This window comes from Akkermansiaceae bacterium (genome assembly GCA_024233115.1).
Taxonomy (GTDB): Bacteria; Verrucomicrobiota; Verrucomicrobiia; order Verrucomicrobiales; family Akkermansiaceae; genus Oceaniferula.
In genome coordinates this window covers 1-57,671 of the sequence record JACKQB010000005.1, presented here as the reverse complement: position 1 = coordinate 57,671, position 57,671 = coordinate 1, and the positions used below count along the sequence as shown (strand labels likewise).

The 57,671-nt window shown below is 55.4% G+C and carries 49 protein-coding genes (1 of these 49 running past the window's edge); 21 read left to right on the top strand and 28 right to left on the bottom strand.

The features are described 5' to 3' along the window. Both H7A51_14135 and H7A51_14130 read right to left on the bottom strand, forming a co-directional pair. Window positions 1-707: the 5' portion of a sulfatase-like hydrolase/transferase gene (locus tag H7A51_14135; protein MCP5537357.1), read on the bottom strand. 2,788 nt of this gene lie to the left of the window's left edge; only the first 707 of its 3,495 coding nucleotides appear in the window; the start codon lies at window positions 705-707; its stop codon lies off the left edge, out of view. 75 nt (window positions 708-782) lie between these two features. Then, on the bottom strand, window positions 783-1,541 hold the full coding sequence (locus H7A51_14130) for a PEP-CTERM sorting domain-containing protein (GenBank protein ID MCP5537356.1): 759 nt from the start codon (window positions 1,539-1,541) through the stop codon (window positions 783-785). A gap of 148 nt (window positions 1,542-1,689) precedes the next feature. Here H7A51_14130 and H7A51_14125 point away from each other — a divergent pair, with 148 nt between their 5' ends. Both H7A51_14125 and H7A51_14120 read left to right on the top strand, forming a co-directional pair. Then, entirely contained in the window at window positions 1,690-3,660 is a 1,971-nt protein-coding gene (locus H7A51_14125) for a hypothetical protein (GenBank protein ID MCP5537355.1), read from the top strand. Between the two features lie 6 nt (window positions 3,661-3,666). Then, window positions 3,667-4,314, top strand: a complete 648-nt coding sequence (locus H7A51_14120) for a response regulator transcription factor (GenBank protein ID MCP5537354.1) — start codon at window positions 3,667-3,669, stop codon at window positions 4,312-4,314. A gap of 51 nt (window positions 4,315-4,365) precedes the next feature. Here the strand turns inward: H7A51_14120 and H7A51_14115 are convergent, their stop codons facing one another. From H7A51_14115 to H7A51_14100, 4 genes are all read right to left on the bottom strand, one after another. After that, the gene (locus H7A51_14115) at window positions 4,366-5,004 is read right to left on the bottom strand and encodes an RluA family pseudouridine synthase (protein ID MCP5537353.1); all 639 of its coding nucleotides are present in this window, start codon (window positions 5,002-5,004) and stop codon (window positions 4,366-4,368) included. Window positions 5,005-5,090: 86 nt separating this feature from the next. Next, the gene (locus tag H7A51_14110; protein ID MCP5537352.1) at window positions 5,091-7,460 is read right to left on the bottom strand and encodes a glycoside hydrolase; all 2,370 of its coding nucleotides are present in this window, start codon (window positions 7,458-7,460) and stop codon (window positions 5,091-5,093) included. A gap of 14 nt (window positions 7,461-7,474) precedes the next feature. Then, window positions 7,475-9,286 carry a hypothetical protein gene (locus H7A51_14105; protein MCP5537351.1) on the bottom strand — a complete coding sequence of 604 codons (1,812 nt, stop codon included), beginning with the start codon at window positions 9,284-9,286 and terminating at the stop codon, window positions 7,475-7,477. A 41-nt stretch (window positions 9,287-9,327) separates the two neighbouring features. Further along, the gene (locus H7A51_14100) at window positions 9,328-12,144 is read right to left on the bottom strand and encodes a hypothetical protein (GenBank protein MCP5537350.1); all 2,817 of its coding nucleotides are present in this window, start codon (window positions 12,142-12,144) and stop codon (window positions 9,328-9,330) included. Window positions 12,145-12,198: 54 nt separating this feature from the next. Here H7A51_14100 and H7A51_14095 point away from each other — a divergent pair, with 54 nt between their 5' ends. Together H7A51_14095 and H7A51_14090 are read left to right on the top strand one after the other, a co-directional pair. After that, window positions 12,199-13,362: a substrate-binding domain-containing protein gene (locus tag H7A51_14095; GenBank protein ID MCP5537349.1), complete on the top strand. Its 1,164-nt coding sequence runs from the start codon at window positions 12,199-12,201 to the stop codon at window positions 13,360-13,362. A gap of 11 nt (window positions 13,363-13,373) precedes the next feature. Next, complete coding sequence (locus tag H7A51_14090) at window positions 13,374-13,961, top strand: DUF4202 domain-containing protein (GenBank protein ID MCP5537348.1); 588 nt, start codon at window positions 13,374-13,376, stop codon at window positions 13,959-13,961. Window positions 13,962-13,967: 6 nt separating this feature from the next. Here the strand turns inward: H7A51_14090 and H7A51_14085 are convergent, their stop codons facing one another. Further along, complete coding sequence (locus H7A51_14085) at window positions 13,968-15,329, bottom strand: Gfo/Idh/MocA family oxidoreductase (GenBank protein ID MCP5537347.1); 1,362 nt, start codon at window positions 15,327-15,329, stop codon at window positions 13,968-13,970. Between the two features lie 154 nt (window positions 15,330-15,483). Between H7A51_14085 and H7A51_14080 the strand changes: the two genes are divergently transcribed. Beyond that, window positions 15,484-16,686 carry a nucleoside monophosphate kinase gene (locus tag H7A51_14080; GenBank protein MCP5537346.1) on the top strand — a complete coding sequence of 401 codons (1,203 nt, stop codon included), beginning with the start codon at window positions 15,484-15,486 and terminating at the stop codon, window positions 16,684-16,686. 81 nt (window positions 16,687-16,767) lie between these two features. On the opposite strand, the gene H7A51_14075 is transcribed toward H7A51_14080, so the two are convergent. The 3 genes from H7A51_14075 to H7A51_14065 form a co-directional block, all read right to left on the bottom strand. Further along, window positions 16,768-17,616 carry a PEP-CTERM sorting domain-containing protein gene (locus H7A51_14075; protein ID MCP5537345.1) on the bottom strand — a complete coding sequence of 283 codons (849 nt, stop codon included), beginning with the start codon at window positions 17,614-17,616 and terminating at the stop codon, window positions 16,768-16,770. Between the two features lie 127 nt (window positions 17,617-17,743). Continuing rightward, window positions 17,744-18,526 (bottom strand): hypothetical protein, encoded by a 783-nt coding sequence (locus tag H7A51_14070; protein ID MCP5537344.1) that lies wholly within the window; start codon window positions 18,524-18,526, stop codon window positions 17,744-17,746. A 54-nt stretch (window positions 18,527-18,580) separates the two neighbouring features. Next, window positions 18,581-19,348 carry a DUF1080 domain-containing protein gene (locus tag H7A51_14065; protein MCP5537343.1) on the bottom strand — a complete coding sequence of 256 codons (768 nt, stop codon included), beginning with the start codon at window positions 19,346-19,348 and terminating at the stop codon, window positions 18,581-18,583. Between the two features lie 107 nt (window positions 19,349-19,455). Here H7A51_14065 and H7A51_14060 point away from each other — a divergent pair, with 107 nt between their 5' ends. The 3 genes from H7A51_14060 to H7A51_14050 all read left to right on the top strand — a co-directional run bounded on the left by H7A51_14060 (window position 19,456) and on the right by H7A51_14050 (window position 21,776). After that, window positions 19,456-20,064 (top strand): methyltransferase domain-containing protein, encoded by a 609-nt coding sequence (locus H7A51_14060; GenBank protein MCP5537342.1) that lies wholly within the window; start codon window positions 19,456-19,458, stop codon window positions 20,062-20,064. A gap of 58 nt (window positions 20,065-20,122) precedes the next feature. Next, a complete protein-coding gene (locus H7A51_14055) occupies window positions 20,123-21,277 on the top strand; it encodes a TMEM43 family protein (protein ID MCP5537341.1) in 1,155 nt (384 codons plus the stop codon). A 196-nt stretch (window positions 21,278-21,473) separates the two neighbouring features. After that, entirely contained in the window at window positions 21,474-21,776 is a 303-nt protein-coding gene (locus H7A51_14050) for a CAP domain-containing protein (GenBank protein MCP5537340.1), read from the top strand. Here the strand turns inward: H7A51_14050 and H7A51_14045 are convergent. The 7 genes from H7A51_14045 to H7A51_14015 all read right to left on the bottom strand — a co-directional run bounded on the left by H7A51_14045 (window position 21,773) and on the right by H7A51_14015 (window position 29,531). Beyond that, window positions 21,773-23,356, bottom strand: coding sequence for a phospholipase D family protein (locus H7A51_14045; GenBank protein ID MCP5537339.1), 1,584 nt, complete (start codon window positions 23,354-23,356; stop codon window positions 21,773-21,775). The two genes, H7A51_14050 and H7A51_14045, sit on opposite strands and share 4 nt — an antisense overlap. A 91-nt stretch (window positions 23,357-23,447) precedes the next feature. After that, window positions 23,448-24,185 (bottom strand): hypothetical protein, encoded by a 738-nt coding sequence (locus H7A51_14040; protein ID MCP5537338.1) that lies wholly within the window; start codon window positions 24,183-24,185, stop codon window positions 23,448-23,450. A gap of 146 nt (window positions 24,186-24,331) precedes the next feature. Continuing rightward, a complete protein-coding gene (locus tag H7A51_14035) occupies window positions 24,332-25,069 on the bottom strand; it encodes a hypothetical protein (protein ID MCP5537337.1) in 738 nt (245 codons plus the stop codon). An 82-nt stretch (window positions 25,070-25,151) separates the two neighbouring features. Further along, the gene (locus H7A51_14030) at window positions 25,152-25,748 is read right to left on the bottom strand and encodes a methyltransferase domain-containing protein (GenBank protein ID MCP5537336.1); all 597 of its coding nucleotides are present in this window, start codon (window positions 25,746-25,748) and stop codon (window positions 25,152-25,154) included. A 282-nt stretch (window positions 25,749-26,030) separates the two neighbouring features. Then, window positions 26,031-26,948 (bottom strand): paraslipin, encoded by a 918-nt coding sequence (locus tag H7A51_14025; protein ID MCP5537335.1) that lies wholly within the window; start codon window positions 26,946-26,948, stop codon window positions 26,031-26,033. 41 nt (window positions 26,949-26,989) lie between these two features. After that, window positions 26,990-27,442 carry an NfeD family protein gene (locus H7A51_14020; GenBank protein ID MCP5537334.1) on the bottom strand — a complete coding sequence of 151 codons (453 nt, stop codon included), beginning with the start codon at window positions 27,440-27,442 and terminating at the stop codon, window positions 26,990-26,992. A gap of 223 nt (window positions 27,443-27,665) precedes the next feature. Further along, on the bottom strand, window positions 27,666-29,531 hold the full coding sequence (locus tag H7A51_14015) for a right-handed parallel beta-helix repeat-containing protein (protein MCP5537333.1): 1,866 nt from the start codon (window positions 29,529-29,531) through the stop codon (window positions 27,666-27,668). 110 nt (window positions 29,532-29,641) lie between these two features. On the opposite strand from H7A51_14015, the gene H7A51_14010 reads away from it, so the two are divergent. Continuing rightward, entirely contained in the window at window positions 29,642-29,902 is a 261-nt protein-coding gene (locus tag H7A51_14010; protein ID MCP5537332.1) for a hypothetical protein, read from the top strand. Window positions 29,903-29,906: 4 nt separating this feature from the next. Further along, a complete protein-coding gene (locus tag H7A51_14005) occupies window positions 29,907-30,467 on the top strand; it encodes a hypothetical protein (GenBank protein MCP5537331.1) in 561 nt (186 codons plus the stop codon). Between the two features lie 71 nt (window positions 30,468-30,538). On the opposite strand, the gene H7A51_14000 is transcribed toward H7A51_14005, so the two are convergent. After that, window positions 30,539-31,753, bottom strand: a complete 1,215-nt coding sequence (locus H7A51_14000) for an MFS transporter (GenBank protein ID MCP5537330.1) — start codon at window positions 31,751-31,753, stop codon at window positions 30,539-30,541. A 111-nt stretch (window positions 31,754-31,864) separates the two neighbouring features. Here H7A51_14000 and H7A51_13995 point away from each other — a divergent pair, with 111 nt between their 5' ends. The 5 genes from H7A51_13995 (at window position 31,865) to H7A51_13975 (ending at window position 37,006) form a co-directional block, all read left to right on the top strand. After that, window positions 31,865-32,407 carry a hypothetical protein gene (locus H7A51_13995; GenBank protein MCP5537329.1) on the top strand — a complete coding sequence of 181 codons (543 nt, stop codon included), beginning with the start codon at window positions 31,865-31,867 and terminating at the stop codon, window positions 32,405-32,407. Window positions 32,408-32,518: 111 nt separating this feature from the next. Then, complete coding sequence (locus tag H7A51_13990; protein MCP5537328.1) at window positions 32,519-34,237, top strand: fibronectin type III domain-containing protein; 1,719 nt, start codon at window positions 32,519-32,521, stop codon at window positions 34,235-34,237. 185 nt (window positions 34,238-34,422) lie between these two features. After that, on the top strand, window positions 34,423-35,142 hold the full coding sequence (locus H7A51_13985) for a putative 4-mercaptohistidine N1-methyltransferase (protein ID MCP5537327.1): 720 nt from the start codon (window positions 34,423-34,425) through the stop codon (window positions 35,140-35,142). 169 nt (window positions 35,143-35,311) lie between these two features. After that, complete coding sequence (locus tag H7A51_13980; GenBank protein ID MCP5537326.1) at window positions 35,312-36,418, top strand: fatty acid desaturase; 1,107 nt, start codon at window positions 35,312-35,314, stop codon at window positions 36,416-36,418. A 219-nt stretch (window positions 36,419-36,637) separates the two neighbouring features. Beyond that, window positions 36,638-37,006, top strand: coding sequence for a hypothetical protein (locus H7A51_13975; protein ID MCP5537325.1), 369 nt, complete (start codon window positions 36,638-36,640; stop codon window positions 37,004-37,006). Between the two features lie 214 nt (window positions 37,007-37,220). Here H7A51_13975 and H7A51_13970 read toward each other — a convergent pair whose 3' ends face one another. Further along, window positions 37,221-37,625, bottom strand: a complete 405-nt coding sequence (locus H7A51_13970; protein MCP5537324.1) for a hypothetical protein — start codon at window positions 37,623-37,625, stop codon at window positions 37,221-37,223. A 114-nt stretch (window positions 37,626-37,739) separates the two neighbouring features. On the opposite strand from H7A51_13970, the gene H7A51_13965 reads away from it, so the two are divergent. Next, a complete protein-coding gene (locus tag H7A51_13965; protein MCP5537323.1) occupies window positions 37,740-39,026 on the top strand; it encodes a class I SAM-dependent RNA methyltransferase in 1,287 nt (428 codons plus the stop codon). A 579-nt stretch (window positions 39,027-39,605) separates the two neighbouring features. On the opposite strand, the gene H7A51_13960 is transcribed toward H7A51_13965, so the two are convergent. Next, a complete protein-coding gene (locus tag H7A51_13960; GenBank protein ID MCP5537322.1) occupies window positions 39,606-39,866 on the bottom strand; it encodes a type II toxin-antitoxin system RelE/ParE family toxin in 261 nt (86 codons plus the stop codon). Further along, on the bottom strand, window positions 39,847-40,050 hold the full coding sequence (locus H7A51_13955; protein MCP5537321.1) for a hypothetical protein: 204 nt from the start codon (window positions 40,048-40,050) through the stop codon (window positions 39,847-39,849). The genes H7A51_13960 and H7A51_13955 overlap by 20 nt, the downstream gene beginning before the upstream one ends. Before the next feature lie 184 nt (window positions 40,051-40,234). Here H7A51_13955 and H7A51_13950 point away from each other — a divergent pair, with 184 nt between their 5' ends. Continuing rightward, complete coding sequence (locus tag H7A51_13950) at window positions 40,235-41,374, top strand: IS110 family transposase (GenBank protein ID MCP5537320.1); 1,140 nt, start codon at window positions 40,235-40,237, stop codon at window positions 41,372-41,374. A gap of 1,478 nt (window positions 41,375-42,852) precedes the next feature. Here H7A51_13950 and H7A51_13945 read toward each other — a convergent pair. Continuing rightward, the gene (locus H7A51_13945) at window positions 42,853-43,095 is read right to left on the bottom strand and encodes a DUF3634 family protein (GenBank protein ID MCP5537319.1); all 243 of its coding nucleotides are present in this window, start codon (window positions 43,093-43,095) and stop codon (window positions 42,853-42,855) included. Window positions 43,096-43,223: 128 nt separating this feature from the next. Then, window positions 43,224-43,760: a hypothetical protein gene (locus tag H7A51_13940; protein MCP5537318.1), complete on the bottom strand. Its 537-nt coding sequence runs from the start codon at window positions 43,758-43,760 to the stop codon at window positions 43,224-43,226. Window positions 43,761-43,924: 164 nt separating this feature from the next. On the opposite strand from H7A51_13940, the gene H7A51_13935 reads away from it, so the two are divergent. Then, window positions 43,925-45,076, top strand: a complete 1,152-nt coding sequence (locus tag H7A51_13935; protein ID MCP5537317.1) for an IS110 family transposase — start codon at window positions 43,925-43,927, stop codon at window positions 45,074-45,076. A gap of 1,562 nt (window positions 45,077-46,638) precedes the next feature. On the opposite strand, the gene H7A51_13930 is transcribed toward H7A51_13935, so the two are convergent. Continuing rightward, complete coding sequence (locus tag H7A51_13930; GenBank protein ID MCP5537316.1) at window positions 46,639-47,052, bottom strand: hypothetical protein; 414 nt, start codon at window positions 47,050-47,052, stop codon at window positions 46,639-46,641. Between the two features lie 128 nt (window positions 47,053-47,180). Then, window positions 47,181-47,777, bottom strand: coding sequence for a hypothetical protein (locus H7A51_13925; protein ID MCP5537315.1), 597 nt, complete (start codon window positions 47,775-47,777; stop codon window positions 47,181-47,183). 704 nt (window positions 47,778-48,481) lie between these two features. Between H7A51_13925 and H7A51_13920 the strand changes: the two genes are divergently transcribed. After that, window positions 48,482-48,640: a hypothetical protein gene (locus H7A51_13920; protein ID MCP5537314.1), complete on the top strand. Its 159-nt coding sequence runs from the start codon at window positions 48,482-48,484 to the stop codon at window positions 48,638-48,640. Between the two features lie 16 nt (window positions 48,641-48,656). On the opposite strand, the gene H7A51_13915 is transcribed toward H7A51_13920, so the two are convergent. Beyond that, entirely contained in the window at window positions 48,657-48,869 is a 213-nt protein-coding gene (locus tag H7A51_13915; GenBank protein MCP5537313.1) for an addiction module protein, read from the bottom strand. A 223-nt stretch (window positions 48,870-49,092) separates the two neighbouring features. Continuing rightward, window positions 49,093-49,875: a restriction endonuclease gene (locus H7A51_13910; protein MCP5537312.1), complete on the bottom strand. Its 783-nt coding sequence runs from the start codon at window positions 49,873-49,875 to the stop codon at window positions 49,093-49,095. 276 nt (window positions 49,876-50,151) lie between these two features. Here H7A51_13910 and H7A51_13905 point away from each other — a divergent pair, with 276 nt between their 5' ends. Together H7A51_13905 and H7A51_13900 are read left to right on the top strand one after the other, a co-directional pair. Next, window positions 50,152-51,291, top strand: a complete 1,140-nt coding sequence (locus tag H7A51_13905; GenBank protein ID MCP5537311.1) for an IS110 family transposase — start codon at window positions 50,152-50,154, stop codon at window positions 51,289-51,291. Between the two features lie 3,638 nt (window positions 51,292-54,929). After that, window positions 54,930-56,069, top strand: coding sequence for an IS110 family transposase (locus H7A51_13900; protein ID MCP5537310.1), 1,140 nt, complete (start codon window positions 54,930-54,932; stop codon window positions 56,067-56,069). Between the two features lie 501 nt (window positions 56,070-56,570). Here the strand turns inward: H7A51_13900 and H7A51_13895 are convergent. Further along, complete coding sequence (locus tag H7A51_13895; GenBank protein ID MCP5537309.1) at window positions 56,571-57,050, bottom strand: hypothetical protein; 480 nt, start codon at window positions 57,048-57,050, stop codon at window positions 56,571-56,573. Window positions 57,051-57,671: the final 621 nt, after the last annotated feature.

Here is a 57,671-nt window from a genome sequence, read left to right as displayed (position 1 = left end):
AAATAGAGGAAGAAAGGTTTGTCATTCGCGGTGCTGCGCTGGATGAAGTCCAGCGCGGCTTCCGTATAGCGCCAGGTGATTTGCGCCTGCTCGGTAGCCGAGCTAAAGTTGGCAACCTCGACCGTCTCGTTGCGGATGAGGTGGAAATCGCTCATGTCGTTACTGTGCGGAGTGCCGAAGAACTCGCTGAAGCCATGGCGCAATGGCATCATTTGCCACGGGCTGTGTTTGTTAGGATTGTAGCCAAGGTGCCATTTGCCAACCATACCCGTGGCGTAACCCTGCTGCCGCAGTAACTCGGGCAGGGTCACTTCCGTGGTGTTCAAGCCGTTGTTATAGGTGGGGAAAAAAACCGCGTTGATACTGATCCGTCGGTCATAGCGCCCGGTCAGCAGACTGCCCCGTGAGGGCGAACACTTCGGCGAGGAGTAAAACCGCGTCATCCGCAAGCCCTGCGTGGCGATGGAATCGATCGAGGGCGTGAGCAGCCGGGCCTGGTTGGGAGCCGGGATATCCGGATCGGTGTAGTTCGGCTGCGGTGTGGGTCCGGAGCTGGGGTAATAATTGCTCTGGTTGGGATAGGTCTGCGCGCCGATGTCGTTATACCCCAGGTCATCCATGAAGATGACAATGACGTTGGGCTGTGCATTCACAGGGCAGACTAACAGTGGCCATAGGGCCATCAGACACGGCAGCATTTTTTTCATGATTTTCCTTCCTTGCAAAAAAAACCGGCGGACGGACCAATGCCCGCCCGCCGGTTGATCATTAAGAATATTGTTTTACTTACGGCGACGGAAGATCAGCGCAAGTCCACCCAGGCCAAGAAGAGCGGTGCTCGATGGCTCGGGGACCGCCGTGTAGTTGGCGGACACGTCGTAAAGGTGGAAGTTGCCACCCAAGTTGGTGGTTCCGGTGGTATCCCAGTAATACAGGCGGGCTTCCGCGGAAGTGACGCCACTTGGAAGATCAAGGGCACCGGCTGAAACCGTGACCACGTTTCCCGTTCCAGAAGTGCCGGAAGCCTGGGTCTGTAGCGTGCCAATCAAATCAGCAGTTGTCCATGAGGCATCCGTGCTGTAGGCAAACTGGAAGTTGTTGGGCGACTGTGACCCATTGCGCCAGAGGTTGGCACTGAGCGAGGTCCAGTCGAAGGCACCAGCCGAAGCCAGTGAAATGGACAGGTAGGAGCCGTTGGTGAAGGCCGCGGCGGCGGTGGTTGAAACGGGCAAGATGGTGCCGTTGCCTTGGCGTATGTTCCACTCCTCGCCTGCTTGGTAGGTTCCGGCTGAGTTTCCGGTGTTCCATAGCTGGCCATTGGTGGCCACGGTCAAGGTGACGGTTCCGTCATTGTCCGTTACCGGGCTAGGAATGGTAGCACTATTTGCCAAACCCGAGTTATCACCCCATTCGAGGCCGAGGCCAGTTGTGGGCGTTTCAACATTGGAGAGGCGACCTTGGATGTTGATCGTAGCTGCGGATGCGGTCCCGGCGGCGAGCGCAAGGCCGGCGAAACCGGTTATGATAGATGCGTTTTTCATGATGTTTTTGTGTGTGAATCCTTCGAAAGGACCCTCATAGTAGTCATCGAAACCATTTTGTAAACACGGTCAATCGACCGTGTTTACCCGAATTCAATTCGTGCTTTTTTCCAGAATGGAATGGTGCAAACTACGGCTGTTTGACCTCATGGATACTCGCGCCGCACTGAGCCATCGCCGCATCTGCCCCGGATTCACCCTGTGGCTGGCTATGCTGGTGTCCGGGCTGACGGTCGGCTGGCAAGGGATCGCTGTGGCAAAGGACCTCAGCAGTGCCAACTCGATCCAGCAGGATATTGATGCGCTGAAATCCGAGGTGAAAACATTACCGGAGCTCCAGCTCACCCCCACCCCGTGGACCCTGGGCTACCGGTCGGCATTCGGTAAACCCCGCGATCACCCGTTACAGATCGACCTCAAGTTCGTAGCTCCAGCAAGCATCGACCTGCTTGCCCTGCTGCCGACAAGCTATACCTCGGACACCGGTGAGGTCGCCGCGTTTGGCTTCCCTGTGCGTTTTACCATCGAGCGAATACGCGCTGACGGATCGAGCGAAACCATTGTGGACTACAGCCAGCAGGATTACACGGTGACCGGTATCGAACCGCAGCTTTTCCATCTCGCAGAACCTGTTCTGGCGGACGGGATACGCCTAACCGTATTGCGCCACGCAGAAAACCCGACATGGTGGGACACCCGATACGTCACCACCCTTAGCGAGATATTCGTCTTTTCAGGTGCCAGGAACGTCGCCCTGGGCTCCAAGGTCACGACGTCTTCGAGCAATCCTTTTGGGTATGTATGGCACCCTGACTGCCTGGTGGATGGCTTTTCCCTTTTCTCACCCATCAAACAGAACCTCCAGAACCCGTTTGATAATTTCTATCACATGGCCGACTCACTCGCGATCCTTATTGATCTGGGAGAGCAACGCACCATCGATGAACTAAGAATCTGGCCGGTGGTCCATTCAGCCCAGCATAATTTCCCTCTCTCGAGCGGCATCGGATTTCCCACCCGGATCAGGTTGGAGCAACTTGACACCCCTCGGTCGGCCAAGGGAAAGCTGATCTACGAAACCGGAAACAATTTCCCAAAACCGGCATCGAGCCCGCTCATGCTCCGCTTGGCCAATGCCGAAGGGCGCTACTTTCGGCTGAGCGTCCAGAATCCCGTCCTCGACTTCCGCATCGAAAACCGGGCACGGATCGCCCTGAGCGAGATTGAGTTCCTGGCGGATGGCGTCACGCTACCGGCTAGATTTGCCATCCGCAACAAGCGCACAAGAGTGGGGCTGACCAGACTCAGCGATGGTCTCACCACCGAAGGCACCATCATCCCGCTGCGCGAATGGGCCGAAGCGCTCACCCACCGGGCGGCACTGGACAGGAGGCTGGCGATCCTGCAGCAAGACCTGGTATTCGCCCAGCGGCAGGAGCGTGAACGATTGCAGTTCTTCATTGTCATCGCGATCATCATCATCATCACATTGGTGATCCTGGTCTGGCTCATCAAGCTGCTTGCAGACCGTCGCTGGAGCCGCGTCCGGGACCGTATTGCCCGTGATCTCCATGATGAAATAGGGGCCAACGCGAGCAGTCTGGTGCACATGACGGAACTGATCCAGGAAACCATCCAGCAACCGACCGACCTGCAAAACCAGATGTTCGAAGACACCCTCCACACCGCACGGGTAACATCGAGGGAAACCCGGAACTTCGTGCGCTTTCTGGAATCCGACAAAGCCAGCTTCGAGGTCGAACCCCAGATCCGGAAAGTAGCCCAACAGATACTCGGGGGCATCCAGTACAACTGCACCCTGGAAGTCGGCAAACTTGCCAAACAGCTGAGTGCTGCCGAACAATGGGACCTCCTGATGTTTGTCAAAGAAGCACTCAACAACATCGCCAAACACGCCGAAGCCAGCCACGTTGACATCCTCACCCGCCGGCACGCCGGACGCATCGAGATACACATCGACGACAACGGCAAGGGCATGCCCCAAGGCTCACCACCTCCGCACCATCTGGAAATACGCGCAGAACGCCTGAAAGGTGAACTCAACGTCGAGTCCGATCCCGAAACCGGCACCCGTGTGCTGCTCAAACTCAAGAAATAAACCACCATGACCCAGACTATCAGAGTATTGATCATCGAAGACAACCGCCCCTACGCAAAGTCCTTGCAAAGGATGCTGGAGGTTTCCGAGCAGATGGAATGCACTGCCATCTACACCAGCGCGGAAGATTATCTCGACAAGCTGGCAAACAACACCGCTGCGGACGGCGATGTTATCCTGCTCGACCTCAACCTGCCTGGTAAAAGCGGCCTGGAATTGGTCCCCGTGTTGCGGAAGGAAATGCCGAGGAGCGATATCCTGGTGCTCACCCAGAACGATGACTACCACACGACCATCGAAGCCATCCGGCTGGGGGTCTCCGGTTATTTACTCAAGGACGCATCGATCGCATCCATCCGCGAAGCAATCGTTGAAGTCCACGAAGGGTGCAGCCTGATCGACCCGCAACTCTCGCGGATCGTCCTGAAGGCACTCAGCGGCAATACCGATCTTGACGAGGAAAACCTCCTAACCAGTCGCGAGCAGCAGGTCTTGGAATTCCTCGCCATGGGATATGTCAAAAAGGAAGTCGCCGACCGCATGGAAGTCAGTTACCGGACGATCTCGCAATACACGGAAAGCATCTATAAAAAGCTACGGGTCGCCAACGTCGCCGCCGCCGTCGCCGCCGCAATCCGGAAGGGTTTGATCTGATGACCTGCCAGCCCCAGCCGCCGCCACCGCTGCAACAGCCTACAGCTCAGGCTAAAATGCCGGCGCACTCTGGAACGTCATCACTTCCCCGGTCACAGGGTGGCTGAATGACAACTCGCAGGCGTGCAGCTTCATCTGGCCGGGACCTGTGCCGTTTCCGTAAAACGGGTCGCCGACAATCGGGATACCGAGACCTTTTTCATGCGACGCGTGCAGCCGTAGCTGGTGCGTTCTGCCGGTGACCGGGATGAACTCAACACGGGTATAACCACCCTCGATGCCGAGGTTTTTCCAGTGCGTGATCCCCATTTTCCCGTGTACCTCATCGTAGATCTGGATCGGGCGGTTGTCGATGTCCAGGCGGAACGGCAGCTCGATGGTGCCCTCCTTTCCCTCAAACACCCCGTCTAACAACGCCTGGTAACGTTTTTGGGTCAAGCGGTCTTGAAACTGGATGGACAGATGCCGGTGCGCCTCCACGGTGCGCGCCACCACCATCAGTCCCGAGGTATCCATGTCCAGCCGGTGTACCTCCGGGCTTTCCTTGCAGTCGGGAAACATCGCCCGGACGCGGTTGGTCACACTGTCCTTGACGTCACGACCCGGCACCGAGAGCATGCCGCTCACTTTGTTGACAACCACGAAGTGGGGGTCGGTGTGAATGATTTCCAGAAGTGGTTCGGAGTCCATAAGCGGCTGCCAAGCACTGAAGACGACGGGCTTGTGTGTCAAGCCCTACAAGACTGACCTTTGACAACGCAACGGCAGTTTCCCGCTTAACCAACCCAGGGGTGAACCTGGAGCGGTGAACATACTTCCGAGGCCCAGTCGGCCAGTTTATCCAGATCTTGCGTTTTAAAACTGCGTAGGGCATAACGGAAGCTTACCCGTCCGGGTTGTGATGCCGCGAAGTTGGTGTTCCAGTAATTGTTCATCGGCCAGGCCAGCAGCAGCGGGTTTTTATCGCGCGGGTTCTGTTGGATGTCCCGGCCAAAGTTGAAGTCGCCAAATTGGACCAACGGTGCGTCCGGGGTAAACAGCGCCACCCCGTGGCGGTCATCACAGATGGCGGCAAAGCGGTCGGATGTCACCCACCCCCGCGAACAGCCTTGCAACTGATCCCGGTCCAGTTCGATCTTTTCGCCGGCGGTGTCAAAATACCCGCGCCAGCCTGCATCGAGACTCAAGGGCATGGCAAAATAGATCGCTTCCGGCGTGCGGGTGTCCGATTTTACAAGCTCAACCTCGATGTCGATACGGGCTGTGTGACTGTGCAGTGTGATGCGTTGTTCCAAAAATTCCGTACCGCGTGCGCGCAGGGACTGCACGAAGGTGACGCTGGCGGCATCGCCTTCCGTCCGGTGCTCCAGGACACGCTCGGGGGTTTCGCGGAGCACTTTCCAGTCGGGCCTCCAGCACGATTTCAAGTTTCGCTCAGCCTCTAGATCGCGTTGGTAATACGCTTCATGGCGTTCGTCGTAGCGGGGGTCGGGGCGCTCGTGCACGTACTCGAAAAATCCAAGCTGCGGATGCTCTGCGAGCAGGTTCCATCCGCTTTGCTTGTCGATGAAACCGAGAATACGCCCGGTGCTGGCATGGTAATCGAGCCGGTGCCATGGCGACTCGATAAACTCGACCGCCTCGCTGCGCTCCTCGTTCAGGATCGTTGCCGGTCTGGTACCGGCCTCCGAGTCCTCGTGGGTTCCGGTTGTTACAGGGGTGGCCGGGACAAAGGGTTGCAAATCCGTTAGAGTCAGTCGTTTCCACTCGCCGGGCGAAAGCCTGATCGGTCCGAAGCGGGGGGCCGACTGGAAATCGACATAGCGCGCGTCATAGCCAAACCTCTCGCAACGCAGCCTCTTGCGGTCCTCCCGCCATGACGCGGGGATAGCCACCGGTCCGTCGAATGGCACTGATGACGGGTTGTAAACCAGCACCCCTTCAACGGGTCCCCTGCTCTGGGCGGCGTTTTCGGCGAGGGATTCCAGCGCATCAAACAGCAGAAAGGATGCGCGCTCAATGGCCTGGCTGGCGTGATGCTGCTTCAGCAACAACTGCGACCGCACATGCGCGCTATCGAGCATAATCGACCGGTCGGATCCCCAGGTATGCTCGGAGTAGCGCAGGATGGCGTCCACGGCATCCTCCCTCATACGCGATAGTCCAGGATTCCCGTATCCCTTGTCCCTGAGCTGGTCGGCGATGGCCAATTGCTCCACCGCCTGTTTTTGCAGCGCTGTGTCCGCCGCCGTCGAGCCACAACCAAAATTCCAATAATCGGTCCAGTCACCACGCCGCACTTCGATCTCATTTTCCGGTAGGCTTGCCAACCGGTCCAGCACATCCGTCGGGGTGGCGTAGCGGATACGAGGCTGTCCGCCGGATTCATTCCACCGCCGTATCAGCTGTGCCAACTCCGGGTTGGGTGGTGAATTGTCCCAGGCCTGCGGCGAGTTGGTTGCCGAGATCCAGACGAAGGGGCAGGTGTAGTTTTTCTCCGTTAGAAAATCGACCAGGTTCTCAATGCCGAGCTTGAACCGACTGTCGTCATTTTCACTCACGTGGGCGAACTGGTCAAACATGCTGTAGTGCAGACCATTAAAAACCGGCAGGGTCCGGCCCGTCGGTGACTCCCAGTGAAAGACACCCGGACGCGGCATCGGCGAGCCGCCGCAATGGGCGTTGATGCCCATGAACAAGGCCTCTATTCCGGCATCTAGCAGCTGCCCGGTCATCGGCCAGGGCAAACCATTGACGTCATGTTGGAGCGCAGTGCGCGGCACAACACCAAGCCTGTCTCTCAATACCTCCAAGGGCTTCAACAACTCAGCCAGCGTGTCGCGGCCCAACAGCGGCGTCATCCCGAATGGCAGCGCACACACATCAATGCGTCCATCCGCGTAGTGTTTGCGGAACCGTTCCATTTCCGTCTCAGCCGCCTGTTTCAGCCAGTCTAACACCGGCCATGTCACCTCGCAGGTCCATTTGGGCGCCGAGTGCGCTGGCCAATCGGCGGTGTCATCAAGCTGATCCAGGGCTTGCTGGATAAACTCGACGTGCAGGCGCTCCACCACCGGCTGACTATGGGTGTAGCCGAGGTCGAGGTGGCTGTGGTGAATGACTAGAATTTCTTCGATGGGTTTCATGATATGGGTGATCGTTATTCCTCAGGCAGTTTTTTCAGCCAGGTAAAATAGAGGCCGACCGCGGAAAGGGTGAAAATGGAGAAAGTGATGGCGGCCTCGACATACCATTTACCTATCAGATAAACGGGGGTCATGTAGAGGCTGTAGATGGCGATGCAGCCGATGACGATATTCAGCATGGCCCGACCAACGGGAAGGGGGGCGTTCATCGGCAAAGCGGAAGCCTCGGCACGTTTTCGCACCTGGCCCCATAGGCCGAAGGGTCTGACGCGGCGGTAGAACTCGTCGATGTGACGCGACTCGACGGGTCGGGTCAACAGCGACACCACGATGCATGTCACCAGCGACACCGCGAGGATTCCGTAGGTGAACATACTGTCGGGCACCCCGTGTACGGCGGACCCGGCGGGCGCAAAATTTTTATACAGCAATACAAACGCCGGAAGCAAACCCGACACACTACCCGCGGCGAACCCCCAGCCATTCATGCGTGCCCAATACCAGCGCATCGCCAGGGGGATCACATAACACGCGAGAAGCCCCCCTAACATCCACGTCCAGATCGCGTTGAGCGAACTGTTTTCGGCAAAGAAATACCCGCAGAACATGCAACACCCGATCAGGACGGCGGATGCCAGGTAAGACACCAGCATGGCCCGGCCTGTGTTTTCCTCATCCCTGCAAAACAAGGGTTGCCAAATGTCGCGGACCATCATCGAGGCGGTTGCGTTTACCTCCGAGCTAAAGGTGCTCATGAACGCGGCGGCCAGGGTGGCGATGACAAGCCCCTTCATTCCGGGAACCAGCAAACCCGATTTCACAAACAGGGGATAGACGCTGTCCGGGTCCGCCAGGGCCGACTCCCGGAACACCGTGAACCCGAGGAATGCCAGGCCGGCGATCACGATCCAACGCGGCACCGCGAGAACCGACCACAGCCCGGCCTGCCACGCGGCCTGCTTTGCGTTTTTCGCCGCCAGGTAACGCTGCTCCCCGTAGCGGCCTCCCGCGCCACCGAAACAGCCGATCAGCCCCACCACCGACCACGCCAGGGCGGCGCCGCCAAAATCTTTCCAGCCCGAGTAATTCGCCGATCCCTCGAATGTGCCGAGCGACGGACTCGCATCATATGCGAGCGATTTCCAGTAGGCCGTTGTCACCGCCGTTTCGCCCGCCCCACTGGCCACCGCCTGATGCACCTCCTGCGCGGAATAATGCATCATGCAAATGACCCCGATGACCACGGAGACGACGACTAACAAAACATTCTGGACAAAATCCGTGATGATCACCCCGCGAAATCCTCCGAACATCACATAGATGCCGGTCACGCCGACAATGAGCAACGCGCTCGGGTGGCCCGGAAAACCAAAGATGACCGCAAATTTGTGGATCACCACGTAGGCCATACACAGTTGTGCGATGCTGAAGACGGTGATCATGATGGCAAAACCCGTCCTCGCCGCCTTGGCTCCGGTGTCGTTTCCAAAGCGCACCACATTCAGCTCGGCCGCCGTCATCACCCCGGTGCGGCGAATCCAGATGGCGGTGAATGACATCAGAATGACCGACGCCGGCATCCACCAGATCATCGTTGTCCACCACGATTTCATACCGAGCACCATCAGCATGGAAATCATCCACACGGTGCCGTCGACCGAGTAATTCGTCGCCGAACCGGAACAGGCGAGCATCCACCACTTTTGTTTGTTGTCCCCCAGGAAATACGAACTCAGACCACTGGAGGATTGACGGGCAAACCATAACCCGGCACCCAGGGTGATGACAAAGTAGGAAACGAGAACGATGATATCGGCGGCGGCCATTGATTTGTTTTTCTTGTTTTGTTAGTTTTGTTCACCACAGGTCACTTCTGCTCCCTTAGTTCCAGCGCCTCCCCAGCGGTCGTCTCAAAGCTCAGGGTGTCGCCTTTCAGAACCTCCTTCCTTGTAGGGCCCACGAGCACCACATTTTTCCCCGGCCATGGGTTGACCACGGTGCAGGTGCGGCCTCGTTCGGAGGTGATTTTCACATACTGCACCCGACTGTTTTTCAGTTCACTCGAAACAAGAAACGCGCCCCAGCAACGGATTTGGTGGAACCGGGCGTCCTTGTCTTTCGGCCAGACGGGAAACACACGGATCACCGACTCCTTGCGCGTGTCGCCGCCCACCGGCACGTGCGACATGCAGAGCATTTCGTTGAGCGTGTTAGGGACGGTGGACAGGTTTTCAATCCCGTGCGGGTTGCCGGCCTGGAAGCCGTTAGGATAGGTGTGCGCCGAATACCTGCGTAGTTGCCCGAGGATGACCTCCGGGTCATACCCCACCCTGACTGCGGCGGGAAAGAAGCTGTTGGAGCCGTTGCCATCGAGCCACCGCCCCATGACATCGATGGTATTGTGCGCCACCTTCAACCACTTGGCGTCGCTATCGAGGCCGATGCAGTTGGCCGGGTAGATCTGCTGAATCCCCAGGGTGTTGTTAGGCCACCATGCCGTTCCCTTTTCGGTATAGCGAAACACCGTTTTCCCTTTCATCTCCTGGGTGCTCCAACCACTGAGGTGGGTGAGGATGTGTTGCCATTTCTTTTTTTTGTCCAGGTCAACCCTGAGGGCGGCACTCATGTCGAGCGCCAGGTCCAGGGAGTTACGGACCATGCCCAGCGAAAGGATCGGGTTCAAATCCTGTCCCGAACCCTCATGAACGGCGTCACCGACAATCACGTAGCGTCCCTTTTCCTCCACCAGATAGTCCTCCCAGAACAATGCCACGTCGCGAACCAGGGGATACACTTTTTTGGCATACTCCAGGTCATAGGAGCACCGCCAACGTTGCGCGATGTTCACCAGCGAGTAGGCTGCGTTCGAGCGTTGTTGGAAAAACAAACCTCCCAGCTCTGCGTTCGCGCCCGTAACATGAGAGGACCTGCCGTTGGTGGTCTCGATTCCGCACGGACCGATCCCCACGGGAAACAACACCCCGCGCGTCTTGGTGACGTTTTTGGCATACCACGCACCGCGTTTTATAAACTCTAACATCGGCGTGTCCTGCGGATCACCCTGCTCCAGTCGGTTCGCCGAATACATGGCGTAAAACGGGGCGAAATGGTTGTAGTTCAAATGGTAGTCGCCATGCCAGGACGGCTCGTCCGTAGTGTCCCAGCCAAAGATCGCCGCTGGAAACCTCAGGTTGCGACTACACGCGCCGATGCCATACAGACTCCGATAATATGCCAGCTCAAGCTCGGGGTCGCCGATCTTGATCCAGGAGCGCTGCCAGTAGGCCGACCACCAATCGCGGTGGGCCCGGGCCATCGCAGCCAGATCCGCCTGTTGCAATTCCCTGGCAGCCTTGACCACGCGGCTCTGGTAGTCGGCGGCGTCAAACACACTGTCCATCGCCAGCACGACGTCAACTGGCTTACCGGGAACTAACATAAAACTCGCACCCGCCGCCAGGTCGCTGCCGCCGGTCTTGCTGGCGGCCACTTTTCCATCGACATAGACGACCATGTCGGAGCCGTTCCAGACCGCCGCGACATGGAGCCACTTTTTCAAAGGCAGGGGCTTGGTTTCCACATAGCGACCCTGCACGGAAAAACGCAGCTTGCCTGCCGACAGGCCAAGGCTCACCCCCTTGTTCCACTCGCCGCAGCTCACGATGTAATTCGCCTCATCGTTTACCTGGTCGATGGAGATCCACGAGGCGATGCTGACGACGTCCGCCGGCAGCTCAATCACCCCGGCATCGACCCGACTCGTCTTTCCACCGGCAAACAGCAGGGCTTTTCCCGCCTTGCCCTCGACGGTTTTGACTCCGTGCGAGTTCGGCAGCGGCTTTTCAAAATCCCAGTGGTGCCGAGGTTTTCCGGCATAGGTGCCATCCCTCACCTTGGTGATATCAGCTGCTGTCAAGGCGCCAGGATAGATCGCCAACTCATCTAACACCCCCTGAAAACTCCAGCGTCCCCCCTGTGCCTGCTCACGCCCTATCTCCACATGAAACGGCTTTGTCTGGGTGGATACCGGCTTTGCTTTCGCCTTACCCTCCTTCACCTCCGCCCCCAGTACCTTCACCGCCACGGCGGCTCCCGACGGGATGTCAACCACCGTCGAGGGAAACGACCGGGCAGCCACTAACAGGCCGTCGCGATAGCCGGCGGTCGATACCGATCCCCTGCCCTGCTTCACCTTCAGAACGGGGTTCACCTCGACTTCGCCGCCCTGTGCTTCGAGTCGGATCCACAGTAAATTCCGGTCGGCAAGCACTCGACTGCTCTGCGTCACCGTTACCGCACCGCGTTTGAACGTCGCTTCCGCCCGTGGATCGTCCAGCGGCATCTCCACCCGGTAGCCGGCGCCCTTGAGCGCGGGGATATCCAGAACCAGCTCGCCGAAGGTCACCGGGCTCGAGTTTCCATAACCGTGCTGGAGTCGCCACATGTCGTTTTTCCCCAGATGAAATCGCTGTGCCTCCGGTGCCCCCCCGATCGCCACCTTCATATCACCATTGCCTAACAAGGGCCCGTCCACGGAATGCGTGGCGGGTGTCCGTGCGGGGACTTTGGAAAACTCCAGCCTGGTATCCGGCAAAAACTCCCCGCCGACAACCGCGCCCGACCCCAGCACGGGCAAGACACAACAACACAACAGGCCACACAATCGCAACGATGGGTAATTCATGCTCGAAGAATACCCAAAACAGCCCGCACCGAAACTGCTAAACTTTGCAACACATTGACAATTTCTGCAATCACGACCAGTATCCCGGATATGCCCGCGCAGCAAAAATTCAATGTCATGCTTGCGTTGGGATGGAATGATCCGGAATGTTTTGCCACGATCATCTCGCAAGCCCTGGAATACGACTGGCACCTCGAACTCCGCGCGTACTACACAGGCTATATTCCGAAGCGTTGGCAAGGTGACGGCATCCTCTACATCCAGGGGATACGCCCCAAACTTGAGGACTTCGTGAGCAAGCAAGCGAAGCGCTGTCCGGTGGTCGCCTTGAACAGCAACCTGCCGAAAGGCCTCAACATCCCGGTCGTCAGCCCGGACAATTACACCGCAGGCAGCATGGCCGCCGATCACCTGATCTCCCGTGGCTACATAGACTTCTCGTTTTACTCCCCCGCTCCAGGCTCCGTGTCGGATGCCCGACAGGCCGGTTTTAAAGACACCGTGCTGCAAGCCGGATTCAGTTTTCATCCGATCAAAAACAGGAAAAACCAGGTCCCTAACACATCGTGGTCGGAACAACAATCCCACCTCAGCCGGCAACTTGAACTGCTGCCGCCGCGGACGGGCATACTCGCACTCGATGACCTGACCGCATCCGACCTGATCGAGGTGGTATTGGAATCGGGTAAAAAAATCCCGGACGACTTCGCCATCATCGGCCTCGGCAACAACCGCGCCGTATGTGAGTGCGCCCAAACCCCGATCACCAGCATCGACCTCCGGACCGAGGAAGTCTCCAGACAGGCCGCCACCCTGCTGCACCAGCTGATGACAGCCCAGCGGGCCAGTCCGGCAAACAGCACCATGGTCCCGGTCGGGGAACTGGTGGCGCGGGAAAGCAGTGATGCCACGATCGTTCACGATCCCCGTCTCAAGCAAGCCGTCCAATTTCTCAAGACCAACATCCTCAAGCCGGTATCCCTGCAGCAGGCAGCCGATGCCGCGGGGATCTCACAGCGCACGCTCTACAGCCTGTTTCGCGATGAACTGGCAACCACCCCAGCCGACTACTTACGCGAAGAGCGCACCCTCATTGCCTCCCGGAAGCTGATGGAGGACCCGGAGCTGACCATCCGCGATGCGGCCCGGCTGGCAGGATTTTCCTGCACCCGGACCCTCAGCAGGAGCCTGAATACCCGCAATCTCAACAACACATAAAATACAAGCTCATGAACAACACACTGCTACAACAAGCCTACGCCCGCTTCGATGCCGCCAACGCCCAGGACCCCAACGCGGTGATCGTGAATGGCGTCGAGCAGCCGAAGGAACTCGTCTTCGCCAAACGTCTGACCGAGGCCGTGCTGACACTCGACCCCGGTGCCTCGGAAGAACTCCGGCTCGCCTCGCGCTGCCAGCATATTTACCGCTGGAAGGTTCCCCGCAGCACCCAGCCGATGGGCCGGGCCGGTTACTTGAAATGGCGGGCGGGATTAAAAAAATTCCACGCCGAAAAATCCGCTGAGATCCTGCGGGAGGTCGGGTACGATGATGACACGATCGCACGGGTGCAGGAGTTGAACCTGAAGAACAACCTCAAGTCAGATCCCGACTGCCAGACGCTCGAAGACGCCTTGTGCCTGGTGTTTCTTGAACATCAGTTCGATCTCTTGATTGAGCACACCGAGGAAGGGAAAATGATCAACATCGTCCGCAAGACCTGGTCGAAGATGAGTGCGCGCGGGCAGGAAAAAGCCGCCCAACTCGAATACTCCGAGCGGGCGGCGGCTGTGTTGGAAAAGGCTTTGGCCGGTTAATGGGGCCTAGGCAAACTCCGCCGGCGGCTTGAAGCCGTCGCGGTATTCCGCGCGCTTGAGGATATGCTTGTTAGGCGGATCGTCTTTGAAGCGGTTCGCCTTGGAGTCCCAGATTAGTTCGCGGTTCGGGTAGCGTGTCGCTTTCACCGTGAGCAAGCCGGCCTCGGTGACCAGGGCACCGATGTTGAGGTCGCCAAGGAGCTTGTTTTTCGCACCGAAGCAATTGTCCACCCAATCATGCCAGTGGTTGTGCGACGCGACCTTCGGCAGCGGGAAGTTGTCCACTTTCTTACCGTTTTGGTAGATGTGGAGGGTGCCGTTGGCCTGAAGGACGATGGTGCCGTTTTCACAAACGAAGATGGTATGGTTGCTTCCGTACCTCGTTCCCAGCGGCAGGCCTGTTTCCGAACACGGCGGGTGGATGTCGTGGTCATTGTAGTGGACGATGAACCGCTCGCCCTTGGTGTAGGCTGTTTTGTTAAACGTCAGCCGTGACTGGTTGTAGGCGGAGTGGCCGACGGGGGTGGAGGGCCTCGGAGTGTCCGTCTGCACACAGATCGGGGCCTCGAGGTCCAGGCCGAGGAAGATGACGTCGAGCAGGTGACAGCACCAGTCGGCGAGCTGACCACCGCCGAACTCCCAGTAGGTGCGCCATTTCCTGTGGGCGATGTCGTTGTTGTAGGGAACCTCTCCCGCGTAGCAGTTTTTCCACAGGTCCCAGTTGATGTGCGACGGCACCGGTTGTGCATCGTAGTATTTCTCCAGCCATGGTTTGTCGAAGTAGTGGTTCACGGCGACCTTGCCGGTCCACGCCCATGCGGAGGTGGCCTTGCCGAGTGCGCCGGACTTCAGAATGGCGATGGCCTGGTTGCGGCCTGCTATGGCCGACCTCTGGTTGCCCATCTGGGTGGCCAGCCCCGGCTTGGCGGCGAGCGCCTTCTTGAGCATGCGGATTTCATCCAACTGCTGGACGACGGGTTTTTGCAGGAAGAGGTGCTTGTCCTTGGCCATGGCCTGCAATGCAAAGACGGCGTGGGAGTGGTCCGGGGTGCAGACAACGACACCGTCGTAATTGTCGATGTCCTTGGTCAGGGCGATGCGGGCATCCGCGTAGGTGGCCGCCTTGGGAAACTGCCTGGCTACCTCGTCGAGGTGTTTTTTGTTGATGTCGCAGAGTCCCGCAATCTCCACCTTCGGGTGTTTCTTGAGGGCGTTCCTGTCCATGGCGCCGATGCCACCGACTCCGATTTGGAGCAGGCGCAGCTTGCTGTTTTTGTTGGCGGACTGTCCCAGGGTAGGAACCACACTGCTGGCCGCTGCCAGCCCCATCGTACCGATAAATTTACGGCGATCAAAATGATTATTCATGTCGTTATATCTATACGGCGGCATATTCGCTTTGTATATGTCATTTTTCCTCGTAAAGATGTCATTTTTCCTCTCGTTCAGGCCGCTGGCCAACAAAGAACCGCTTGGTACATTTTCTAAAGACTCGACTTTTTATCACCCCTCACCTACCCACATGCCCGTGAGCACAACAGATTCTTCCCCCAAAAAGAGCCCGGATCTCGAAGTCAAGGACGCCCAGATTATTTTCAATTCCGTATGGGACGCCCTGGAGGCCGAACGGGGCAGGGAGAAAATGCGTTTCCCGAAGGAGCTTATCTTATTAGGCGGGGCACCGGGCTCCGGCAAAGGCACCAACACCGCCTACATTTGTAAAGTCCGCGATATCTCGTCCGAACCCATTGTGGTCAGCTCCCTTCTCGACACTCCCGAAATGCGTTCGCTCAAGGCCGAGGGCCACATGGTGGGCGACCGCGAGGTCGTGGACATCCTGTTCCGCAAATTGCTTAACCCCTCGTACCGTGAAGGGGTCGTGCTCGATGGCTTTCCGCGCACCAAGGTGCAGGTCGAGTGTATCAAGATGCTCTATGATAAAATGGTTACCCTTCGGCGCGAGTTCGAGGACACCCCCCTCAAGGTGCATTTCAAACAACCCATTTATCACATCATGGTGCTGTTTGTCGATGAGGCGGAAAGTATCGCCCGTCAGCTCAAACGGGGACGCGAAATCATCGCGCACAACGAGGAGGTGAAACGGACCGGTGTCGGCGAGCTTCTCGAGGAGCGCCCTACCGATACCAATGTCGACCTGGCGCGCAACCGCTATCGCACCTTCAAGGAGCATACCTATGAAGCCCTGCTTTCGCTGAAACAAATATTCCACTACCACTTCATCAACGCCCAATTACCCCTGCAGGCCGTCCAGGAGAACATCTTCCATGAGCTGGAGTATCAAAGCTCCCTGGAACTCGACCCCCGCACCTACGATGTGCTGCGGAATCTGCCGGAAGCGGGTGAGGTCATCAGTCACGCCCGACGGGATCTGGTGTACCGGCTCGACCGCTATCATCTGGAACACCCGGAACTCTTCAGGGATGTAGTGGAGCTGATCAATACAAAAATCATGCCCATCATCGTACCCCACGCCATTTCAGGCAGGGCGCATGTGAACACCGAGGATTCATTGTTAGGAAAACCCAAAGCCGTCGCCATGCTTATCGATGTTTTGTCCGAGCGGGGATTTTTTGCCTCCGTGGACATCCATCTCAAGGAAATCCCGAGCCGTATTGACTTGAAGACCGGTAGGATCGAGTGCCGCGAGAAAAAGGTCTTCCGCATCATGATCCGCTTCAAGGGGTCCGAGATCCGCAGGGGCTAGACGGGCAAAGGGGTCCGGTGGGACATCGCCCCCCCGGACACTGGAAATTGGAAATACCCGGGCCGCAGGCGCCGGACCGGTCTAACGGCGACGGCGCAGCATCAGACCCAAACCAGCGGCAGTCACCAGGAGTGCGCTGCTTGGCTCGGGGATCGTGGTTGGCCCCTTTTCAAAATCATGGACCAGGTCAATGGTGCCGATTCTACCCGTATCTATCACGGTCCAAGAAACTCCCTTGCTACCGGAACTGACGGATAGCGCACCATCAAGATAGGATCTTCCCCAGAGGCCCATGCGATACGGCGTGTCCGAGTTGCCCGTCGTGTCGCCATCATTGTCAAAGGGGTAGCCAAATCCCTCCCATGAGGCACCACCAGGACCGGTTGCCAGGGTCGCCAGCTCTGATTCGCTGAAGCTTAGTGAGAAAATGGTGTCCGTGCCCGTGCCGCTACCCGTGGTGGTCTTGGAGTAAGTTCCTGTCATCAACGGCAAGACATTATGGGTGCTCGTCGGTGAGTTGGCGTAAACGGCGGCATAATAATTTCCGGAGCCATCAAGATAAAGTGCGGTCCAGTCGGCATTCGCAGTGTCCGGTGCTGCCGCACTGTTCGTAATGACCAGAAACAGGGCATCGGCGTCACCCCAGTCCCAGTTGCCAATATTCACATTGATGGAAAATGCCGTGTCCTTGACCCAGGTGTAATCGTTGAGTGGGGAAGAGCCGCCGATGGGGCCATTGTCAATGACTGCGGTACTCATGGACATATCCAACGAGTTCCAGTGGCCGCCATTGTCGCTACCGCCCGGAAACCCATCGCTAACACGATCCCAACTATAGTCCCAGGTGGCCGTGACCTGAGCGTGGACGGACGGAAGCACGAGAAGGCTAACAGCACACCCGATGAAGAGGCTTGATGTGATTTTTTTCATAATGCATGTAAGGGGAACATCGGGCATTATAAACCTAACCAAACTTTCCACCAGTCCAAAATACCGAAAAATATAACGCGCCATCCCCCAAGGAATGGCGCATTCATGTTGATTTACGCAGTTTTACTTAGAAGGTTTTTTCCAGGTAAACCAGAAGTTGCTTCCGGTCGGCAAACCCGACTTCAGCGGTTATGGAGAGGTCGTCCGTAAAGTTCCACCGGCCACCGACTAGAAAGTTCCAGTTGTCCTGGTCCTCAAGGTCCACGTTGAAGCTGACCGGGAATGACGGTCCCCCTAACGAGAGGTTGATGTTCCCTGCCTGTGTGTGTTCGGTGCGCTGGTACTGTGCACCAACCCAGAGGGCTCCTTTTTCGTTAAAAACACCGACCTTGGGTAAAATGACCAAGGTATCGATTTCCGCCTCATCCAGCGAGGCGAAGGTATAGGACCCGGTCAGGGAGGCGAAGTAATGTTTGTAGGCGTAGGAAAGGGTCATCCCGCCACCATAGACCCAGCCATCATAGTCGACCGAGACATCACCGATGGGAGCCACCAGACTGACATCCACGGTGCCATCGACCCGGCCACCAATGGCAAAGAAGGTAACAAAGGGATAAGGGGTGTAGGAAAACTTAAGCACCATCGTGTCTGCCGTGTTTTCAATATCGGTCACCGCCCTCTCATCGAGAGGAAACATGGGTGGCAGGACCACACCGACGGGCAAGGTGAAATCGGCTCCTGTTAGCCTGTAGTCCTGTTGCTGGTACACATAGGAGATGCCCAGGGCAAACTTACTCCATTCATACGCCGGTTTTTCCTCGGGCAACGGAATATCCACTTTGTCACCGGCAAACGACGATGACGCGAGCGCGCCCACGACACCTAACATAACAGTTGCATTCATTTTCATAGCGTATCCTTATAACACAAGGCCCAAGGCATGCAATCTGTAAAACGGGCCTGGTTATTCCTTCAAAACCTTCACCTCAATCTTGCGGAACTGGGTTGGATGGCTTTCGGCCTGGATGGAGATCGTGCCCTTTTCGAGCACGGTGCCGTCGTCGAGCTGGGGCATTTTGTATTCCATCACCACCTTGCCACCGACTTTATGGCGAATCACATCACCGCCCTGGACCTCGATTTCAACCGTCACCCATTGGTCGCCGTGGAAGGTTGGCGAGGTTGAATTGATACAATGGCGCTTATCGAGTTTGCCTTCAAAATAGACATGGGTTCCAGGCGTGCAGAGGTTAAGTGTTGGACGATCGCCTTTTCCGTTAGGGTGGCCGCCGAGTAGCTGCACCTCGATGGAATTGGGAAAATCCTGGTCCTTGCCCATACTGGCCGCCGTCTGGCCATGGATCATCAGGCCGTTGTTGCGGAACGCCCAGCCGGGGCCGCCCTTGACCTGGTCGCCGATAAAGCGGTACTCGGCGCGCAGGATGTAGTGGGAGAATTCATCCTTGTAGAACAGGTGGCCAAAATTCTTATCCCACTTTTCATAGTTATCATAATTCACCGTCAGCAGGCCGTCTTTGACCATGAAGGTGTTTTTATAATTCACCCCGAGGTCGTGCCCTTTGAACTTGGGGGTCCAGCCGGTAAGGTCCTTGCCATTGAACAGCTGGATCCACTCACCCTGCGCACCCGCCTTGTCCTCTGCTTGCAGGGCGGCCATGGTAAAAGCCGCTGCCACACAGGAGGCAAGGCATCGTTTGATATTTTGTTTCATTACCCCCTAATACGAGCCGTGAGCCGGATTATTTCAAGTGGAGGATCCATCTTTGTGCTATTTTTCAGTTTTCAAGAGGTGGCCTTTTCATCAAGTTCCTCCCCCCCATGGCCACTTTCTCCAATCCGCATACCCATCAGGATCTGGCCCGACTCAGGCGGTTTCTTTCCGAGACGCTGGCCAAGTCGGGGCTCAAACAACCATCCTCCCAGGTAGAAGTCATGCAGCTGCTCAATCTGGCCTGTGGCAGGGCGGACGAAACCGGGGTACTCGCCGATGTGTTTGGCAAAAATGCGGACCAGGTCCAGCTGACGGGTGTCGACATCCGGGCACGGGAAATCGGCGAGGCTACCGAGCGTTGGAAAAGGCTTCCGGACAAGACGACCACTGATTTTCTCGTCCAGGATGCAGCGAGGTTATCGGATCTCACGCAGCTGTCCGACGGCTTCGATATCGCCTTCATGCGGCATCAGAACTTCTGGAATGGTGATAGCACGTGGACCAGGATCTATGATGAGGCGCTGCATCGGCTCGATGACGACGGGCTGTTAGTGATCACCTCCTACTTTGACCGTGAGCATCGGCTCGCGCTGGATGCCATCCAGGGTCTTGGTGCCGAACTGGTCTGCACAGAAAAAAACCGGTATTCCAGGAAACTCAGCGACGCCCCTTCGAAGTCGGTTGACCGCCACATGGCAATTTTCCGAAAACCCTGACCGAGCCACCGGGAGTTTTCAGGTTGCTATGCATGGGTGTCATCGTTTAGCATCAGGTATGTCTGATAGTTTTACCGAAACAGTCACCACCGGCTGGTTTAGCCGGATTGGAAGTTCCATCAAAGGTATCCTCGTGGGTATCATCATGATCATCATCGCCTTTCCGGTTCTTTTCTGGAACGAGGGCAGGGCCGTCAAAACCCGCAAGGACCTCGACCAGGGTGCCAAGGAGTGCCTGTCGGTCAATGCGGCTACCGTTGACAAGGGCAACGAAGGCAAGCTGGTCCACATCAGTGGCAAGGCAACGACACAGGGGGCGCTCATCGACGAAAAATTCGGTGTCACCGCCGAGGCCCTGAAACTCAGGCGGAAGGTGGAAATGTACCAGTGGAAGGAAAACGCCAAGAGCTCCACATCAAAAAAACTCGGCGGCAAGGAGGAAAAGACCACCACCTACACCTACGATAAAGTCTGGGCCGAAGGGAGGATCGACTCAGGCCAGTTTAAAAAACCCGACGGACATAACAACCCGTCGACCTCGCTGAGCTCACAGTCGTGGTCAGCCACGCCGATCACCGTCGGCGCCTACACCCTGAGCGACGAACTGGTTCGCCAGATTGAGAATTTCACGCCCTTCTCCGCGAGCCAACCCCAGGAAGGCATCGCTCCGATCGATGGCCGTGAAGTCCGGTTCAACAGCGGCCAGTTTTACCTGGGGAAAAACCCGGCGTCTCCCGCCATCGGTGACGTCAAGGTATCATTCACGATCGCCATGCCCACCGATGTCAGTGTGATCGCCCAGCAGAACGGCAACAGCTTTAGCCCGTTCAAAGGGAACGCCGGCACTAGCATCAACATGCTCCAGATCGGCAACCACACAGCGGACTCCATGTTTACCAGTGCCCGGGAAAGCAATAAAATGCTCACCTGGATTCTGCGGGTTGTCGGTTTTGTGGTGATGTTCATCGGCTTCAGTCTGGTGTTCAAACCCTTTTCGGTGGTTGCAGACGTATTACCCATCGCCGGCGATATTGTCGGCGTGGGCACAGGTATTGTCGCCTTCCTGCTCGCCGCCCCGCTTTCGCTGATCACCATTGCCATCGCATGGATTTTCTACCGTCCAGTGATCGGGATTCCCTTGCTACTGGTCGCGGTTGTCGGTTTGGTTTTCCTGATCAGAAAAATAGCCGCCGTCAGAAAAGCCAAGGCCTGATGATGCACCCCTGTGTTAGATATCCGCTCTCCGGCCTCGTGGCTGCCCTGGTCTGCGCCTGTGGCTCATCCTCGGCTATACCCGTGCCGACCGCACCCGTGCCGGCACCGCAGCCGTCGCTTGCCGATGAGGGCTCCTCGGAGCTGCTTCGCCTGATGAATGAAGCCCGGAGAAAAAACGTAGTCCCCAGCTCACCATCGACCCCCGACTCGTTCTGGCGGCGAAAGATCACTCGGACTCGATGGCAACACACCGGTATTTCGCCCACAAGGGTTTGGACGGCTGTCATTTCCAGGCTCGAATGGCGCGTCATGGATACCCGCTATCGCACTCCGCCGAGAATCTAGCCATGGCCCGTGACGCCCGGACGGTTTTTCAGATGTGGTGGGACAGCAAGGGTCACAGAACCAACATGATGAACAAAAGATACACCCGTGTAGGGATCGCGCGCTCAGGTGACTACTGGACCGCGAACTACTCGGCACCCGACGGCAGCTAGGGCCATGCCCGGTAGACCTGTTGGTCAGGAAACGCGGGAATCCTCACATGGAACGGCCTCAGGATGGTTTCCAGCGTGGCTTGCAGAACGTTCAGGGTGGGCTCGCTCCGTCGTGTCTCCTTTCCCGATACCCAGAGGAACCTCCCCCGCTTGTCGACGGTGAGTCGCCACGCGTTTTCCGGAAGCATCAATTCCTCCATCGTCTGCCGCAATACGCGTGCCAAGGGTGGGCTGTCAACACACACACCCTCCTCGGTGTTTACAAAGATTGCCCGACCATCAAAATTCAGCGTCCCGATGTAGCAATACCTGGAATCGACCACCACCGCCTTTGAGTGCAATCCCACCTTGCGTGTTTTGTTAGACCCTTCATTGAGGTATTGCAACGCTGACGGTCCAGGACGGTGCTTGAACTCATAGATTTCCACACCGAGAGCCAGCAGTAGCTTACGGTATTTCTGGTATTGATTATGCACGATGGGGTGGTTGTTAGAGCCGATCGAAGGCAGCAGCAGCCGCACCCTGACACCTCGTTTTCGCACCGAGCTGATCATGTCGACCACCCTCCGGTCGGGCACGATGTATGGGGTCACCAGAATGAGGTCATGCTGGCTTTTTGCAGCCATCCGGATGGTGGCCTCCAGGACCGGGCGCGAGGTGCTGGAGATTTCCGGGGCATCCGCCAGATACTCGGCATGCCCCTTGTGCATCCCTCGATGGAGGCGCGTCAGCAGATGTGACCAGTTCTGCTTCTGGGTTGGGAAAGCACGGGGCAAGCGGCTGTGCATCCTTTTGATGATGGTATTGGATTGCAAACGAAAGTCATCCAGTGCGAGCCGGGGAAAGGCCTCGACACTGTAGCTCGCCCCGCAGTTCCAATAACGGTCAAAACTCCGGCTGATCTCGCTGACCACGGGGCCCGTCATGATGACTCCGAGGTCGACCAGGTTGTATTTTTTCCCGTAGCCAAAACAATGTGAACCAACATTCCGACCGCTGAGAATCGCCAGGGTGTTATCCGCGATAATCGCCTTGTTGTGCATACGCTGGTTTTTCTCCTCGTGGTTGGCGAGCATTTCCAAGGATCTCATGAGCAGCCCCCCGCGTCGGTGAAAGGGGTTATAGATCCTCACTTCGATGTTAGGGTGGGAATTGATCGCAGCTAACTCCTTATCCTTGAAAGTAAGTCCAAGAACCAGGTCATCGAGCAGCAGACGCACGCGCACGCCGCGGTCGGCGGCTTGAAACACACGCTCAAGCAACACGCTGCCAGCCAGGTCTTTCATCCAGAAAAACATCTGGATATCCAGCGAGCTGCGCGAACTGTCGATCATGGCGAGCCGATACTCAAGCGCCTCCTTGTTTCCCGTAATGGGCAGTAGACCATCATGGCGCCATCCCGTCCGATGGCGTACTTTTTCCGACACCCCGGCCAAGGGGCCGTGATCCGGTGCAGCCATGGCAGGTGACGGGATTTTTTCCACCGGCGGCGGCAAGGTGTGACACCCCTGCACAGCCAGACAGGTGGCTACGACAAGAGCCGCTCCACAACCAGCATTCCATGTGCGGTTTTTTGACAACGTTAGACGAGGGTGATTTTCCGACGGCATTGCACCACAGCCATAGACGGGATGCAATTTCTATCCGCAGCGGTCATTTTTTCGGCCGCTGTCAATCCTGGCCGGTCTGGCAACTTTCCCGGTGGTTGGGTGCCAGCATTTCGCGGCGGGGCATGATCCGGCCGGTGCTGCTGACCACCCGTAATGGACTGACCATATTCAATGCCTCACAACAGCGCACTGCGTCTAAATCCAAACCTGAATAGTGCAATGCCGCCGCAACCGCCGTCGAGCAAAGGTAGTCATCACCTATTTCACTGGGGGTGTGAGGTTCGAGGCAGTTACTCCAGATACCCACCATGCCAACAAAATTATAGGAAAAGATCTTGTTTTTCTTGTTGATGGAGCGGTGCACAAACTCGCGTAACCTCACCATGTCGAGCTGCTTCCATCGGTCGAGTCTGTAGACATCGAAGGAATGGTGGGCGAGTTCGTCCAGGGTATCCAGAATGTTAGGGCCGCGCGCGCCCTGGCTGGTGTAGAGGCGCAAGGCCCTGGGGTTATCCGGGTCTTTGACGGCAATGGACAGATGCGCGTACTGCATCATCAGGTAGCTCACGGCCTTGATGTTGCCATGGAGCAGCTCGTCACGCTTTTCCTTGTCCGTCATCCGAAAGGCAACCAGGTCGCCCTCCTGGATGACCTTGCACACATCGTTTAACCCGCTGTCCCCCTTCGTGTGGCCGGCGATGAGGTCAAACCTGGCACGTTTTCCCTTGGGCAGGGCACAGGCCGCCACCTCGGCCTTGGTAGGTTTGATCCAGCGTGGCGGGCCAAGATTGCATCGCAAGCTAGGATGGCAGCTTAGGAGAAGCGGCGCAAACGACAGCAGTAGTAAATTACGGATCACGACAGTGGAGCACCTCCTACACTAAGGCAGAAAGGGTTGCAACGATGAACCCATGATTCGTCAAACGGGTGTTATCATCCGGTCCCTCACTTACCTGCATCAGACGCCCGCGTTGAACGCATGATGCGCCCCTTGCTGGTAAATACCTTTTTCGGACTGACCAGCTGGAACATGCTGCGTTTTTTCACATTGGCCATGTCGAAGCCGGCATAATGCAGAGCCGCAGCCACCGATGTCGAGCAGGTATATGACCCTTGAATCTCATGTTGTTCCCGTGGCTTCAGATCATTGTTCCAGATACCGCAGGCAGCGAGGTAATCATAGGCAAAACCCTGGTCCGATTTCTTACGGGCGATACGGGCAAACTCACGCAACCGCTCTGCATCCATTTCGTCCCAACGGTCGAGGCGGAACACCATGAATTTCTTTTCCTTCAGCTCGTCCAGGCCAGCACTGAAATGAGAGCCTATCTGTGGCAGACACGAAAAAAGCCGCAGCGGCGGTTTCCTGCCCGGAAGTCTGACCACAATCGCCGAGTGACCGTAATCCAGGGTGAGATACGCCAGGGCACCCATCCTTACGTTAAACAGACCGGTCCTGGCCTCCTTACGGGTCATCCAAAAGGCGATCACATCCCCTTCCCTGATCTGGTTCTTGACCTGTTCAAAGTTGGTATCCCCCTTCCTATAGCTAGCCACCCATTCAAACTTCGCCGACCCCTCAGGAGACACCGGCCCCGCTCCGACAGGCCTTGGCATGGGTGCACGGTGCTCGCAGCCCACCAGCATGGCGGCAAACAGAAGCATGGACAGGATTCGTATCACGGACAAGGTGGACACCCTACACCCGGACAGCTGGACATTCAACACCGATCCTTGCGCTACGGTCCTTGCACCGGGTGCCGTTTCATCGGCGACGCCAGCACATCAGCCACTCCTGCCCTTCCCGAGTGGGAAACGCGCGCGCCGGCCTCCGCTCCCATCCAAGTGTGAAGCGGCGGACAAAATGATGATGGATCGTCTCGATATCTGTTTTAAACGGCGGCCCGTCCGCATCCGGTTCGTCGGAAAAAGCAAAAAACACACCAAACAAGACACCGCCGGGCTTGAGCAAGCGGTATGCGGCATCCACGTAGGCATCACGCTGCCCGGGCTGGATGGCACAGAAGCAGGTATGCTCCCAGATGGCATCATAACGACCTTCCTCCCCGTTGACGGGATAAAAGAAATCGGCCACCACATAGCTGATTCCCTCTCCCGGGTTTGCCAGTTTGGCGCCGGCGACTGCTGATTCAGAGATATCAAGCCCCACCGCCTTACAGCCGGCCTTTGCAATCGCTGCCACATCGTGGCCATAACCACAACCGGGAACGAGCACCTTCATATTGTTAGAAAAGTCGCCGTTTTCAAGAAGCTCAGCGAGTGCGGGTGCAGCCTCGCCTTTGTCCCAGGGGGTGTCGCCCTGGAGGTATCGTTGGTTCCAATCGGATGCGGATTCTGCCATGGCTTGAATTAAGCGTACGACACGTCTGTGTGCCAACCATAAAGAGGATGCCGTGAAATTGATGGATGAATGTCGAATGTCGAATGTCGAATAGCGATTGTTGATTGATGAAGTATCAGACCAAGCAAACCTCGACCTTCGATAATCATCACTCATCACTCGCCAATCACCCTTGCCTAACAAGGAAGCCCGAGCCTAGCCCACCACAAACGACAGGGTCCACACAAGAAGCCCTGCCGTTTGTTGTTTGTGGTAGTGGAAGGACTTGCGTCCCTTCGTTTGTTAGGAAATTTTCGTCTGGCTCAGCATCTTGCCGAGCGAGGCGACCGTGCCGCCGATGTCAGCGAGGTTGTTAGGTATGATCATGGTGTTGGTTTCCTTGGCGAGGTTACCGAACTCCTTGACATACTGCTCCGCAATACGGAGGTTGACTGCGTCCGAGCCGCCTGGCTCGTTGATGGCCAGGGCGATGTTACGCAAGCCTTCAGCGGTGGCGGTTGCCAGCAGGGTGATCTCCTGCGCCTTACCCTCGGCCTCGTTGATCTGGCGGAGTTTCTGCGCCTCGGACTCCTTGATCACCTGTTGTTTGTGACCTTCGGCGACGTTGATGGCGGCCTCACGCTCACCCTCGGAGAGGGCGATTTGTGACCGGCGCTCACGTTCGGCACGCATCTGTTTTTCCAGGGCATCCTGCACCGACTTGGGCGGGGTGATATTGGCGATCTCGTAACGCGTGATCTTCAGTCCCCATGGCTCGGATGCCTTGTCGAGGGCATCGATGATGTTGGCGTTGATGGTATCGCGCTCCTCGAAGGTTTTATCGAGTTCGAGTTTACCAATTTCCGAACGAAGCGTGGTCTGGGCCAGCTGGGCCGAGGCAAAGTGGTAGTTCTCGATTCCGTAACTGGCCTTCTGGGCATCCAGCACCTGCATGTAAAGCACACCATCGATTTCAATGGCGATGTTATCGCGGGTGATACACATCTGGGAGGGCACGTCGATGGCGACCTCCTTGAGCGAGTGCTTGTAGGCAACCCGGTCGATGAAGGGCAAAAGGATGTGGAAACCCGCAGTGAGGGTGCGACTGTACTTACCGAGGCGCTCGATGACGAATGCCTGGCGTTGCGGCACGATGCGTGCCGTTTTTACGAGGGTGACTACGACGAGTATGACGAGTCCGATTGATACGATGTATTCCATGGTATGGGTTGGGTTGTTGTTGGTTGAAAAAAATCCTTCCGTTACTTGTTAGGTTTGACGATGAGTTCGAGCCCCTCGCGTTTGATGACGGTGGCAAAGCGTCCGGGCAGAAGTTCCTCACTGCTACGGGCATTCCATTCGGCGCCCTTGAGTTCGACTTTGCCGGTATGTTCGCCCCCACCGATAGTGCGCACGACACGGACTGTCTTGCCGACGAATTCGTCCTCGATATTGTCGCTTCCATTGGATGAGCCACCCACGAACCAGCTGGTTACGTAGCGGCGCAGGGCAAAGAGCAGCACCAGCGAGGAAACCGCGAAAGTCAGGCACTGCGCGGGCACCGAGTCGATGAGGCCCAGCCACATTCCGATGGCAACGACCCAGGCACCGATTCCGAAGAAAACGATCACCACGCCGGGCGCGACGAATTCAAGCAGTATCATTGCAAGGCCCGCGATAAACCAAAGCATTTTAGGGTCAAGTTCAGTAGGCATATGGGAGTGAGCGTTCATCAGCTCGCTCGCATACTCACAGAAAATGTGTCATTACGCGATTATAATTCTAACGATTTATTATAGCACCCGTGGGGTACCGGATCAGGTGCGGCAGGCCCCTTGAGGCAGCTCATGCCTTGCCTCCGGACAGACCGCTTGGAGGCAAGGCGTAGAGCATCATTGCATCATACCGTGGGAATGATTTCCCTTGGCATGGCCGGCTTCAATGGTCGCCCGTGGCGGGTGACACCGGTTTGGCGAGCGGCCATACTTTGATGCTTTGTTTGCCGTCCGCCGAGATCTCGAACGGGCCGGGGAACGGATTGTTTTCCTGCCGCTTGTTGCCCAGGTAATCAGTGTCGAGCCGGTAGGGTGAGGAATCGGGCTGCACGAAGGGAACGTCCGCAAGCCTGACCTTTCCTAACAATTCTGTTGTAACAAGCCGGCGTGTCCGGCCTGTCGCCCAGCTCTTGTCGAGGGTGATTTCCAGGTAGTGGCCGTCCGCTTTTGTCAGCAACTTGATGGCGGGGTCGAACTTGGGGAGGACCAGCGGTGCCGACTCGTGTTTGGAGGGTTTGGCGCCCTTGAGAAACACATTGCCCGCCATGTTCACGGGTTGGGGCGCGGGGTCATACAGCGCCACGTTGGCCCGGGAGCCGAAGATGTTGTTGTAGAACCGGATGTCGCCGCCGTCTATTATGGCGACGCCCTTGAAGGCGGTGGAGTGGGGGTGGTGGTAGGGGGTTGCCCGTCCCTCGCCGATGCGCACATTGATGCTGCCCGCGATGATGTTGTGGGCATAGGCACCTCCCTCCGACAGGTCCAGAAGGGAAGCGGAGGAGAGAAGCATGTTGTTATCGACCAGAAACGGCCCGTGGTTGACCTCGACAAAGAGGTCCTGCGAGGGGCCGTTGTGGTGGAACAGGTTGGCGGTGACGCGGGTGCCCTGTGCCATCCAGTCCAGCCACAGGCCCCGGACGGTGTGGTGGATGTGGTTTCCGCGGATGAGCACGTCGATGGCCGCGTGCAGCTTGATGCCGGCCATTTCGGCGCCGCTGAACAGGCGCTGCACATGGATGTCGTGAACCTCGTTGCCGACAATCGTGCTGAACGCCGCACCCAGGCTGCCGACGATGCCGGCCTGCTCGCAGTGGTGGATGTGGTTGTTGCGGACGGTGTGGCTGCCGACGCTCTCCTTGTTCCAGCCGTTCTTGAGTGCGCGGCGGACGCATTCGGTGTAGGGGTCGGCGAGTCCCTTCTTGTTGGTGTTGTCGAATTCATCGCCGTACTTGCCGAGTGCGATGCCGGTGCATTTCGAGTAACTGACTTCGTTGTCCTCGATGATCCACCCCTTGTTCCAGTAGGCGGAGACAATGCCGAACTGCCCGGCGGACGGGGGTGCCCAGTTGGTGGCGGCGTTGCGGAGGTCGAAACCGCGGACGGTGATGTAGTTGATCCCAGTTTTCTCGGGGGTGAACACGGTGCGGCGGACATTGATCTCCACCGTGGCTTTGTTAGGGTCCGTGTTTTTAAACTGCGCCCAGATCGTGGTGTTGTTCGCGTCCACCCGGCAGCTCCACAAGGGGGTGGTGCCGGCGGGTTTGAGAACCTCCTCGAGCTTGGCGGCCTCGGTCAGCCAGTGGCCGTCGAGATAGACCGCGCCGGTATGATGGTCGCGGCCTTTTGCATTGAACCAGTCGCCACGTATGAGGTCGCTGTACGGATTGAATTCGCCGAAGAAGCTGTTCGGGATGGTGACCTTCCAGGTGTCGTTGTCCGCCTTTTCCCATCCCTTGATGATTTCCGAGCCGGTGATGACGACCTTTTCGCCTGCGGCCGCCTGATAGACGATGCGCTTGTCCGCCGATTCTCCGCCGCGTGGCGGGCTGACGCGCTCGCGATAGACACCGGCGTGGACGGTGATGACATCGCCGGGCTGTGCGACTTTTGCCGCCGCCGAGATGGTTTTGAGGGGTTTGGATGGAGCTCCGTCATGGGTGTCATCGCCGTTGACAGCGACATGTAATTCCGCACCAATCAATAGGGTAGGTGCTCCCGTGATCCATAATAGCGTAGTTAGTATTTTCATTGTTCTAATGGGTTTTACGGGAAGCGTTCTCTATTTATTTCAATTGATGACACCCCCTTAGAATAAGCCAGCGTTGCCCCGGCTTTGCTCCCCTGAGGACGAGGTGTTTGATGAGCGATGGATACGACAACCTGGATCTTGAAACAGAACCACTTGCTTCGTGGGTTGACGAGTCCCGTAATGGATCCCAGATTGGGTGTGTGGAAACAACGTCCGTCACCTGTCCGTCGTGTTTTGAAGTGTTTGAGGTCGCCCTGCCGCCGGCGGATGAATGCCCGTGTGAGGTGGACTACGACTGCGAGGTGTGCTGTCGACCCATGATCATCAGTTTTTCAGAAAACATGGCAGACGCCCGCAGCCTCAACGACTAAAGCCATGGCCCAATATCAACACATCGATGGTCGCGAGAGCTGCCCGTTTTTACCGCCGTCCCCCGATGTCGTTCGCCCTGCCGAGGCACGAGCGGTCCGGGAGAACGGCGGCCGGGGGGACTACTACCTCGCCGCGCTCACCTGTGCGCAGTCGTTGTGGCTGGAGGGAAAACCCGCCCAGGCCCTGCTTCAGCTCAACCATGCGATGGGCGTGGCAATGGAGGCGGACGACCCCGTCGTCATCCAGTGGCCGCTCCCCTATCAAGCCAAGGTCTGGATTTTCACCCGACGGCACGAGGATGGCTTTATGGGCAATCCCACCCGACACTACCAACACCTCGCCAGTCGGATGAGCGGACCTAACAGTAAATTGCGCAGCTGGCGCGCCTGGGCCTGTTTTCATCTGTCGGAGCGTGTCCTCCCGGCGGATGAATTCCCCCGCGACAGGCGACAGATTGAAATGGAGGGCCTTGTGATTCCTGCTTGGGAAACAACGCTCCATGAAATCAACCAACTCGGCACCGAAGGGGAGGTTGAACTCTTACGGCTGATCTATCAGGCGTAGCGAAGAGTTTACACGCTTCGTCGATGCAAGGGGTATCGAAGCGTTAACCAACGAAGGACGCAAAACCTTCGCTACCTCGCTTGGCGCGCTTCCGCCTTCAGCTCTGGGATGAGTAGTAGTGATGATACCAGGATCAATGCGGCTCCCCCGATGGCGACCGCACCCGGCCCCAACCATCCAGCCACACTAAAGGCGATCACCGGCGCCAGCACCCCGCGTACACCCGTGAGGCTACTGTGCACACTCATGTATTCGCCGACATTTTCCTCGGTCGCAAAGCGGGTCACCCACAGGCTCCACAGGATGTTGCCACCTGACCGGCCAACAGCATGGAACACCATGCCCAGACACAAGGCAAAGTAGCTGCCCCCCAGGTAGAAAATCAAAATGCCGATAAAGAAAAAGACGTTCACCATGATCCTGACGCGGTAAAACGGCAAACGGTCAAACACCATACCCCACGGCACGATACAGACGATGAATACCAGCATCGGGATGGTGCTGGTAATCAGCCCGGCCTTGTCAGCGGTCAGTTCGAAGCCGTAGACCGGGTTACTGATATACTCCACGAAAAGTGCAAAGCTGAGCAGGTTTCCCATACCTAACAACATCCAGCAAATCAGCAGTTTGCGAAATGCCCTGTCCTGGGAGACATGCTGGAAGGCATCAAACAATTTGAGGCGTTGGGTCTTCCTGAGCCTCACTCGCGCCATGGCAAACACACACCCGGCCATCACCAGACAGCAGGCCGCGTAAAACCAGAACAGTCCGTGGTAATCCCCGCCTTGTCGGGCCAGCCAAATACCAACGCCGATACCCGCAACCGCCCCCGTCATGGCGCGGACCACGCCTGCGTAGGAAAACAGTTTTCCCCTGACGCGGTTGGAATAATGTTTGCGATATATCTGGGAAATCAACGGCGAGCCCACAGTCAACATCACAGCCGACAGGCAGATTCCGGCCAGATACAGATCGAGCGAGTCGCCCGCCATCGCCGACATCGCAAAACCAAGCGCCGACGCGCACCAGACAAACACCGAGGCCGCATTCACCGAGCATCCGAGCCTGCGGACAATCTGCACGGTGAACAGGCTTAGCAGCAGACCGACGCTTGCCGCGCCGGCAATCACCATCTTCATCCACACCGGCGCACCAAACACGGTGATCGCCACATACATCGCAAAGGTCGAGCCCGCCGTCTCGATGAAACCCTGGGGCACCGACCGGACCAGCTCCAGGCCGAAGGTCCGTTGCTGTTGTCCGATATCATTGCTCTCCCCCGTCATGCCGGAGATGAACGAAGTGTAATGGCGGCTAAAGCACAAGTGAATTGATTGGTGTTAGAATTTTTACCCATTGACGCGCCCAAGAAGTAATGGTACCTGTCGCAGATACCCATGTCACTCTGCGTCAGTCACTTCCAGCCATCTCCCACGGGAGGTGCCAGGGGGCGTGGTGGCAGGAAACGGGGACATCTGACCCGATTGAACACGAAGTGGACAAGGTGGATGGCTGTTTTTGTCATCGTCGTCATGCAACTGCCCACCCTCTTGTCGGCGGCCTTACTGGTCGCCCAAAACGGCTCCGACCACGAGCTGCGTTGTGATGTTTCACAGGATGGCATCCATGTGTCACTGGTCCATTCCAACCAGTCCGGGGTCCATCAGCACAATGCCCTGGAGAGGATCCTGCTCTGTCAGGCGGCCGACGCACCGGACCATCCCGACCACCGGTTTTCTTTTTCCCAACCGTCGGCGCTGGACACGCAGAGGGCCGGCGACACACTTACGCTGCCTTCCCATCCCATGGAGATCTCCCCGTTGAGTGCCATGGTGCCATGCAAGTATCCGGCACACGTATGCCGCGTCCCGGCCCTTCTGTCCGGGGGGCCCCTCGAGCTTCCCCGTGATTGCCGTCGGGGAACAGTCCTGCTCTTTTGATCCGAAAAGGGATTTTTTGAACCGCGCCCACCCGCTTGTCCTGGCGCGCAGCCTCTTTTCCTTGATCCCCTGACGGATCGTCTTTTTTCCATCTGAACCATTGTCCATGTTATGAAACAGCTCCTGCTCACCGCCCTCTTTCCCGCACTGCTGCATGCCGCCGCGCCGGAAGAATACACACTCACCAACATCACCGGCTGGACGCCCGCCCAACTGGCGGCACTACCGCATTTCGACCGCTATGTGCCGGTGAAACCGACCGCCGCCTCCACCGATTTCACCCCGGTATGCTCCAACGGCATCGGGCTGGTCACGGGAAACCGTGGCACCCTCGGCTCCTACGTCGTCTCCGCCACGCAAACCAACATCGAGCCGTGGGGAACCTACTACTGGTCATACTGGATCTGGGACGGGAGGGACAATCACTTCTACTCGGGAAACGTCAAACAGAGCGCGGTGCGGGCCGCCAACGTGCTTGGGCAGGTCATGGGCTACTCGACCATCGCGGGCAGCGGCAGCTCATCGCTCGACTACGACTCCCACCTCTATCTCCGCGATACCACCACCGGCGAGCATCTCGATCTCACCCCGACCGCCCACCGTGCCGACCCGAGGGACATGAATGACCACGGTGAAATCACCGGCAATTGGTCGGAGACCTCCGCCAGCCACCCCTTCCGGCGCGCTTCCGGGGGCACATTTACCGACTTTGTGTTTGATTACCCCTACAGCCATTACATCGCCCCCTCGGTGATTAACAATCACGGCCACGTCGCAGGGATGATCACGATCTGGGAAACGCCGAGAATCCACCACCCCTTTTTCAGTGAGTCCGGCAGCGCGGTGGTGACCCTTCCCTACCCGTCCCAGGCATCGCCGGACACCGGCAGCATCGCCGATATCAACGACCACGACATCCTCGTGGGTGAAGCGCATCAATCCACAAACACAACGGAAACCAGTGCGGTGCGCTGGTGGCAGGACGGCAACACCTGGGTGGCCGAGGACCTCAATGAACTGCTGGTCGACAACTTCGACTTCATCCTCGACCGCGCCATCGCTGTCAACGACGCAGGCCACATCATCGCCACCGGCCACGCGGACGGAGGCGCGGACAACACGTTCAATACCCACACCTTTCTTCTGACACCGGTGACATTTCCGGCACCCACTACCACCGCGCTGCAGCCCTCTAACATCGGAGCCACCTCAGCCGACCTCCGGGTTAAAATCAACGCCGCCAACCTCACCACCTCCTCCACTCTGGAGTATGGCACCAGCACCAGCTTCGGCAGCACCGTCAGTCTGCCCGCGAGCAGCGGCACCTCACCCCAGCTCGCCCTTGCCACCGTCGCCGGACTCAACCCTAACACCACCTACCATTTCCGGGCGACATCAACCAATGCTTCCGGCGCCACGACGTCGAACAGCTACAGCTTTACCACACCATGGAATTGGGCCAGCTGGTCCACCACCACCCTCGGCTCAAGCGACCCTGAGGCGGACACGAACCAGAACGGCCTGCCGGACCTGATCGACTACGCCACGGGAACCACCGCCCACCCCACCCTGGCAACCACATCGACACAGGCGAAGCTGACCTTCCGCCGGTCGTTGATTGCCGACGGAGTGACGATCATCGTCCAGGTGAGCGATGACCTCGTCCATTGGCAGGACGGCTCGACATACAGCCTGGGCAGCGGCAGCTCATCCAACGCCACCACCACCGAGCTCAGCCGGACTCCCGACGGGACGGACGGGGAAATGGTCACCGTCGGCACAGACCTCGGCGACCACACCTTCATGCGCATCAAAGTGACCGCACCCTGAACCCGCCCCTGTTTGCCGCCGATTTCCTATAAAACCGCCAGTAACCATCCCGCTGCGCCCGGTCCCCGGGCAGGGCGGGAATCAACAGGTTCATGCCTCCGGACACCCGGCAACCCACCTCCCCCATCCTCCAACATCCATCTTCCAACTTGCATCTTCCATCCTAGCTCCTACAGCTTGTCCGCATGTCCTACGAGTCCGACCAGCTTCTCAGCGAGTATCTCCTGATGCATTACGGCACCGACGAGCAACTCATGCCCTGGGGTTTTGGTCCGAGCGAGGCGATCGGTTTTCCCGTGCGGACGGTCGACCGTTTTCCGCCCGGCGAGTGTGAGCGGGCACTCGATCTCGGCTGCGCGGTGGGTCGTTCAAGCTTTGAACTCAGCAAATCGGCGGCCCAGGTCACCGGGATCGATTTTTCCGCCAGTTTCATCAATGCCGCAACCCGTCTCCGGGACCATGGTGCCATCGACTACCCGCTGCGCGAAACGGGAAACCGGACCGTGCAGGCCACGGCGAGGGTGCCCAAGGATGCCCGGCCCGAACATTGCCGGTTCCTCTGCGGCGATGCCATGAACCTGCCTGATGATCTGGGGCGCTTCGACCGCGTCCATGCCGCCAATTTAATCTGTCGCCTCCCCGAGCCGGAAAAACTGCTATGCCGCCTTCCCGGCCTCGTCAAACCCGGCGGCTACCTGGTGCTGGCCACACCGTGCACCTGGCTCGATGCGTTTACCCCTCCTGACCGGCAGCCCGACGGCGACACCTTTGACTGGCTTGAAAACCGACTCACGCCGGCGTTTGAACTCATAAGCCGCGCTGACGAGCCTTTTTTGATCCGGGAAACCGCCAGAAAGTTCCAGTGGACGGTTTCGCTGGTAACCCTCTGGAAACGCAGGCTTTAAGGTGCGTCCTGCAATGGGCCGGGCACAGCCATGGACTCGGCCCGGGCCGGGTCCGAGCTTGACTTCGCCCCCGGTCTTGTGTAAAGACCCTCACTTCCCCAAGGAACCCCACCCCTTCCTATCCATCACAAACACTTACCACCCGCAGACGGCACTTTTCTTCAACTCTATGTTCAACAAGATTCCCTTCCACCGCGTCAACTGGATCACCAGCATTTTCCTGCTTGTCACCGCTCTCACCGCACTCATCGCCGTGCCTGTTTACCTCTACCACTTCGGTATCGACTGGTTCCAGTTCGGCATGTTTTTCTTCTACGCGACGGCCACCACCATGAGTATCACCCTCGGCTACCACCGTCTGTTTTCCCACCTCGCCTTCAAAGCCAGGTGGCCGGTCAAACTCACCACGCTCCTCTTTGGCGCCTGTGCTTTTGAAAACTCCTGCCTCGACTGGTCGTCCGATCACCGCACGCACCACAAACACGTCGACCACGACGATGACCCGTATGATATTTCCAAAGGTTTCATGTGGGCCCACATCGGTTGGCTCATCTTCAAAATCAGGCCCGAGCAACCTGTCCAGAATGTCAATGACCTGCTCAAGGACAAACTCGTCGTGTGGCAGGACAAGTATGTGCACGGTATCGGCTTTGTCCTCGGCCTCGTTGTTCCCACCGTCATCGCCTATATGGTCAACCCCGTATGGCACTACGCTCTCGGTGGCTTCCTGCTCGCTGGCATCCTCCGCATCGTGGTGGTCCAGCACTGCACCTTCTTTATCAATTCACTCTGCCACACCATCGGTAAACGTCCCTACAACACCGACAACACCGCGCGTGACTCCGCCATCATGGCGCTATTCACCTGCGGCGAGGGCTACCACAACTACCACCACGCCTTCCAGCACGACTACCGGAATGGTGTCAAACCGTGGCAGTTCGACCCCACCAAGTGGATGATCTGGACGCTTTCGAAAATCGGCCTCACCAGCGGGCTGCGCCGTGTGCCCGATGAAAAAATCCTGCTCGCGGAAATGCGTGAGGCACGCCGTCAGGCCGAGCGCATGGCGGCAATGGCGCCGGACATCCCGCTCAGTGAAAAAGCCAGCGAGATGTTCCACAATTTCTCCCAGCGCCTCAGCGACAGCTACTCGGAACTCGAGCAGGCGGTGTCCGACAAGGTGGAGGTGTCGCGCAAGGCCATGGCCCAGTGGCAAAAGGAAACCCGCGAACTCGTCCGCCACATCTCGGTCATGAACCGTGTTGTCGGAACGTAATGGCGTGGACAGACCAGCAGCTGAGAACATAGCCAGCCCAACAAGTGGTGGGTTCGCCGCATGACGGCCTGTTCTCCTGTGCCATTGTCCACCCACCATGGCTCATTCTCAACGCCTGCCCATTTTCTTCATGTCCATTTTCTTCATTGCCAGCGGGGCCGTGGCTGCTTATCAGTGTACAACACACCACCCACGACGACCCCAACTGGTATTGTTGTTATGAAAAACCACACCACGCTCCTGCTTCTCACCGGCCTCGTCGCCGCGTTTTCCTCATGTGCCAAAAAAGAGGACCCCGCGCCCGAGCCGGTGAAACAACCCGTCGTCCAGCAGCAGGCCCCGCCGCCGGCACCTGTGGTCGAGACCAACCCCACCAATCCCTTCAGGACCCCGGCCGACGATATGAAATTACCCACCGCCGACCAGATCGCCGAAGGCAAGGACTCCTCCATCGGCACGGGTAGCCAGCCTGTGAACAACCCCGATACCGCACCCAGCGTGGCGGTCACTCCGCCATCGGCCCCTGCCACCCCTGACGCCCCGGAGAAGCAGCCGAAAAAAGAGGACCAGCTCGCTCCCGGCGAATAAAAATCCGTAGTGCCGGGATTGAAGATGAAGTGCGGCTTCGCTGAAATGGAACGTAGGCCCTCCTTCGCACAAGACTACGGCAGGGCACAGTAGGCCTACTCGGGAGAAAGCGGAGGCAATGCACGATATCTTATCAGCCCGACGGAGGAGGAGGGCTGCAAGTCAGCATGGCAGCATGGCGTGAGTGGGCGAACGCAACCCTCACGCTCCAAATCTAAAACCTCACCCGCACCGACCAGCCGCTGCCACGGTAGCCGCCATTAAAGCGGAACGAGGAATGTCCATGACCTCCGCCATGGTGATACGTAGGCCTGCAACTCCAGCCGTGGCTGTAATACGGCCGGTAGGAATATCCGTAAGCCGGATAATACGGGGCATAGGGGTCCCAGTCATAGCTACCCGAACTTCTTGAACTCGACCTGTCGAGCCGCTGGGCCTCCATACGCGCCAGGCGCTCTTGCTCCAGCTTTTTCCAGCCGGGCACGTACACCTTTTTCTTTTTCTCCGCCGGTGTCACCTTCACCACCTTGCCATTGGCGTCATACCAGACATCCTTCTCCCCGGCAGACGCAGCCACCGGAAAAACCATCAACACAGCCAAACAAAGTATCGTTTTCATAGCATCGTCAATCTACCCCCTATCCGACGACCCCGCAAACCCTCCATGCAGAAAAAATAGCCGCATCCTTAATTTGGTATTTGGTTTTTGGAGATTGGAACTTAAACGGTGTGCATGCGCCAGCCCAAGAAGTTCAAAGCTTACCCCTTCGATTACCACCAGGAAATCGAGGTGGAGATCTCCGCCCTGAGTAATCTCGGTGTCGGAATCGCCCGGGTGCGTATTGATGACGAAGCCTCCACTGCAACCAAAGATGACGGCGCAGCCACCCGTAGCCTTGGCGAAGGGTGGGTGGTGTTCATCCCCTCCGTCCTGCCCGGCGAGAAAGTGCTCGCGCGCGTCTTCCGTAACGACAAATCCCATAGCCAGGCGGACCTGGTGAAAGTCATCAAGCCGTCACCGGACCGACTCGAGCCCAGGTGCGAATTGTTCGGAAAATGCGGCGGCTGCCAGTATCAGCATCTTTCCTACGAGAAACAGCTCGCGTGGAAAACCCGCCAGGTCGAGGAACTGCTGCAACACATGGCAGGTGTCAAAACCACCGTGTCCCCCGCCATCCCATCCCCCGAACAATGGGGCTACCGGTCCAAGATCACGCCGCACTTCAAACGTCCACGCGATGGCAAGATCGGCGACATCGGGTTTCTGCTGGCCGGACAACGCTCGCACCTCGTCGATGTGCCGCACTGCCCGATCGCCATGGCCGAGATCAACGACGCCCTGCCCCGCATCCGTGAACAAACCCGTGCCAACTCCAGGGCCTACAAAAAAGACGCCACCCTGCTGCTACGCGCCACCGAGGGTCGTGTCGAGACCAACCACCGCAACCCCGTCAGCGAAACGGTTAACACCGAAAACGGCGACCTGACATTCAACTTCCTGGCAGGCGATTTTTTCCAGAACAATCCGTTTATCCTGCCCGCCTTCACCGGCTACGTCGCCGCGCAAGCCTCCTCGGGTGGGGCCAGATACCTGGTCGACGCCTACTGTGGCTCCGGCCTCTTCTCCCTCTGCCTGGCACACAGGTTTGAAAAAGTCGCCGGCGTTGAAGTCAGTGACACGGCCGCCGACTGGGCACGGAAAAACGCCTCCCTCAACGGCATCACCAACACCACCTTCCTCGCCGCCAGCGCCGAGGCGATTTTCAAGGACATCACCTTTCCCGCCCGCGAAACAGCCGTTGTCATCGATCCCCCACGCAAGGGCTGTAACCAGGAATTCCTCGACCAGCTCTTCGCCTTCGGCCCCGGCAAAGTCGTCTACGTCTCCTGCAACCCCGCCACCCAGATGCGCGACCTCAAGGAGTTTCTAACAGCTGATTATCAACTCAAGGAAGTCCAGCCCTTCGACCTCTTCCCCCAGACACGTCACCTTGAGTGTGTGATCGTGTTAGAAAAATAAGTGCGTGGCGAAGCAATGCCGCAACACGTGGGATGTCAGATGGAGTGCTCTGAAGGCATATCTCTCCATCCCACTTATCCTGAAACGTCCCAGACGAGATCGGGCCAATAAACGGCTTCATGATTGGGGCCATAGAGAACGCGGCCACTCCGAGAAGCGGCAGGACAAGAAGTATCCGTGGCAATAACGTGGCCACCAACCCTCCTGCGACGCCAAGGAATACAATTAGGAGCTCAGTCCCCTCGATGCTGCGGAACTGGTAATACCAAGATTGCTCCGGAAAGACATGTGCGTAGTATGCCGCAAAGCTTGCGCCGGGAATCGCCGCAACCAATGCCAGTGTGGTAAAAAGAACCCGCTTCTTCTGCGAAGCGTCCTCTGCAACACGGTAGACCACGAAGAAGGCTACGAACGCCAGAATCGTAGATATAACGCCGAGCAAGTTTGGATACATTTTATTGGAGCGTAGAGAACAACCGCCGCGTGTAAAACAGCCGCAAATCATTCATGGTTTTAACTAAAAACGGTCTCGGACTCAGGACGGTTAACGGTCGGATGCTTCGCCTTGTTCGGCCAAATTTATTGATACACGTCTTTCCGATGGCCAACTTTAATGACCAGAACCTTCAACCGATCATCCTCGATCTCATAAATCACTCGGTAAACACCAATGCGTATCCTATACGTATGGTCAGAGCCAGATAGCTTCTTACTGCCAACTGGACGGGGTTCACCCTCGAAGCCCTCGATAACGGCAAATATCTTGGGGATATAACGCTTATCGATGCGGCGAAGATCTTTCTCCGCGCTCCTCGTCAGTTCAACCTTGTAGGAGTCCATCTGCAATCAAGCTCTTCTTAACGTCAGCAAGCGATACTGTCTCCTCATCTCGCCGCTCAGCAACCGAAACAAGGTCAGATACGTCTTCCATCAACTCCTGATACTCGGAGATAGGAATGACCACCGCTAGCTTATCGCCACGATCATCAGTAATATATTGCGTGTTCATGTGGACATGATACATCTACAGTTCTGTTTGTCCATAATTATTGCCGAACGTAAAGCTCAACCGCCGTAGGGTCAACCGTGATAAATCAAAAAAGGTCTTTCGCTCTTAAAGTCTGCGCGTCGAGGACGGTTAACGGTCAGAGACTATGAGTGTTTTCAAGAGCGCGGACAGGCGCTCATTAGTACAAACTTTTCTCGCAATGAAAACATACGTAATCAACACCCGTCCGCTCAAGCAGTTTCCTTCCATCGCCAAAGAACTCAAGAAAAATGGAACCCGTCCGCTTCTCTTCCACTTCGGCATTGATGTCGAACTCAAGGGCGTCGCCCTCTCCGTCATGATCAACGGCGGCTCTCCTCGCTACCTCGGTAAATTCACCCGCCAGCTGTTCATCAAGCTCGCCGGGGAACTCATCACCCTCGGCCACACCGTACACTCTATCCAGGAAGCCTGCGGCTTCGGTCCCTACCTGCACAGGGAATTACTCGAACTTGGTGTCCACTCCATCATCGTCGCCCCCAAGAAACTCGACGGCAAACGCAAGACCGACAGGTCCGACGCCAACAACCTCGCCCAGGAACTCTGGGACTTCCAATACAATGGCAACAAGAAACGCTTCAAGGTCGTGCGCGATCTAACCGACCCCCAGCGCGAGCAACGCGCCGTCTCCCGCCAACACCAGCAGCTCCAGAAAAACCGCAACATGCTCTCAGGCAACGGGCGCAGCCTGATGCACGAACACGGATTCTACAATGTCCCGGAAGGATGGTGGGGAGCACGCAAATGGATCAAGCTCAAAGCCGACCTCGAACAATACAACCCGTGGCTGCTGACGATGATCGAACCGGTCCAACAATGTATCCAGACGCTGCACAAACGCATTTACGAACTGAATGAAACAGCCAGGGAAAACCGCAGTGCGCAACAACAAGCCAAAGGCCTGGGAGAGTTCAGCTTTGCCGTCATTGAAAACGAAATCGGCGACTGGCACCGCTTCAAAAACCGGAAACAGGTTTCAAGTTTCACGGGGCTATGCCCCGGCGAGAACAGCTCCGGGCCCAACCAGCGTTTCGGATGTATCGACCGGAGGGGCAACAAACGGATTCGCAAACAGCTCGTCGAAGCCGTCTGGCGGCTTCACATCTGGAACCCGGATTGGCGTGGGTTCAAAAAGTTCCCCTACGTCTTTGGCCAAGGCGTCAAGATCAGTGCCGCCGTTCGAAAAAAGGCCGTCGTTGCCTGTGCGCGCATGCTCATGGTCGACCTCTGGAGACTCAACACCGGTCAAACCACTCTTGAGAACCTCGGGCTCATCCCCGCTGAACCAACAGCCAAATAACAACCCAGCTTAAGATACTAACAAATTATAGAATATAACAATTTCGTTCCACACGCTGCGCAATGGCAAAATTTGAAAGTGGCGGGGAGTCGATCGGAGCTGCATCTGGTCTGCTCGCCCAAAGAGCGACACGACGGTTAGAGTGGTCACTCCCCCCGCTTTCCCTGCGGACCGAAACAGGTCCATTGTACTTACCTCTGGTTCAAAACGAATCAAGTGACGTACGGATAGGAGAAGGATCCACAGAGCGATCCACAACATGCAGGGAAAGGCCACCGACTAACGCCTGCGCAGGCCCGCCGTTTAACGGACAAAACCAGAAAGTCAGTCATGATCTCTGGTCGCCTCCGACGAACTCGTCACCGGCCCATTCTCGGCTCCCGGCGACCATGACTGACTTTCTTCCTTCAAACATCATGTAACATCACTCAAAAAATTATCCCCACAAATACACTTTTCACTGGCCAACCCTCATAGGGGATGCAGCGACTTGTTCGGCAACTATTCTCATAACCCATCACCAGCACCTCAAACCGATGTCCAACCATTAACACCGACCGTATCTAGCCATGTGCGTTAGCCTGGCATGTCGACCGAAGCCGGAAACACCAGAGCAACGATCACGGAGAGAACCGATGGGCAACATGGATCAAACCACCCTCAATCTATAAACCGACATCGATGGATCAAGGTAGAGCGAGCGCGGCAGCAGGAACATCCGGCATCGAACCTGATGACCATGATCAACCAATAACCCATTCATCTAACCAACGCGACAACATGCAACACAATGCGTGCATTCTTATTATGGCCGAACGTAGAGCTCAACCGCCGGTGGGTCAACAGTCGAAAATCAAGAATGGTCGATACCTCTCATTCGCGGCAAACTGTGGGGCGGTTAACGGTCGGATGAAGCGCCTTGTTCGGCCACATTCTTGCAAACACCGCATGCACGCAAAACCGTCACCAACCATTAGTCCCGACCGTCTCTGCAAATGTGCGATAGCCTGGCATATCATGCATCGAAGCCAGAAACCGCAGACCAACGACTATGGGGAAAGCCGATGAGCAACATGGATCAAACCAGCCTCAACCATCACATCTCCATCGAGGGATCAAGCAACGGCGAATGCGGCAGCAGGAACATCCGTCATCGAAACCTGAAGACAACGAGCATCCCCAAAACTCATTCGCCTAACATACACGGACACACGAAACACAATGCATGCATTCTTATTATTGCCGAACGTAGAGCTCAACCGCCGCCGGGTCAACCGCCGCAAACCTGAAATGGTCGATACCTCTCACCCGCGGCAGACTGTGGGGCGGTTAACGGTCGGATGAAGCGCCTTGTTCGGCCATTATTTTTGCGAATCGATCTCGGGACGTCGAACCACCATAATACCATTCGCCCCAACCAGGTCTGGCAATGTAACGATCTGGTCTATCATGGAATGGTGCAAGAATATCCCAGCAAATTAGTGCATATTGATGGATATCGTGTTCCTGAATCTCTGATAGAGCTCTTCAGGGATCTCATGCGAAAAGGATAGCATCCCCGAATTATCTATCCATATCTCGCATTCGACGATCTCATGCTGCCTGCAAAGCGATGCTACATCATTTAATAGCTTATTAGTAACCTTCCCCTTCAGTGCTCTTGCTTGTCCGTCGCGAACGCTAATAGCCTGATTAGAGAACAACCGTGATATCATCTTCATAATAATTGCCGAACGTAGAGCTCAACCGCCGCCGGGTCAACCGCCACAAACCTGGAATGGTCGATACCTCTCACTCGCGACAAACTGTGGGGCGGTTAACGGTCGGATGAAGCGCCTTGTTCGATCTCTTATTCTGGCAGCAGCGAGTCAGGAGTAAGATTGTCAACATCATCTTCTTCATTCGGCTCAGGCCACAATACAGAGCTCAACCCGAAAGGCCAAAATGGCTTCATCTCAGGCGTCTCAACGGCACCTCCCCGTCCACCAAACTCCAATCCTATGGCACCATCTAAACGATGCAAAAGAATCTTCCCCGAATCATCACGAATAATCATCTGTGGCCAACTTCCGGGGTAGGTCTTGAGCTTGAGTGTTATTACGCCATCTGCATCTATCGTATAAGTCCCATTGTAGGTCACGGGTGCTACGCCGCATTCCACCATTGAAACCTTCCCATCATCAAAAAAAGTGATTGAGCTGTCCGAATCCATACCTGCATATTCTCCTCCCCGCGAAACAAAGGTCGTGGTCCAACCCTCACTCTTCGCCATGACCTTACGGACATCTTCTATCCGTAAGGCATCTTGAGATGTTTCGGGGGTGTTTTTTGGCTCCTCGGAGCATGCCGCTACTCCAATAAATGTTATCAGCAGAGTGTTTTTCATTATTATAATCGAGATTATATGGCTGAAGCTCGTGGTGATTCAGCCGGTAATGGTTAAGTTGACGGTGTTACCGCTGCCGCGTTTCTCGCGGGCTAATCCGGTAGGAGCAGAGCCGCATATTAAGCGCGTTAGCGTCATTAACAAAAGCAAACAACGATAACACCATGAACAAAACATACTACATCGGACTCGATGTCCACAAGGAAACAATCGCCATCGCCCACACTTTCAGCGGCTCCCGCAGTGAAGCCGTTTATTACGGGGAATGCGGCGGCAGCAACCTCGCGGTTGAGCGTGTCCTACGCAAACTCGCCAAACAGTTCGGAGTCAAACTCCGGGACCTCAAGGTTTGTTACGAGGCCGGGCCGACCGGTTTCGTTCTCGCCCGCAGGCTCATCCAGCTCGGGGTCGACTGCACTGTCATGGCACCCTCCAAAACCGAACGTAGACCCAATGAGAAAATCAAGACCGACAAACGCGACGCCAAGCTCATCGCCAGGGCATTCCGCAACGGCGACATCACTCCGGTGCGTATCCCGCCCGCCCTGGACGAGGCCGTGCGCGACGTCTGCCGCGCCCGCACCGACGCCTCCGACGACCTCGCCCGCGCCAAGCAGCGGCTCAACTCCTTTCTTCTGCGAATCGGTTTCAGCTACTCCGGGAAAAGCAAATGGACGCCCGCGCACATGCGATACCTGCGCGATCTCACCCTGCCCAACGACGCCCACAAGGTTGTGTTGGAGGAATACATGCAGGCCATCGACACCTGCATTGAGCGCGTCACGCGCCTCACCGACAAACTCAAGCAACTGCTCCCCGACTGGGAATGGGAGCCCGTGGTGCGCGCACTGATGGCTTTCAAAGGCTTCCAGGAAGTGGCCGCCATGACCGTCGTCAGTGAACTCGGCGACCTGCGCCGCTTCGAACACCCGCGCAAGTTGATGGCTTTCCTCGGCCTGGTTCCGGGAGAACACAGCAGCGGGTCAAAACGGCGGCAGGGAGGCATCACCAAATGCGGCAATGCCCACGTCCGCTGGATGCTGGTGGAGTGTGCCCAGCACTTCCGCCGGGCACCCAAAATAAGTGGAGCCCTCACCACGCGCCAAATTGGGCAGTGCAAGGAAGTCAAAGCGCTCTCGTGGCGTATGCAGAACAGGCTCTGCAAACGTTACCGCACACTGCGGGCACGGGGAATGCGCGACTCCAAATGCGTGGTGGCGGTCGCCCGCGAGCTTGCGGCCTTCATCTGGGAACTTCAAAACAAGTGCGGACTTGCCATACCCGGGTCATCCGCAGCCACCATGCAGAGCCATTAGACCGCCGGCAGACTTCATTTTTTAAAACCGCCCCAATCCCGGGCGGGGGGCGGTTTGAAAAAACAAAGACCGCCTCCAGGGAGGAGACGAGACCTCCACACCCAAAAAGAAAAAGACAAACCCATCAACAAACCCGACGGCAGAACAGAGGCGGGGAACAGCGACAATCAACAAACAGGCGCAAGGCCGGCACTCGATGACGTTATGAGCTAGTTTCGCGAAAGCGGGATGAGCGCTCGATTCGAGAGAGAGTCAAAGGCCACCGGTGAAGACAAAAAACTGAGGTAACCCCCTCCTTCGTCAAGACTACGGAGGGCACGGCCAGTCCTCGCATATTTGATTCAGACAGGCAGGGCATTGCCTGTCTTCACCCTTCGGGCTTCGCTGCGCTGCGTCCATAATGCTCGCGCATTATTGCATACCACGTCTGCGCGAAATGCACACCACGCCCGCAAGTTCCCCGCTTCTATTCTGCCGTCACCCTCAGCATCGCAACCCTACCATAACCATGTTAGATAAATATAAGAACACCCACTTGACAAATCATCAGCCATATCAACGTAGAGCTCAACCGCCGGTGTGTAAATGTCAGAAACCCAAAATGGTCTTTCGCTCTTAAACTGCGCGCGTCGAGAACGGTTAACGGTCGGATGAAGCGCCTTGTTCGGCCTCATCGGGGCAAGCTGTCCATCCTGAAACGGGTCAAAGTCAACATTAACACCGACCGTTGGTTGCTGGCTGAAAACCACCGCGTGAATCAATGACGCCGCGAAATACACAACACGTAATGTAGATCAAACCAGGAACGAAGCATATCGCGATGCTAAAATTAGCGGTTGAGCAACTCAGTCATCAGACAGGTGGCTGCAGAATATCCAGATCGATCAACGAGAATCTAAACCGGGCAGTGCCGATCAATCACCGAAAATCGCAATCCACCAAATGTCCAATCGATGTGACCGAAACGAAACATGCTAAGTCGCAATCTTCATAATAATTGCCGAACGTAGAGCTCAACCGCCGGTGAGTCAAACGCGACAAACCTCGAACGGATGATTGCTGTAAAACTGTGTGAAGTCGAGGACGGTTAACGGTCGGATGAAGCGACTTGTTCGGCAACCATCCTCTCAAACACCACCCGGCTCCCTTAAACGTCCCCCATCATTCACACCGACCGTCTCTGCAAGCGTGCGAAAGCCAGGCATGTCGACCGAAGCCAGAAACGCCAGAGCAACGACCACGGAGAAAACCGATGGGCAACATGGATCAAACCACCCTCAATCTATAAACCGACATCGATGGATCAAGGTAGAGCGAGCGCGGCAGCGGGAACATCCAGCATCGAACCTGATGACCATGATCAACCAATAACCCATTCATCTAACCAACGCGGCAACACGCAACACAATGCGTGCATTCTTATTATGGCCGAACGTAGAGCTCAACCGCCGCCGAGTCAACCGCCGCAAACCAAAAACGGTCATCAGCAAGCCGCCCGTCGCAAACTCTCGTACGGTTAACGGTCGGATGAAGCGCCTTGTTCGACCACATTATTCGAAGGGCTATAGATTAGATGCGACATGATCTCTATACTGCTGAAAACCCTTCCAACCCACTTCCTTATCGTCACAGTGGTGGAGCCATTCAGACTGAGAGCAATCGAGCAAATACCAACCCGTGTCTACCGATAGCGCACACATTGCGGCGACAGCATCACCTCCTCCTCTCACATGAATCATAAATCCATCGCTGCTATCAACTTGAGCAGATCGCCCCATATTAAACTCCAGTGAATATTCGTCGGTACGCAAAATCCCCCAAAATGGGTCACTCCAATCGACCGAAGGAAAACAGCCCGAGATCAATGCCCTAACCTCTCTATTCGTCCCAAGAGTATCACCAGTCCAATCATCTGGCATCTGCTCAACAGGTTGAGGGGCTTTCGATGATGCATATACTGATATATCCCAGCTCATGTGTTTCTTATTATTGTCGAACGTAGAGCTCAACCGCCGTCGGGTCAACTGTCGCAAACCAAAAACGGTCATAAGCAAGCCGCCCGCAGCAAACTCTCGGACGGTTAACGGTCGGATGAAGCGCCTTGTTAGACGTCTTTCTTAAATGAATCTAGCATTTCTTTCACGGAATCATATAGCCCACGCTCTACTAGTTCAGCTTTACGTTGCTCGATTGCATCAAGTGCTTTATCAACCTTACCTCCTCTTACAGATTTACGATCATCGGGCAGGAAATCTTCATATAGATATGGTGGTCGATTCACATCTTTAATCGAAGGAGTATACTCACTATTCATTAGTTTCTTGAACGATTCGCTCCACATGTAACATCTTGTCACATCGTGAAATCCAGACTGGAAATCTCTGGAAATGTAGACGGCTGCATTAATCCCATCAATCGTTGGTCTCCATGAATTGGTAATAGATCTATCTATGTAATTACAGCCAGCTAAGCACTCTCTAGCCCATGACAACGCTGTATGCCACCGAGGTTCACTAGCAGAAGGATACGGCAACCGATCCTCTTGCTGTATATCTAGCCACTTATTATTAGTAATATATTCAATGCAAACCTGACGTTCGGGGCCATGTTGGAACTCTTTCATTTTCAGTAAATAGGCCAGCATGATGCAGAGTTGACCCTTTGAGGTGTAAACACCTTGATTCGCGAATTTCTCTTTCATTATATTTATTGTCTAACGTAGAGCTCAACCGCCGGTGGGTCAACCGTCTAAAACCTGAAATGGTCGTAAACAAGCCGCCCGCAACAAACTCTCGGACGGTTAACGGTCGGATGAAGCGCCTTGTTCGACGGGGATTCTGAATAGTCAGGATGTGCCGACTCGTGATCGCATCGTGCTGGCTCTCTCGCAACCCCGCCAAGAACCGCCGACAGCAAGTTTCTGGCACCGGAGGAAGCCGCGCTTAGTGAATCGACGCGATGTGCCAGTATCTTGCGAAACCCTTGCACGAACCACACCCTTGCGCCCAAAAAGTGACACCTGAAAAATCTCATCAGCCGGAACCTGTGCCCTGCACGATGATGCCGTTCAAGACACCAGAGACGGATCAAGCAACCTGCGATCATCAGCGAAACCTTCCATCATGGTGCATCGAGAACCGCCAACTTCAGAAAATTATTATTATTGGCGAACGTAGAGGTCTGCCGCCGCGTGTAGAACAGTCGTAGGCCAAGTGAATCACATAACTGTAAAACGGACTCGGACTAAGGACGGTTAACGGTCGTCAGCACCGCCTTGTTAGCTTAAATTCTTCGCATGCCGAACCGGGGATGCCGTTTATGATGCCTCAGTACAGTTATACGTGGACCGGTGAGCTTAATCTCGAATATGAAATGATGAGGGAAAGTCTTAAAGTTCGCCCTGCGATGATGGTCGTCGACAAAATGAAAGTGCTCAGGATCATTCCGAATGCGCTCTACCATAAGCTCGGCTTCTGCGAAAAACTTATCGGCCAGCTTCTCACCACCTTCGACGAAGTAATGATCAAGTATCTGGCGCAAGTCACGCTGGACAAGAGGGTGTAGAGAAAGCTCTGGCATCTTAACGACCCAATGACGCTTTAATATCCTCCCAGCTGACGGCTATGTCAGGGTTCTCATCGAGTTCCTTAGATCGACGGCGGGCCTCTGCCAAACCATCGTCATCGTCAACCAAGCTGGCTGGCAACGAGTCCAAAATATCACAGGCCAACGATGCCCGCTGATCTTCGGGCAAATCGAGAACCTGAGTATAAATATCTGAAGCCTTACTCATGTGACCAGTGTAGCACCGTGTTCCATCGCGTCCAGCATTCTTTCTTAGCTAACGTAGAGCTCAACCGCCGGTGTGACAAGGTCGAAGGCTGTCAGTGGCTGATTCCGTGAAATGGTTTCTGGCCTGGGAACGGGTAACGGTCGGATGAAGCGCCTTGTTCGGCCGTATTTTTGGAGAACCTGTGCAATCTCACCCTCTTAAAATCGGTTATTGAACACCCATTTCAGAGTAGCTTGTTAAGTGTAACAACCTCTGTGTCATGGAGCAAAATCACATCATTTGCCGCAGCCAATTTTTTTGCTGAAGGGGTGTAACTTGCGTTGGTAACCACAATGCCCTTATAAGCTCCATAATACTTTTGCGCGGCCACAACTTCCTGAACAGCTTTATTACCTACAGGGCTGTTATATAACTTACATTGGACTACAATTTCACGGTGCTCCTTGGTTAGAACTAAATCAGCCCCTTGGTCACCAGAACCTTGCGTAACTCGGGCTGTCCACCCAGAATTAGCAAACAATGATGCGCAGTAATGTTCATATTCGTAGGGATCGCTTGGCCTAGAATGCGCCTCTAACTTCTCATAACTGTGATCTTCCACTATGGGATCCATGCATGAAATCAAGCAATCCATTATATCAAGATTCATTTTGAGAATGGCTAAATCTACATCGCTCCAGGATTTAAATATTTTGTGTACGAGGTTGTTATTCACATAAGATTCAAGTTCATTAATCCATTTAGATCTATCTATATATCCGTAGTCATCAGGGATGAGCAGTTGCTTTCTTTTTCTACTTAAAACATCCCAGTGCTTGTCAGGCATTTGATTTATTACGTACTCCGCATCATGTTTAAATTTAAGTTTTTCCTCAAGGCCTGCGTCTGGAAGCTGGTCATAACCTTGATGATTATTACTTCCTGAAAATAGGTCGTAAACCCATCCTCCATTGGAATAGTTGATGAGTAATAGAATTAAGATGGCTGTAATGATGATAATCCCCATGATATTTAATGTAAGAGATGAATCGCTTGTTCAATGTATCTTGATGTAGCTTATATTAATGTCAATAAGCATGCCATAAATGGTTTGAAAATGCTGTTGCGATGATTCCTGTTTTTGCCGAACGTAAAGCTCAACCGCCGCCCGGGCAACAGCTGAGCAAAATTAAATCTTTCTATCGTGTAAACCCGAGCGGAAGTCGAGCGCGGTTAGCGGTCAGAGACTATGAGTGTTTTCAAGAGCGCGGACAGGTGCTCATTAGTACAAACTTTTCTCGCAATGAAAACATACGTAATCAACACCCGTCCGCTCAAGCAGTTTCCTTCCATCGCCAAAGAACTCAAGAAAAATGGAACCCGTCCGCTTCTCTTCCACTTCGGCATTGATGTCGAACTCAAGGGCGTCGCCCTCTCCGTCATGATCAACGGCGGCTCTCCTCGCTACCTCGGTAAATTCACCCGCCAGCTGTTCATCAAGCTCGCCGGGGAACTCATCACCCTCGGCCACACCGTACACTCTATCCAGGAAGCCTGCGGCTTCGGTCCCTACCTGCACAGGGAATTACTCGAACTTGGTGTCCACTCCATCATCGTCGCCCCCAAGAAACTCGACGGCAAACGCAAGACCGACAGGTCCGACGCCAACAACCTCGCCCAGGAACTCTGGGACTTCCAATACAATGGCAACAAGAAACGCTTCAAGGTCGTGCGCGATCTAACCGACCCCCAGCGCGAGCAACGCGCCGTCTCCCGCCAACACCAGCAGCTCCAGAAAAACCGCAACATGCTCTCAGGCAACGGGCGCAGCCTGATGCACGAACACGGATTCTACAATGTCCCGGAAGGATGGTGGGGAGCACGCAAATGGATCAAGCTCAAAGCCGACCTCGAACAATACAACCCGTGGCTGCTGACGATGATCGAACCGGTCCAACAATGTATCCAGACGCTGCACAAACGCATTTACGAACTGAATGAAACAGCCAGGGAAAACCGCAGTGCGCAACAACAAGCCAAAGGCCTGGGAGAGTTCAGCTTTGCCGTCATTGAAAACGAAATCGGCGACTGGCACCGCTTCAAAAACCGGAAACAGGTTTCAAGTTTCACGGGGCTATGCCCCGGCGAGAACAGCTCCGGGCCCAACCAGCGTTTCGGATGTATCGACCGGAGGGGCAACAAACGGATTCGCAAACAGCTCGTCGAAGCCGTCTGGCGGCTTCACATCTGGAACCCGGATTGGCGTGGGTTCAAAAAGTTCCCCTACGTCTTTGGCCAAGGCGTCAAGATCAGTGCCGCCGTTCGAAAAAAGGCCGTCGTTGCCTGTGCGCGCATGCTCATGGTCGACCTCTGGAGACTCAACACCGGTCAAACCACTCTTGAGAACCTCGGGCTCATCCCCGCTGAACCAACAGCCAAATAACAACCCAGCTTAAGATACTAACAAATTATAGAATATAACAATTTCGTTCCACACGCTGCGCAATGGCAAAATTTGAAAGTGGCGGGGAGTCGATCGGAGCTGCATCTGGTCTGCTCGCCCAAAGAGCGACACGACGGTTAGAGTGGTCACTCCCCCCGCTTTCCCTGCGGACCGAAACAGGTCCATTGTACTTACCTCTGGTTCAAAACGAATCAAGTGACGTACGGATAGGAGAAGGATCCACAGAGCGATCCACAACATGCAGGGAAAGGCCACCGACTAACGCCTGCGCAGGCCCGCCGTTTAACGGACAAAACCAGAAAGTCAGTCATGATCTCTGGTCGCCTCCGACGAACTCGTCACCGGCCCATTCTCGGCTCCCGGCGACCATGACTGACTTTCTTCCTTCAAACATCATGTAACATCACTCAAAAAATTATCCCCACAAATACACTTTTCACTGGCCAACCCTCATAGAGGATGCAGCGACTTGTTCGACCAAAATTCTTCAAACAAAGGCCAGCACCATCAATCTCAATCCGATCATTCACACCGACCGTCTCTGGCAGGTCCGCGATAGCGCTGAATCAACGCCAAAAATCGATCAAATCAGGGGCGAAGGAAAACAGGATGCCAAAATTCATGGTTGAGCGGCTCTGCCATCAGGCCGATGCCGAAAAGAACACCTCTGAGAAATCGAAATATTGAATATACGCAGTGAGGTTCTAACACAATCAATCGTGATCAATCAAATGTCTCTTCGATGCCACCGAAACGAACGACTAAATCCAATGCGTGTCATTCTTGTCGAACGTAGAGCTCAACCGCCGGTGTGTAAATGTCAGAAACCAGAAATGGCCATAAGCAAGCCGCCCGCAGCAAACTCACGGACGGTTAACGGTCGGATGAAGCGCCTTGTTCGGCCACATTTATTGAGTTAGGTCTTCGGGCTCACCGTTATGATCTTCCTCCTCAGAATCAGTCTTGGACAACCGATCTCTAATGTGTCCCCACAAATCTGCGATTGAAAAATACGCCAAGCCCGCAAAGAAAAGGAAAAAGGAAAAACTTGATACTGTGCCTGACCCAAATGGAGCACCGCTTACAAACGCCAAGGTCGGAGTCTCTCCTCGGAAAAGGCCAGCTACATAGTAAACGCAAAACGCTCCACATCCCAAACCCAGCACAATCGCTATGGGCAACTTCATTCTCGGGGTCTTCATATTATTATCGCCGAACGTAAAGCTCAACCGCCGCCGGGTCAAACTCAGATAAATCTTAAATGGTCTTTCGCTCTAAAACTCCGTGGCGTCGAGAACGGTTAACGGTCGGATGCAGCGACTTGTTCGGCCACAATTTTTCTTACTCTGGATCGAACCTCATTGCACGCAAGGATCTTTTTATACCCCACACACAGAGCCCTACTGTAGTCAATCCAGCAAGAGCAGGGATCGAGCAGTTGCGAATAGCTTCCCAACGAAACTGATTCTCCCAATACTCATATCCTTCGGCTGGCTCTGACTCAAAACTCGCTATCATCCTAGAGTCTATTCCATCAGATATCAACCACGTCAAAAGCAATCCAGCTACGAGGATTACCAGTATCACTACGATGAGAACGCCAATCAAAAACAGCAACCAAACATTTCGATTTAAATCACTATTACGCATAATCTAGCAGCTCTTTCTTATTATTGCCGAACGTAGAGCTCAACCGCCGCCGGGTCAACCGCCGCAAACCTGAAACGGTCAATACCTCTCACTCGTGGCAAACTGTGGGACGGTTAACGGTCGGATGAAGCGCCTTGTTCGACGGCGATTCTGAATAATCAACCCAAGCCGACTCGGAATAGTCCAGCACTCTGTCAGGGGAACGCCCGAAAACGAACCAAGATGAACTCGTCTCAACCCTGATCCATGTGCGCGAACGATCGATGATAGCCGGCTCTGGAAAGCAACTGAGCTGGATGATGAACGCGGAGACTCAATTATTATTATTGGCGAACGTAGAGGTCAACCGCCGGTGGGTCAACGGTCGAAAATATTGAATGGTTTCAACTGTAAAACGTCTCTCGACTACGAACGGTTAACGGTCGGATGCACCGTCTTGTTCGGTAAGTTTTTCTCTAACAACGACCAAAGCGATAGACGATCCATGACCATTAACTCCGACCGGACTAGCCATGAGCAAAGGATATGCGGTAACGCGTGAAATGTCAAAATAGGATGGTGCCAAGTTCGGTGATGAAAATTACGGAATGAATCGCCAAGCCATCAGGCACTTCTCAGTAGGGTGTAGCTTGTTCAACCATTCCGCTCCATTCCGCAGCATCTGTCCAACGCCAGAAAACTCGATCAACCAAAAATTCCTTCACCATTCATCAACGCGAACGATACGATCAAAGGGTCTTATTATTGACCGAACGTAAAGATCAACCGCCCGTGTGACAACGATCAATAATCATTAACGCAAGATCGCTCTCGCCAGACATCATGAAGTCGGGGGCTACAAGGGGTCGGATGCATCGCCTTGTTCGATCTACACAGATCAATGCGCCTTTAAACTGCCGTGGGTAACGAAGATCCAGAACCATTGGATGTGTCCATCAGCGTTGCGCGGCCATGAATCGTGATCTACCAAACATCCTCTTTCGTTCCGCCTGGCAATCGCAGGGATGTTCCTGAGGAACGAAGGATCTTCCCGGAGAGCAGCCAGGCTAAACCCTTGCGCGTTCCATCGAGGAAATTATCAAATGTCACTTCACGTCATCACCGATCCCGTGGTGATGTGAGTCAGCGATACTGAACTCGCCAAATCGGGTGCCGAACATCACGACGAAAACCCTTGTATGTCCCACCGGAGATCCTGAATGCGTAGAATCCGAATTATTATTATCGAACGTAGAGCTCAACCGCCGGTGTGTAAATGTCAGAAACGAGAAATGATCATAAGCAAGCCGCCCGTCGCAAACTGTCGGACGGTTAACGGTCGGATGAAGCGCCTTGTTCGGCCACTATTCTCGCAATAGGTTAGTGACTCGGTGTAGACGATGCAACCATAGCATGTAACAACGCTATGAGAACAAACAGCGGAAGTATAAACAGCACTCTCCATCTCACAAATAACTCTGTGTGACGGCCTCTAAAAAATTTGATGCGTGATACACCAAATATCACAATCATGTATAACAAACTAGATTCGTATATTGAAGCTGCATATGGTGCCCACACATATCGAGGCAGGAAATCATGAATCTCTGCATAGCCATCAACAACGGACATGCGCCATACGAAGAAATATGCCACCTCGAACGCCAAAAATATAAACAGGAGGCGAACAATATCTAGGCGCTTGTATGTCACTAACGCGATAGCCGCAAACCTCAGAAAAACAAATAGATACCACGACGGCATATATCGGTTAAATGTGCATTGCGGACAACCTAGGATAGATGATAGATCTTCCATTCTTTTATTATTGCCGAACGTAAAGCTCAACCGCCGTCGGGTCAAACGTGATAAATCTCAAACGGTCTTTCGCGTGTAACCGAGCGGAAGTCGAGCGCGGTTAGCGGTCAGAGACTATGAGTGTTTTCAAGAGCGCGGACAGGCGCTCATTAGTACAAACTTTTCTCGCAATGAAAACATACGTAATCAACACCCGTCCGCTCAAGCAGTTTCCTTCCATCGCCAAAGAACTCAAGAAAAATGGAACCCGTCCGCTTCTCTTCCACTTCGGCATTGATGTCGAACTCAAGGGCGTCGCCCTCTCCGTCATGATCAACGGCGGCTCTCCTCGCTACCTCGGTAAATTCACCCGCCAGCTGTTCATCAAGCTCGCCGGGGAACTCATCACCCTCGGCCACACCGTACACTCTATCCAGGAAGCCTGCGGCTTCGGTCCCTACCTGCACAGGGAATTACTCGAACTTGGTGTCCACTCCATCATCGTCGCCCCCAAGAAACTCGACGGCAAACGCAAGACCGACAGGTCCGACGCCAACAACCTCGCCCAGGAACTCTGGGACTTCCAATACAATGGCAACAAGAAACGCTTCAAGGTCGTGCGCGATCTAACCGACCCCCAGCGCGAGCAACGCGCCGTCTCCCGCCAACACCAGCAGCTCCAGAAAAACCGCAACATGCTCTCAGGCAACGGGCGCAGCCTGATGCACGAACACGGATTCTACAATGTCCCGGAAGGATGGTGGGGAGCACGCAAATGGATCAAGCTCAAAGCCGACCTCGAACAATACAACCCGTGGCTGCTGACGATGATCGAACCGGTCCAACAATGTATCCAGACGCTGCACAAACGCATTTACGAACTGAATGAAACAGCCAGGGAAAACCGCAGTGCACAACAACAAGCCAAAGGCCTGGGAGAGTTCAGCTTTGCCGTCATTGAAAACGAAATCGGCGACTGGCACCGCTTCAAAAACCGGAAACAGGTTTCAAGTTTCACGGGGCTATGCCCAGGCGAGAACAGCTCCGGGCCCAACCAGCGTTTCGGATGTATCGACCGGAGGGGCAACAAACGGATTCGCAAACAGCTCGTCGAAGCCGTCTGGCGGCTTCACATCTGGAACCCGGATTGGCGTGGGTTCAAAAAGTTCCCCTACGTCTTTGGCCAAGGCGTCAAGATCAGTGCCGCCGTTCGAAAAAAGGCCGTCGTTGCCTGTGCGCGCATGCTCATGGTCGACCTCTGGAGACTCAACACCGGTCAAACCACTCTTGAGAACCTCGGGCTCATCCCCGCTGAACCAACAGCCAAATAACAACCCAGCTTAAGATACTAACAAATTATAGAATATAACAATTTCGTTCCACACGCTGCGCAATGGCAAAATTTGAAAGTGGCGGGGAGTCGATCGGAGCTGCATCTGGTCTGCTCGCCCAAAGAGCGACACGACGGTTAGAGTGGTCACTCCCCCCGCTTTCCCTGCGGACCGAAACAGGTCCATTGTACTTACCTCTGGTTCAAAACGAATCAAGTGACGTACGGATAGGAGAAGGATCCACAGAGCGATCCACAACATGCAGGGAAAGGCCACCGACTAACGCCTGCGCAGGCCCGCCGTTTAACGGACAAAACCAGAAAGTCAGTCATGATCTCTGGTCGCCTCCGACGAACTCGTCACCGGCCCATTCTCGGCTCCCGGCGACCATGACTGACTTTCTTCCTTCAAACATCATGTAACATCACTCAAAAAATTATCCCCACAAATACACTTTTCACTGGCCAACCCTCATAGGGGATGCAGCGACTTGTTCGGCCACTATTCTTGCTTAACTCTTGCTTTCTCTATTCGATCCGATTCAGCTGCAAACTTCTTCATAAAGGCCAACTGTTCTTCGAGTATCTCTATAGGGCTCGCGTATATCTTACCCACCTTCTTGTTAAACTTGTGACCTGTATGAAGTTCTAGATTCTCTACCACCGTTCCTTGGTCATGATACCAAAACGAAATAGTAAGAGCTCTCTCAGACAGATCCTTCATATTCATTAGTCCATATCCATGAGCGGTTCGGGCAGAAAAGGGATCATCGTCATCAGCATCGCTCGACGGTTCAGAATTGCCATCGCCAAAAGGATCTTCTGAAGAACTCACCGTTAGATCGTGATCAGATGCTCGTCTGTCCACGGCCGAAGTAGAGGCAACCTTATTCTCTCGATCAGTTGATTTAACCGCAAAATAAGTCATACCGCTGCCCAACAATACACCGACCAGTAGAGATAAGATGTTTTTCGCATTCATAATTCTTATTATTGCCGAACGTATAGCTCAACCGCCGCCGGGTCAAACGTGATGTATCTAAAACGGTCTTTCGCGTGTAACCGAGCGGAAGTCGAGTGCGGTTAGCGGTCGGGTGCAGCGACTTGTTAGCTCAATTTTTTGTGTGGACGGATATCGATAATGACCACCCTCTTAACAGGAGCATCAACCCACCAAGTGATTACGAAACCATGCCTTACAGATACCTCAACAACCCTTGATGTCTCAGGCTCCTTAATCTGAAAATCTGTGGCGTCGTATAATAGATCCGCCAAATCCGAGCAGAATGACAAAACCTCATCCCGTCGCTTACCAGATTTAGGTAACGCATCGAGGCAATCAATGTCGATGAGAACTCTGTAGATCATGCCTACTAGAGCTCGCCAACTGCTACATGCTCGCGGGAATGATAAGATTCCGTGCGATCCCGTATAGTATTCAGATAATCCTGATCACCCTCAAGCTGCAGCTTAACCATGTACAACGAGAGTTCACGTCGATCTTCGGGAGATAAACGTCTCACATCAGATTTTAGTTCCTCGGTAATCATGAGTTCATTGTAACACCATGGTATTCTAGCGCAAGCGCATATTATTATTAGCT

Excerpts from the sequence above, each read along its gene's own strand:
- H7A51_14130 (MCP5537356.1), bottom strand. The coding sequence starts at position 1,541 with ATGAAAAACGCATCTATCATAACCGGTTTCGCCGGCCTTGCGCTCGCC.
- H7A51_14125 (MCP5537355.1), top strand. The coding sequence starts at position 1,690 with ATGGATACTCGCGCCGCACTGAGCCATCGCCGCATCTGCCCCGGATTC.
- H7A51_14120 (MCP5537354.1), top strand. The coding sequence starts at position 3,667 with ATGACCCAGACTATCAGAGTATTGATCATCGAAGACAACCGCCCCTAC.
- H7A51_14115 (MCP5537353.1), bottom strand. The coding sequence starts at position 5,004 with ATGGACTCCGAACCACTTCTGGAAATCATTCACACCGACCCCCACTTC.
- H7A51_14110 (MCP5537352.1), bottom strand. The coding sequence starts at position 7,460 with ATGAAACCCATCGAAGAAATTCTAGTCATTCACCACAGCCACCTCGAC.
- H7A51_14105 (MCP5537351.1), bottom strand. The coding sequence starts at position 9,286 with ATGGCCGCCGCCGATATCATCGTTCTCGTTTCCTACTTTGTCATCACC.
- H7A51_14100 (MCP5537350.1), bottom strand. The coding sequence starts at position 12,144 with ATGAATTACCCATCGTTGCGATTGTGTGGCCTGTTGTGTTGTTGTGTC.
- H7A51_14090 (MCP5537348.1), top strand. The coding sequence starts at position 13,374 with ATGAACAACACACTGCTACAACAAGCCTACGCCCGCTTCGATGCCGCC.
- H7A51_14085 (MCP5537347.1), bottom strand. The coding sequence starts at position 15,329 with ATGAATAATCATTTTGATCGCCGTAAATTTATCGGTACGATGGGGCTG.
- H7A51_14080 (MCP5537346.1), top strand. The coding sequence starts at position 15,484 with ATGCCCGTGAGCACAACAGATTCTTCCCCCAAAAAGAGCCCGGATCTC.
- H7A51_14075 (MCP5537345.1), bottom strand. The coding sequence starts at position 17,616 with ATGAAAAAAATCACATCAAGCCTCTTCATCGGGTGTGCTGTTAGCCTT.
- H7A51_14070 (MCP5537344.1), bottom strand. The coding sequence starts at position 18,526 with ATGAAAATGAATGCAACTGTTATGTTAGGTGTCGTGGGCGCGCTCGCG.
- H7A51_14065 (MCP5537343.1), bottom strand. The coding sequence starts at position 19,348 with ATGAAACAAAATATCAAACGATGCCTTGCCTCCTGTGTGGCAGCGGCT.
- H7A51_14060 (MCP5537342.1), top strand. The coding sequence starts at position 19,456 with ATGGCCACTTTCTCCAATCCGCATACCCATCAGGATCTGGCCCGACTC.
- H7A51_14055 (MCP5537341.1), top strand. The coding sequence starts at position 20,123 with ATGTCTGATAGTTTTACCGAAACAGTCACCACCGGCTGGTTTAGCCGG.
- H7A51_14030 (MCP5537336.1), bottom strand. The coding sequence starts at position 25,748 with ATGGCAGAATCCGCATCCGATTGGAACCAACGATACCTCCAGGGCGAC.
- H7A51_14025 (MCP5537335.1), bottom strand. The coding sequence starts at position 26,948 with ATGGAATACATCGTATCAATCGGACTCGTCATACTCGTCGTAGTCACC.
- H7A51_14020 (MCP5537334.1), bottom strand. The coding sequence starts at position 27,442 with ATGCCTACTGAACTTGACCCTAAAATGCTTTGGTTTATCGCGGGCCTT.
- H7A51_14015 (MCP5537333.1), bottom strand. The coding sequence starts at position 29,531 with ATGAAAATACTAACTACGCTATTATGGATCACGGGAGCACCTACCCTA.
- H7A51_14010 (MCP5537332.1), top strand. The coding sequence starts at position 29,642 with ATGAGCGATGGATACGACAACCTGGATCTTGAAACAGAACCACTTGCT.
- H7A51_14005 (MCP5537331.1), top strand. The coding sequence starts at position 29,907 with ATGGCCCAATATCAACACATCGATGGTCGCGAGAGCTGCCCGTTTTTA.
- H7A51_14000 (MCP5537330.1), bottom strand. The coding sequence starts at position 31,753 with ATGACGGGGGAGAGCAATGATATCGGACAACAGCAACGGACCTTCGGC.
- H7A51_13995 (MCP5537329.1), top strand. The coding sequence starts at position 31,865 with ATGTCACTCTGCGTCAGTCACTTCCAGCCATCTCCCACGGGAGGTGCC.
- H7A51_13990 (MCP5537328.1), top strand. The coding sequence starts at position 32,519 with ATGAAACAGCTCCTGCTCACCGCCCTCTTTCCCGCACTGCTGCATGCC.
- H7A51_13985 (MCP5537327.1), top strand. The coding sequence starts at position 34,423 with ATGTCCTACGAGTCCGACCAGCTTCTCAGCGAGTATCTCCTGATGCAT.
- H7A51_13980 (MCP5537326.1), top strand. The coding sequence starts at position 35,312 with ATGTTCAACAAGATTCCCTTCCACCGCGTCAACTGGATCACCAGCATT.
- H7A51_13975 (MCP5537325.1), top strand. The coding sequence starts at position 36,638 with ATGAAAAACCACACCACGCTCCTGCTTCTCACCGGCCTCGTCGCCGCG.
- H7A51_13970 (MCP5537324.1), bottom strand. The coding sequence starts at position 37,625 with ATGAAAACGATACTTTGTTTGGCTGTGTTGATGGTTTTTCCGGTGGCT.
- H7A51_13965 (MCP5537323.1), top strand. The coding sequence starts at position 37,740 with ATGCGCCAGCCCAAGAAGTTCAAAGCTTACCCCTTCGATTACCACCAG.
- H7A51_13960 (MCP5537322.1), bottom strand. The coding sequence starts at position 39,866 with ATGGACTCCTACAAGGTTGAACTGACGAGGAGCGCGGAGAAAGATCTT.
- H7A51_13955 (MCP5537321.1), bottom strand. The coding sequence starts at position 40,050 with ATGTATCATGTCCACATGAACACGCAATATATTACTGATGATCGTGGC.
- H7A51_13950 (MCP5537320.1), top strand. The coding sequence starts at position 40,235 with ATGAAAACATACGTAATCAACACCCGTCCGCTCAAGCAGTTTCCTTCC.
- H7A51_13945 (MCP5537319.1), bottom strand. The coding sequence starts at position 43,095 with ATGAAGATGATATCACGGTTGTTCTCTAATCAGGCTATTAGCGTTCGC.
- H7A51_13940 (MCP5537318.1), bottom strand. The coding sequence starts at position 43,760 with ATGAAAAACACTCTGCTGATAACATTTATTGGAGTAGCGGCATGCTCC.
- H7A51_13935 (MCP5537317.1), top strand. The coding sequence starts at position 43,925 with ATGAACAAAACATACTACATCGGACTCGATGTCCACAAGGAAACAATC.
- H7A51_13930 (MCP5537316.1), bottom strand. The coding sequence starts at position 47,052 with ATGAGCTGGGATATATCAGTATATGCATCATCGAAAGCCCCTCAACCT.
- H7A51_13925 (MCP5537315.1), bottom strand. The coding sequence starts at position 47,777 with ATGAAAGAGAAATTCGCGAATCAAGGTGTTTACACCTCAAAGGGTCAA.
- H7A51_13920 (MCP5537314.1), top strand. The coding sequence starts at position 48,482 with ATGATGGTCGTCGACAAAATGAAAGTGCTCAGGATCATTCCGAATGCG.
- H7A51_13915 (MCP5537313.1), bottom strand. The coding sequence starts at position 48,869 with ATGAGTAAGGCTTCAGATATTTATACTCAGGTTCTCGATTTGCCCGAA.
- H7A51_13910 (MCP5537312.1), bottom strand. The coding sequence starts at position 49,875 with ATGGGGATTATCATCATTACAGCCATCTTAATTCTATTACTCATCAAC.
- H7A51_13905 (MCP5537311.1), top strand. The coding sequence starts at position 50,152 with ATGAAAACATACGTAATCAACACCCGTCCGCTCAAGCAGTTTCCTTCC.
- H7A51_13900 (MCP5537310.1), top strand. The coding sequence starts at position 54,930 with ATGAAAACATACGTAATCAACACCCGTCCGCTCAAGCAGTTTCCTTCC.
- H7A51_13895 (MCP5537309.1), bottom strand. The coding sequence starts at position 57,050 with ATGAATGCGAAAAACATCTTATCTCTACTGGTCGGTGTATTGTTGGGC.